A 57,671-nucleotide genomic window follows, 5' to 3' on the forward strand; every position below is an offset into this window, starting at 1 on the left:
GCGGCGGTAGTTCTAGCTGAGCAGCTCTTAAAAAATGGCTATGCACTGGCGGATTTATGAGGGGATCCTTCAGTGCTAAGCGCTTATGGTAGCTAACAGCGTCTAGTTTCAATATTACCGCGTTAATAAAGTCGCTTGGGGGCATCACAACGTCCCCTTTATGACCTCGTTATTTCATCCGCAGCATTAGAGCGCAATGCCGAAGCAGAGCACAGCGGATGTCATCGCAGTGTTCATAATCTTAGCTTTGCTAAACTTTGGAGTAGTCGTTTCGCGGCTACGCCACTGCTAAGGCCAGTTTTTTATTGCACTGGCGATCTACTGTGGCATAGTAGAAAAAATCGCCTTCAGGATGAATGTTGCCATGTTGCTAGCCAAGCCTGCTATAGCAGATAACACGTCGGAAAATACGGTAAAGGCCAAATCTTTTCGGCAAGACAACCCGCTGATTTGGCCACTGATGACGCTGTTCAAAACCTCAGTAAAAAGCTGGAAGATCCACCATCTTGCCAGTGAACTACAAAGCCGAGGGTTAATGCACAAGCTAGATGACAGCCCAGAGAAAGATCTGTTCAAACGTAACTTTCTGTTGATGAATGCCCTGTACGAGTTACAGGAGATGTTACTGCCAGACCAATGGCTGCAAGTTAAATCGATGGATATTCAGCTATTTCGCTTAACCCCCACCAATGTGTTGCTACTACTTGATGAAGACCAATCGCTGCGGGATTACTATCTCGACTGGGGCAACTACGATACCAGCGTCAATGTGGTCAAACAGATGCTGGAAGAGTTTTGGAGTTCTTACGAGCATTATATTGGTGCCAATCCGAAGCGCTTAGCACACATTGACGCGTTGAAAGTAATGGAACTGGATATCGACGCTACCGACCGCGAAATTCGCCGCCAATGGCGTAAGCTTGCCCTGCGCTGGCATCCAGATCGCCCTGATGGTGATGCCGCCAAATTTAGGCAGATCTGTGAAGCGTGGCAGGCGCTCAAGATGAGTTAATGCTGCCGAAATCGGGGGCATTTCACATATATCACTAAAAAAGCATTGTTTAAGATTGGATTAAGTCACAATACCTAACCTCAATGCTATTAAGTTTATCTATTCGCATTCTTTGCAAGGAGTTTATTTTGTTGAAACCCGCTCTGGCCGTATTGATGCTTGCAGGGGCATCTTTTGCAGCTCACGCCACCGATTTTGTTGAAGGTAAACATTATACTCAGGTAACAAACAAGGCGAGTGATAGCCCTAAGGTCACTGAGTACTTCTCGTTCTATTGTCCGCACTGCTACAACATGTCCACTAAGTACCTTAACTTCATCAAAGCCAAAATTGATCCAAGCATTAAGTTTGATGATGCCCACGTTGACTTTATGAACAGCAGTATCGGTACTGAAGTGATGCGTTCATTAGCGGTAATGAAAACCTTAGGCGTAGAAAAAGAATTGCTGCCGAAGATGTTTGCCGCCATTCAAGGTGACAATGCTGGCGCACATGATCACAGCCATCCGCATCAATCAGGTATCAATAGCCGTGATGACATCAAACAGGTATTTGCCACTGCTGGTATCGATGCCGCTAAGTATGATGAAGTAGCCGACAGCAGTGAAACCACTGACACCATTAATAGCTGGCGCCAAGAGCAAACCACCTACCAAGTCGAATCCATTCCAACCTTTATCGTTAACGATAAATATCGTATCAACATGGATGAGATCCGCTCAGTAGCCGATCTGACTGAGCTGATCGATTACTTGGCCACCAAAAAAGAGGAAAAATCGGGTGGTAGCATGGGCTGGTTATTCTTGGCCTTTGCTGGTTTGGCTGCCGTAAGCCGCCGCCGTTATAGTTAATTTTTAGCGGCAATCACTTGGGGCAATGAACCTCTAGCGTTTGCTTTGTTGCAAATCAAACACGTTGTAAACAAGTTAAACTGCCCCGAATAAACCCAAAGGCCTCAAATGAGGCCTTTGTTGTTGATAGCATTTGTTAGTCGAACATCCGCTGCCACCAAGATTTTGGCTTACCGCAATTCTCCGCTGGATGATAACTATCCACCAGCGCTGGCACTGCGACAACATTGCCACAATCTGCCGCCATCGCCACACCAGTATCGCGGTCAAAGTATCCTTGTACGATACCGTTCTCCGGTGGTAAACGTAACGGCAATGGTGAGCGATTACGCAAGAACTGGGTATACACCGCCATCGCACCACTGCTGCCATAGAGAGACGTTTTACCGTTGTCATCTCGGCCGACCCACACGACTGCGACGTTACGTTCATCCATCCCTGCAAACCACGAATCACGGCGGTCGTTACTGGTTCCCGTTTTACCGGCTAAGGTAACGCCAGGGAACGCTTGCCCCAGTTTCGCAGCCGTGCCCGATTCCACCACTTTGGTCATGCCATACTGCACTAAGTAGTTCACTGACCGATCAATCGCTTGGTGCTGCGCTAAGCCACTGGCGGCAATCGGCTGGTTGTCTTTATCCAACACTTGCGTGACCGCCGCTAACTCACGATAACGTCCATGCGAACCGATAGTTTGATACAGCTGTGCCACCATCAATGGTGAACCGTTGACGGCGCCGAGCAACATGGATGGATATTGATTGATATTCTCCTTCCATCCGGCCTGCTTAATCGTGGTCGCTACCGCGTCCAATCCCAATGCCATCCCCAGATTCACCGTGGGCACGTTCATCGATTTCTTTAAGGCGGTAAGCAGCGGCACCTGACCACTAAACTGTTTATCATCGTTTTGTGGTGACCAAATATCACCGCGTTCGTTCTTGAGGGTAATCGGCTCATCTTGCAACGGCGTGACCAAGTTATAATGTCCCGGCTGCGTCAACGCCGTGGCATAGACAAACGGTTTTACCAACGAACCGATTGGCCGACGAATATCGGTGGCGCGGTTAAACCCGTAATAAGACGGCACTCGGTCACCCACCATCGCGGCAATACCGCCGCTATAGCGGTCAGTTACCACCATGCCAGTTTGCAGTTGCAGCTTCTCGGCATTGAGCGATTTCATCGCCGTGCTGACCGCTTCTTCGGCCGCCTCCTGCGCTAACGGATCCAGCGTGGTGTAAACCTTCACCCCTGACTGTTTTAACAGCGCCTCGCCGTAGCGGCTGCGCAGCTCTTGCTTCACCAGAGCGAAGAATGCGGGCAATTTTTGATGCACCGGACGGGAGGAATTGCGCAATGCTAACGGCGTTGAGGCCGCCAGTTGATACTGCTCAGCGGTAATCTTGTTACCTTCCATCAGTAAGCGCAACACTAAGTCACGCCGCTGCTGAGCCCGTTTGGGATAACGCCATGGATTGTAAAAAGAAGGCCCTTTAATCACCGCCACCAAAAAGGCTTGCTGAGCTAAGGTCAGCTCACCGATTGGCCGTCCAAAATAAAACTGCGATGCCAACCCCATACCGTGGATCGCACGGCTATGATCTTGCCCCATGTAAACTTCGTTCAGATACGCTTCGAGGATCTCCTCTTTGCTGTAGCGAAAATCGATAATAATCGCCATCAGCGCTTCGCGCGCCTTGCGCACCAAAGAGCGCTCACTGGTTAAGAAGAAGTTTTTGGCTAATTGTTGTGTTAGGGTTGAACCACCCTGCACGGTTCGGCCTGCGGTAATGTTAACCACCGCAGCACGAATAATGGCTAGTGGGTTAACACCATAATGTTCGTAGAAACTGCGGTCTTCGGTGAGAATTAAGGCTTCCACCACCATCGGCGGAATTTCTGCCGTCGGCACAAAGAGACGATCTTCACCGTCGCCTGTGACAATGCGATCCAGCAGCACTGGCTCTAAATGAAACACCGCTAATTGACGGTTGTCCCCTTCACGCGTCACTGACGTCACGCCGTTGCTGTCAAAACTCACCATCACCCGCTGTTCAGGCTGCTTGCCCTCAGGGTGTAAGAAGGGGCGGCGCCACAGGTCAACCCGCGTGCTAGACGCAGAGAACTCGCCGACTTGGCGCGGATTGGCCACTTTGCGATAGCCCAACAGTTTTAACTCATCAATCAGTTGCTGATGGCTCACTGGCGCGCCGGGATATAGCGACATCGAACGGCTAAAAATCTGCGCTGGCAGATACCATTTTTGCCCTTCGAATTTACGCGCAATAATTTGATCGAGATAGATGCTATAGACCAGCAGCACCGCGGCGAAAATCACTGTCAGCTTCCAGCCGACCGACCAGAGCTTACGCCACACTGAGGGCTTATTCGGTGTATTGCTGGACTTTTTTGGGGTTTTCTTGGTTGCTTTTGCCATTATTCCATTACTGCCGCTACTGATTGAGCGTACGCTTCTTTGTGAATTTTGTGGGTTGAGTGTTGGCCGGATCATCCGGCCATAGATGCTTAGGATACCGCCCACGCATCTCCTTTTTCACCTCGACATAGGGGCCAGCCCAGAAGCTCGCCAAATCTGGGGTTAACGCTAACGGCCGCTGCGCTGGTGATAGTAACTCCATCGTCACCGTCAACTTACCATCCAACAGCTGTGGGCTCTGCGCCATGCCTAACGCTTCTTGCAAACGCACACTCAACAACGCGCGCCCAGCGGCGTCATAACGCACAGGGGCATTGGTGCCCGTCGCCATCGGCCAGTGCTCCGGCAACCAATGCTGCAGTTGTTGTCGCTGCGGCCAACTGAGTGAATCGAGTAATATTGCATAGATATTTAGCGCTTTAAGCTGAGCAATATTCTGCACATCATTCAGGTAGGGTGCCAGCCAATCCGCTAACGAGTTGAGTAAAGTTTCATCGGTTAAATCGGCAAAGTCAGGCTGATGGGATCTTGCAATGCCGCACCTGAACTGTAGCTGTCTTGCGCGCTCGTCAACGTTGAGTACTTCCAACCCTTTACGCGCCACATAATCGAGGAAACCTTGTACTCGCATGTCGCGGCTAAGTGCTAACGGTTCTGATTTAAGCACCAGTTTGCCCAAACACAGTTGGCGCTCGGCTTGGATACGGCCGCGGTCCTCTTGCCATTGCGCCACCTCTTGCCAGTGGCACAGATAACTCAACTCCTGCTGCAACAAGGTGGCAGGTAACTCACATGCTAGCCAGACGCGACCGGCACTGCGGCCTTGCTGCTCTTGAAAATCAGCCACCACCAGCCAATCGGCTTGATTCAGTGGATCACTACTATCGAGCATTACGCCCGTGCCGTTAGCGAGCAAAAAGCCTTGCTGACCCCGCGCCATGGCAATGCGATCCGGAAAAGCAAAAGCCAATAACATCGCGGTATCGCTACGGTTAGCGGCGCGGATAAAACTTTGTGGCGCATCGGTAATACCAAAACGTTGCAGCCAATTGCGACACAAGCGTCCAGCTAAGCCACTGGTGGCACTGGACAAACGATTCAGCACATCGCTACTGCCACCGCTGCCGCCCGCTTCTAACAACGCGGCTAGCAAACAGGCTAAACCAAGTAACTGTGGTTGCTGCCGCTGTTGCGCTAATTGACTGGCCTTAACCAACATATGCGCCATGCGCACCGAGGCACCGAGTTGATACGCTTGCTTGCCGTGAGCGGTGACATTACGCTGCACGTCCACCAGTTCAAGGCTCTGCAGCAGTTGCCACGCAACCGCCTCATTGGCCGCATTAGCAGGGGTGAGCAGTGGCAAGTCATTGAGCGATTTGACACTCCAATTGGCCGCGTCAAACGCCATACCGAGCAGATCGCTACAGACAATCTCTGGCTCATCAGCAGGCATTAAGCGCGCTTGCTCTTCACTGCTCCACAAACGCAAACAAAAGCCCGCACTCAAACGCCCAGCTCGGCCCGCACGTTGAGTAGCGCTGGCTTGGCTGATACGTTTCAATCCCAAGCGGGTAACTGCAGTCTTGGGGTTGAAGCTCGCTTGGCGTTTATAGCCGCTATCGACCACCATAGTGATGCCATCAATGGTCAAACTGGATTCCGCCACGTTGGTTGATAGCACGACTTTTTGTGCACCATCGGCGAGCGGTGCAATCGCCGCATCTTGCTCCTCAGCGGCTAATTCACCGTACAGCGGCAGAATCTGAATCGCGCTATGTAAGCGGCCGGTGAGATACTCCTGCAACTGCAGTATTTCGCGTTTTCCGGGCAAAAAAGCCAGCAGTGAGCCCGCGGCTTGCGCCGTACTCGCGCCAAGTGCCACGGCCGAATCTGGCTGCATCAGCGCGCAGATCATCTTGCCCATATGGCTTAGCCAGTCAGGCATATAGCTATTATTCGTTGGGGTTTTGGCGGCTTGATAAGCCATGGTCACCGGAAAACTGCGGCCTTCACTGAGCAGTTTGCTAGCGTTGGGCATCAGTTGTTGCAGCGGCAAACCTTGCAAGGTTGCTGACATTGCCACCAGTGTCAGATCTTCCCGCAGCGATTCCTGCACTTCCAGCGCCAGCGCTAAACCGAGATCGGTACTCAAGTGCCGCTCGTGAATTTCGTCGAAGATGATCATCGCCACGCCGTCGAGCGTCGGGTCTTGCTGGATCATCCGCGTTAAAATCCCTTCGGTGATAATCTCCAGCTTAGTATGGTGACTCACCTTGCTTTCACCACGCACGCGAAAACCTATCTCATCGCCTAACGCTTGTTGCCGCTGTTTAGCCAGATAACTGGCGATGCTGCGGGCAGCAACACGCCGCGGTTCGAGCATTAAAATGCGACCATCAATCTCAGGCCAATCCAACATAGCATAAGGTAATGCGGTAGATTTACCCGCACCGGTAGGCGCTTCAATGATGAGTTGCCGTTGCTTGGCGAGTTGCGCTCGCAGTTGCGGCAAGAGGGCTTGAATCGGTAGATTGTCCAACATGAATAAGCTGTGAAACCAACAAAGGCCTAGTGTAACCCGTTTTCACCACGGCACGCTAACGCCTACTAGGTTGGGTTGAGCAAACTCGCCAACCGCTCCAGCGGCATCGGTTTGTGGATGCAGTAGCCTTGCGCATAGTCCACGCCAAGCTCTGTTAGCCGCGCGAGGATCTGCTCTGACTCGACAAACTCGGCCACGGTACGAAACTGCAAGTCTTTCGCCAGTTGGCAAACCGCAGCAACAATCGCCCTATCTGCGGGATCTTCACATAAGTTCACCACAAACTGACCATCGATTTTGACATAATCCAGCGCCAGCTTTTTAAGGTAAGCAAAGGAGGAGAAGCCGGCGCCAAAGTCATCAATCGCCAATTTACAACCGTGCGCTTCCAGCAGTTCTAACAACTGACACGCCTGCTCAACTTGAGTCAACATGGCAGTTTCGGTGATTTCGAAACATAAGTGCGACACCAGTTGTGCCTCAGCTAACAACTGTTTTTCCAGCCACTGCATAAACTCCCCGTCAGCCAGAGATGCGGCAGAGAGGTTAACGGAGATCTGCTCACACTGCTGCCACAGCTGAAAGTTGGCATTGCCCCAGCGCAGCAGGTTGTCGATCACCCAACGGTCAACTCGGGATGCCAAGTCATAACGCTCCGCTGCAGGAAAGAACACCGCAGGCGAGAGGATCTCGCCGTTTTCTCGCTGCATGCGCAGTAAAATCTCTAAGTGCATACCGCTACTAATCGGCTTAACAGCACGAATTTCCTGAAAATGCAGTTGAAAACGGTTACAAGCCAACGCATCAATAATCTCTAGAGAGGCGGTCATTTCGGTGTAAAACTTTTTGAAACGCATGTCGCGTTCATCGAAAATTTGGTACTGATTCCGCCCTAACTCTTTGGCTAAACGGCAGGCGGCATCGGCTTGCGCCAGCACGGTATAGATATCTTCATTGGCGCGCTCTAACGGCGCTACCCCCATGCTGGCGGAAATCTTATGCTCGCGCCCTTGCCAGCGAAATTGATGGCCGCGCACTTGGCTGCAAATCCGCTCGGCAATCACTTTGGCGGAATCTCGATTACAGGCATGCATCAAAATAGCAAACTCATCACCACTGAGCCGCGCCACTACATCGCCCTTACGTACCAACAGTTTGAGGCGCTCAGCAATTTGGCAGATCAAGCGGTCACCGGCCATATGGCCACTGAGATTATTCACTACGCGGAATTGATCTAAGTCGAGCAGCGCCAAACATACTGGCGAACCATCCTGTTCGAGTAATAAGCGCTGTAATAGATCTTCAAAATGCGCTCGGTTTGGTAAGCCGGTGAGCGCATCGTAGTTGGCTTGAAATGACAACTCTGACGCTAAACGGCGCCGCTCGCTGACATCCTCAGCAATGAGGATCAGATTTTGCTGTTCCGACTGCGCCGGATACAGCCCTAAGCGCTGCCAGCTCATATCGTTGTTGTGCATGATGCCGACTTCACACCACGCCTGTCCTAGCACGCCATCGCGCACCATATTTAAGGTTTCCAACAAGTTGTCACGGTCTTGCTCACGCACCACCTCTAACAGATTCACTTGCTGGTTATGCACCAAAGTCTGCTCGGCGATGCGATTCATCATGATCAGTTCATTGCGCCGATTGAGCTGCGCGCAGGCTAACTGCAACTGATGGAACAGTTCATGGTAGCGCCGCTCACTGAGTAGCAAAGCTTGGGCGATACGAGTCAGTTCCATGGCCGAAGCGATCATCGCTTGCGCTTGCTGCAGCTGTTCGATAAAGCTGTCAGCCCAGTCACACTCGCAATGGCAGTTAACGGCACCTAACGCCATCACGGTGTCGCCCAACTTTAATAACGGCAGCACCAGCAAACTTTTGACCTGCCATTGGCGTAATAACTGCTTTTCTTCCAGCGCATCTTTGGGCAGTTGCGCCACGGAGCTGAGCGACAGCAACCGCGGGTGTTTCACTAAATCGCGAAAAAACGGGGTTTGCCCTAAGCGCCACTCCCGCACGCCTTGGCCATTATTAAACTGAGGTTTGAGATAGAGATTTCTCGCCGAGATATGGCCGGGCTTAGTCAACGGCGCTAATACAAATACGCCATCGCAAGCCAACTGACGAGTGATCACCTCTAAGGCGCGATCGACATGCTGCTCCAACGTGGCAAGTGGGGTGTCACTAAATAAGTTCATCAAGGTTTGTTGCAGCGGATCGATTAACGCCTGCGTCATTACTTGTTCTCCGTAACAGTCAAACCACGACATCATCTATAGGGGTTGCGGGCCTGTTATGTTTAGTTTTTGTTCAAATCAAACGCGTTATGCACAAGGCGCAGCCAATCAAGTTTAGTCAACGCAGCCAACTTGATGCAACAAAGTCCAGCCACCGTTTAAATGCTTCTTGGGGCGAGGCCAAAACCAGCAACAAAGGTCAACAACCCCGAGTATAGTAATGGCTTTTAACTAGACGAATCACCGCAATGACAGACATAACTCCATGGCCGAAACGGTGTTTTTTAGGGTTTGCCCTGACCGACGTACAACAGCAGCAAATAACGCAATGGCAGCAAGCGCTTAATGAATCATCAGTGCGCTGGGTGCCGCAGGCGAACCTGCATCTCACTCTGGCGTTTCTTGGGCAATTACGACCGGAGCACATGGCGCAACTCATGGCGTGTGTACCGCAGTTGACACGGCAACGCTTTCGCCAGCCGTTAACACAGTTGGCCTATTGGCCGCAGCCTAAAATTGGTTGTATTACGGCGACGACTGTTGCGCCCGCCTTGCAACAGCTGGCCGACGCAGCGCAACAGTTGATGCAACAACTGGCGCTCCCCAGCAGTGAACATAGTGTGTATCGGCCACATATTACCTTGGCACGCAAAGCCAATAGCCTCGCCGAGGCGTGGCCACAGTTACCGTCGCTACAACTGACGTTACAGCCAAGCGCACTGCACCTCTATCAGTCACAGAGCGGTGATAGCGGGGTGAGCTATTCGATACTCCATCGCTGGCCGCTGTTATAACGGTTATAACTGTTTGGTCATTAATGCGCTGGGCAAGCTAATACCCGCAGGTGAATGGTAGGTTTCGTGACGCACTACGTGGAAGCCGCAATGTTGATAAAAATCGACGGCGTTAAGACTGGCGTCTAGCGACAATGCTGTAATACCACGCTCACGCGCCAGTTGCTCTAAAAACCGCAACATGCGCCCACCTAGCTTTTGCCCCATAAATTCCGGCAGCACAAACAGCCCTTCAATTTTATCGGTTTCTTCGTCGAGCATGCCGACCGCCACCAACTCATCATCAATCTCGATACCGTAAAAACCACGCTGCACCAGTTCAGCAAAGCCAGTGGGTGTGTCATCGGGTGTCCAAATGTCCAACGTTTTAGCGTCATATACACTGGCACAGCCAGCACGAATAGCGGCATTGCGTACCTGCCACACATAGTCCGCATCAATCTTGGCCAATTTTTTTATGGTCATCACGTTCCCTTGTGACGGCTGGAGAGACCCACACCGTTAATAAATACTTGAGACAAAAACGCTCGGCTAATGCCGAGCGTCGTTATCTTGATTGAAGCAGATTGAGTACAACCGGTCTAGCTGACTCACGTTTTACGCAGCTTTAGGGGTTACTCGTCACCGAGTAATTCAGCGATAGTCAGCATACCGTGGGTGGTCGCCCCCGCAGCCCATAATGCTGAGGCGCTGTCTTCAAACGCCGCCGCTAAATCAACATGCAACCAATCCGCTTGCGGGGTAACAAAACGCCACAAGAACCCAGCAGCATTAGACGCCCCACCTGGGCCACCGCCTTTCACGGCACGGCTGTTAGCAGTATCAGCATAAGCTGATGGGCAGGCATCTTTGTGCCATGGGTCGAGTGGCAGTGGCCAAACGTTTTCCGCCACCGCTGCCGCTTTTTTCTGGGTCAACGCCAGCACTTCAGGCTGCGGTGAAAAGATCGCATTATATTGACCGCTAACGGCCATCACTGCCGCGCCAGTTAATGTGGCAGCATCAATGATAAAGCCCGCGCCCGATTCACTGGCCGCTTGCAGGCCGTCAGCCAACACTAGACGGCCTTCGGCGTCAGTGTTCACCACTTCAACAGTGGTGCCGTTTTTATAAGTCAGAATGTCCCCCAGTTTATATGCGTGACCACTGACCAAGTTCTCGGCACAGCACAGGTAGAGTTTGACGCGTTTTTTCAGCCCACGCTGAATCGCCAGCCCCAAGGCCGCAGCGACTGTTGCGGCGCCACCCATGTCGGCTTTCATGCCCAACATGCCTTCAGAACTTTTGATGCTATAACCGCCTGAGTCAAAGGTGATCCCTTTACCCACCAACGCTACTGCGACTGGCGCATCAGTATCAAACGGGTTGTAATCTAGCTCTAACATTGCCGGTTGGCGCGCACTACCGCGACCCACGGCATGGATACCAATCCATTGATCTTTCAGCAGTTCATCACCGCTAATGATGCGATAGCTGACATGCGCTGGTGCCAATGAACTCAGCCATGCAGCGGTATCGCTCGCCAGTTTCACTGGATAGAGATTTTCAGGGGTGTCATTAATCAAGTCACGGGCAAAGCCTGCACTGGCCGCACGTTGTTGCAGCTCGCGCACCAACACTTCAGCGCCAGTCCACTGCACTTCGTGGCCGCCTTTAGCGGTAACAAAACCTTGATAAAAGCTCCATTGACGATCGGCATCCCAACCGTCACCACTGAAAGCGATGGTGTTGATACCTTGCGAGCGCAATTTACGCGCCGCCATCTGGATCTGTCGCAGCGGCTGCGACGATTTCATATGAATAATTACAGTGTCTGCAGCAAAACTTACATCAGCATTACCCCAGTGCGCCGCTGGCGCAGCTTGAGACAATACGACTTTAAAACATTCACTCATCGGAATACCTGCCTTCACCAAAAAAAGTGGCGCTATTGTAACGCAAAATTGCCCAAGCACCGAGTTTGTCGCTTGAGCACGCGTTGTGGCACGGCTACGCCGCTGGTAGGCTATTGGCTTTTATTTGATTTTGAGCGATATCGCGTCATGCAGTTTGAACCACCACTAGAATCTGGCCGCTTGCTACAACGCTATAAACGTTTTTTGGCCGATGTTGAGTTAGCCAACGGTGAACAGATCACTATCCACTGCCCCAATACAGGCTCAATGAAAAACTGTTTATTCCCCGGTGAGAAGGTGTGGTTTAGTCGCTCCGATAATCCTAAACGCAAATACGCTTGTACTTGGGAGTTGATGCAAACACCAACAGGCGATTTGATCGGTATTAACACTGGCCGCGCCAATCAACTGGCTGAAGAGGCAATAAATGCTGGCATTATCACCGAACTACAGGGCTACCAGCAGCTCAAGCGTGAAGTATGTTATGGTGTGGAGAATAGCCGCATTGACATTCATCTCAGCAGCGGCCTTGAAGCCGACTGTTATGTCGAAGTCAAAAGCGCCACTTTATTAGAGGGCGCCAGGGGTTACTTCCCCGATGCGGTTACCCAACGCGGCCAAAAACATCTACGAGAATTGATGCAAGTTGTCAAAAATGGCCAGCGAGCAGTGCTATTGTTTATTGTGCAGCATACAGGCATAAAAAATGTCGCTGCAGCGGCGCATATTGATAAAAATTATGCTGAATTACTCAATGAAGCGATCGCGGTGGGTGTTGAAGTTTTAGCTTATCGCAGTGAACTGAATTGTAACGAATTTAAGGTAACTCAAGCCGTACCTTTCATCCGTTGAATTTAAAAGAAAATACGACCAAAGTTGACTGTTTTACAATTTAGCAGGCATATTCAAATATATTGCTTTAGATATTGGGAAATGTTTGCCTCGGAATTTATATTCTGCTATAGATAGCGGCCGTTCTAAAACGACGCCCTATGACGCAAACGAAAACAGGAGATGCGTTATGCCTGAAGGCACTAAAACACTTGGTGTACTCGCAATCGCAGGTTTGAGCCCTTACCAGGAAGCACCCGGTGAGGAGTACATGAACCCGAAACAACGGGATCACTTCAAAGCCATTCTTGAAGCCTGGCGTAATCAACTGCGTCACGAGGTGGACCGTACCGTTACGCATATGCAGGACGAAGCAGCTAATTTTCCAGATCCAGTCGATCGCGCTGCGCAGGAAGAAGAGTTCAGCCTAGAACTGCGTGCACGTGACCGCGAACGTAAGCTGATCAAGAAGATTGAAAAAACACTGCAGAAGATCGAAGAAGACGATTTTGGCTTCTGCGATTCATGTGGTGTTGAAATTGGTATTCGTCGTCTCGAAGCCCGCCCAACTGCCGACCTTTGTATTGACTGCAAAACCTTAGCTGAAATCAAAGAAAAACAGATGGCTGGTCAGTAATGACACCGCAGCGGGGCTAAGGCCCCGCTCATTATTTGTATCGCTATACGATGTCTCACACCCATACTGCTGCTTATATCGGCCGCTTTGCGCCGTCACCTTCAGGTTCACTTCATTTTGGTTCTTTAGTTGCCGCTGTCGGTAGTTATCTGCGTGCCCGTGCCTGCCAAGGCAAGTGGCTACTGCGCATTGAAGATATTGACCCACCGCGAGAAGTCGAAGGCGCCGCCGACGATATCCGCCGCACATTGGAGCTGTTCGGCTTATGGTGGGATGACCAAGCGCTCTACCAAAGCCAACGTTTTGATGCCTACGATACCACCGTACAGCAACTACTTGCTCAGCAGGAAGCCTATTATTGTCACTGTACCCGCAAGCAGATCCAACAAGAGATGCACGGGGTGTATAACGGCCACTGTCGCCAACGTCAGTTGACCGATGGCGCCATTCGCCTCTACAACCGCGCAGCGGTGGCACAGTTTGACGATCTCCTGCTCGGCAATATTGAAGTCAGCGCCGATTTTGCCGCCGAAGATTACATTATTCAGCGCAGTGATGGCTTATACGCTTATCAATTAGCCGTCGTGCTTGATGATGCCTATCAAGGCGTCACTGAAGTGGTGCGCGGTGCCGACTTATTGGAAGCCAGTTGTCGTCAATTGACGCTATATCGTCAACTCGGGTTAGCCGAACCTAGCTTTATCCATTTGCCATTAGCGGCCACTAAACCTGGGTTTAAACTGTCCAAGCAAAACCACGCCACGGCGCTCAATAAAAAGCAGCCACACACCGAACTGGCCGAAGCTTTAGCTTTTTTAGGACAACCCGCTGTGAGCCTTGATAACCCTGAACGTATGCTCGCCCAAGCGGTAACTCAGTTCGATCTGCATGCAATTCCACGTAAAACCGAGATACTGATTAGCGACTGATATACTCATTGCGCCCTAATTGGTATATGATAGCCGCCAGTTTTTTCACCCGATTTTGTGTTAACTATTCAGAGGTGCACCATTTTTCGCCGTATCACGCAGTTCTGTAAGCAGTTGTTTGACGATGCTCAGACGGCCAAAAATTCTCAATCTACCCACGAGGATGGACAGCTAAGCTTGGAGATTATTCCCCGAGACGGCCATGACATCTCCCGTCGTCAAATCAGTGACAATGCGCTGAAGGTGTTGTATCGGCTGCATAAAGCGGGTTACCAAGCCTATTTAGTGGGTGGGGGCGTTCGAGATCTACTGCTAGGACAACAACCGAAAGATTTTGATGTTGTGACCGACGCTAAGCCGGAAGATATTAAAAAACTGTTCCGCAATAGCCGCTTAGTTGGCCGCCGTTTCCGTTTGGCGCACATTATGTTTGGCCGCGAAATCATCGAAGTAGCCACCTTCCGTGGCCATCACGTTGAATCAGACGATAAAATTTCTAAGACTAATGCTTCTGGTCGACTGCTGCGCGATAACGTGTATGGCAGCATCGATGAAGATGCCCAGCGCCGTGACTTTACCGTTAACGCGCTGTATTACAGCATTGGTGATTACTCTATTCGCAGTTATGGTGGCGGTATTCAAGATCTGCGCGAACGCACGCTGCGTTTGATTGGCGATCCAGAAACCCGTTACCGCGAAGACCCAGTGCGGATGCTTCGCGCGGTGCGTTTTGCCACCAAGCTCGGTATGGAGATCGAAGAGCGCACCGCGGCGCCAATTAAGCAATTGGCACCACTGCTCAAAGATATTCCAGCAGCGCGCATGTATGAAGAAGTGCTCAAACTCTTCTTTGCGGGTAAAGCCGTACAGAACTTTCGCATGTTGCGTGAATACCAACTGTTTACGCCGCTGTTTCCTTTAGTGGAAGCGCAGCTCAAAGAAGACCCACACGGCCCAGCAATGCGCCTGCTAGCTGAAGTGATGCAAAACACCGATGCCCGTATCGCTGAAGATAAGCCGGTCACGCCGACGTTCTTCTACGCTGCAATGCTGTGGTATCCGCTGCAAGCACGCGCACAAGATATTGCCTTGGAAAGTGGCTTAAGCCCGTATGATGCCTTCTTTGCCGCGATGGGTGATGTGTTTGAACAACAATGCCAAACCATCAGCATTCCACGTCGCTTTAGCGTACCCGCGCGTGATATTTGGCAGATGCAGCAACGCTTTGAACGCTCTAAAAACGGACGCGCCTTCAAGCTGCTTGAACATCCAAAATTCCGTGCAGCTTATGACTTGCTGTTGCTGCGTGCCGCCGCCGAAGGTGGTAACACCGCGAAGCTGGCGCAGTGGTGGCAACAATTTGTTGAAACCGATGACGATGCGCGCAAACAGCTGCTACAAAGCGGTGGTAATAGCCGCAGTGGTGGTCAACGCAACCGTAATGCCCAACAACGTCGCCGTCGCCCACCACGTCGCAAGACCGGTGAGGGCAAGCCGCAAGCTTCTAACGGAGCTGACGAGTAATGGCGTTGGTGTTTGTCGCACTGGGCGCGAATCTCGCTGAACCAGTGCAACAACTTAATTGCGCCAGTGTCGCCTTGCGCGCGCTGGCGGCGCCGGAAAGTTACCGTATCTCCCATTACGTGCAGTCTAAACCTATGGCGGGCATGGATCAGCCTGACTATATTAATGCCGTCGCAAGCTTTCAGACCGAGTTAAGCCCACTGGACTTACTCGACCAATTACAAGCGATTGAAATCGCCCAAGGCCGCGAACGTCATGAACATTGGGGTGCCCGCACGCTCGATCTTGATCTATTGCTGTATGATGAGCTGCAACTGCAACACCCTCGCTTGACTCTCCCCCATTACGATATGCAACAACGCGCTTTTGTATTGTTGCCGCTATATGAATTAGAACCAGAGTTGATCTTGCCCGATGGCACTCAGCTTGCGGCGTTAATTACTGATGCAATGCGACAGTCATTGCAGCCTTTACAAACGCCAGTTTAAGTTTCGACAGCCAACCGTTGCGCCAACCTTGATGTTGGCATATAACACTGTTCACTCTTTGCATTAGAAGATTATTGTTATGTCAAAAGTCACTGCTGCTACTCTGCTGAAATTTAAGCAGGAAGGGAAAAAATTTACATCGCTCACCGCTTACGACGCTAGTTTTGCCGCCGCTTTCGATGAAGAAGGTATCGATGCACTGCTAGTAGGTGACTCACTAGGGATGGTACTGCAAGGCCACGATAGCACGCTGCCTGTGACCATCGACGACATCGTCTATCACACCCGTTGCGTACGCCGCGGTATTAACCGAGCGCTGCTGATCGCAGACATGCCATTTATGTCTTATGCCACACCAGAACAGGGCATGGAAAACGCCGCTAAGCTCATGCAAGCGGGCGCGAACATGGTCAAACTGGAAGGCGGCGAGTGGATGCTGGAAACCGTGAAAAAGCTCACTGAACGCGGTATTCCAGTATGTGCCCACATCGGCCTGACCCCACAATTCGTCAACGTATTTGGTGGCTTTAAAGTGCAAGGCCGTGACGAAGAAAACGCCAAGCGTATTCTGAATGACGCCATTGCTTTTGAACAAGCAGGTGCACAACTGATTGTATTGGAATGTATTCCAGCCAAATTGGCGAAAGAGATTACTGACGCAGTCCATATTCCAGTGGTTGGTATCGGTGCGGGTAAAGATACCGACGGCCAAATTCTGGTGATGCACGATGTGCTGGGCATATCTAGCGGCTACATTCCACGTTTTTCAAAAAACTATCTGCTGCAAACTGGGGAAATTCGCTCTGCCATTCGCGCCTACATTGAAGAGGTGCAACAAGGCACATTCCCTAGCGAAGAGCACATTTTTAACTGATTAGCAGGACACGTTTACCATGTTAACCACTGCCAAGGTTGAAGAGATCCGCGCTCGCATTAAATGCTGGCGCCAGCAAGGCGAAAGCGTGGCTTTCGTTCCCACAATGGGCAACCTGCACCAAGGACATATCACGCTGGTAAAAGAAGCCAAACAACGGGCTGACCACGTGGTGGTATCAATTTTCGTTAACCCGTTACAGTTCGGTCAAAATGAAGACCTCGATGGCTACCCGCGTACCCTCGAAGCCGACCAAGCCAAACTGGTCGATGCTGGCTGCGAGATGCTGTTTGTTCCTACGCCAGCGATCATGTATCCGAAGGGTTTAGATAGACAAACCTTTATCGAAGTCCCGGGCATTTCAAACGAATTGTGCGGCGCCACGCGCCCAGGGCATTTCCGCGGTGTGGCAACGGTTGTCGCTAAACTGTTTAATATTGTGCAGCCAGATCTGGCACTGTTTGGGCGCAAAGATTACCAGCAGCTGCAAGTGATCCGCACGATGGTGGAAGATCTGTCTCTGCCAGTAGAAGTGATTGGTGTAGACACGGTACGCGAAGATACAGGCTTGGCCATGAGTAGCCGTAACGGTTATCTCACCGCTGAGGAAAAAGCCAAGGCACCTGCACTAAAACAGGCGTTAGATGCTTTAGCGACACACATCAGCGCCGGCGGCAATGTTGACAACGCCATTAGCGAATGCAAAGCCAGCCTAACGGCTGTAGGGCTAACGCCAGATTATATTGAAGTTCGCGAAGCCAGCACACTAGCGCCAGCCACCGACGCAGATCATGCATTGGTGGTATTAGCTGCCGCATACCTAGGTAAAGCGCGCTTAATTGATAACCTGACGTTTAATCGATAGCGCAGCGCTACTAAGGTTTAAAGCCTCCGCCATGGAGGCTTTTTATTGACGTTTTTCTGGCAGTTATTGTGATTTTGGCAGCACTCAAGCGTGGATATGTTTCTTTTTGGGTTATCTTGTTACAAAATCAACGCAGGATTATCACATTACTGCGATCACAGCGATGCACAACACAGGGAAAGTGTTACACCTTGGCCAGCGATTATTCATGATCGCCGTGGTTGCGGCGATACCGCAGCTACAGGCCGATACCGCCAGTTTTTATAAATGCCAGCTCGATGACAAAGTGGTATTTAGCCAGCAGCCCTGCCCGACTAACTTTGAAGAACATCGCCTTGATTACAAATACGGTGTCACCACGGTCACGGATAATCAGCAGGGGCAAAACCTTCTACAGCAGTTATTGGATAATCAAACACTCACTCAAGAGGAGTTTGTGAAACGAGTCGATCAGGAGATTTTCCGCCTACAGCAACGCAGCAGTGACTTAGAACTGATTAGAAACAGTGAACTGCAGAAATTAGATCGGCAACGCTTTTGGAAACAGGAGAGTGAAACCTCTGCCGAGTATCAGCAGCAGTTACAGCGACTCAATCGCTACTATGATGAGCAGCTACAGCAAAACAACAGCAAACTAGAGTTGCTGCGCCAACATAAACAAGCGGCGTTAGCTCAACACTAACGCCGCCATCAATTCCTATTGTCACTCAGCCTAACGGCTTAAGTACGCAAACCGATACCGCGCGATACCAGATAGTATGCCAAGCTCCACAGCGCTATGCAGAACACGCCGATGATAGCTAACGACATACTCACGCTGATATCAGCAAAGCCTAAAAAGCCGAAGCGGAATACGTTGATCATGTACACCACAGGGTTAAGCTTAGACACGTTCAACCAGAAGTCTGGCAGCAGTGACAGTGAGTAAAACACCCCGCCCAAATAGGTCAATGGCGTCAGCACAAAGGTAGGGATAATGCTGATGTCATCAAAGCTACGCGCAAATACCGCGTTAATTAAACCACCGAGGGCAAATAGCATTGAGGTAAGGAACACAGTAACAATCACCAACAACGGATGCTGCGGTTGAAAGTCGACAAAGAACATCGCCACTAGCGTGACAATTAAGCCCACCAACAAGCCTCGCGTCACCCCACCAGCGACATAGCCAGCAATCAGCACCCAATGTGGCACTGGCGCAACTAGAATTTCTTCCAAGTTACGTTGGAACTTGGCGCTGAAAAACGATGAGGCCACGTTGGAGTAGGAGTTAGTGATCACCGACATCATGATCAACCCAGGGGCAATAAACTCCATGTAAGATACGCCGCCCATGTCACCAATGCGGCTTCCCACCAAGTTACCGAAGATCAAAAAGTACAAAGTCATAGTGATTGCTGGCGGCAACAGCGTCTGAATCCAGATCCGCGTAAAACGAGTGATCTCTTTAATCAGGATGCTTTTAAAGGCGATAAAGTACAGGCCTCTCATGCTTTACCTCCTTTGGCGTTTTCTACCAGTGTCACAAACAACTCCTCTAGGCGGTTAGTTTTGTTACGCATAGACAGCACTTCAATATTTTGCTCAGTTAGGGCTGTAAATACCGCATTTAACCCCTGAGCTCTAGCCACATCGACTTCTAGCGTGGTGGCATCTAGCAAGCGGCCAGTAATGTCACCCAAATGTGGCAAGCTGCTGACGGGTTGTTCCAGATCTAACACGAAGGTTTCCATATCGAGTTTAGCCAGCAGTGATTTCATGCTGGTACACTCCACCAGAGTGCCTTTGTCGATAATGCCGATATTGCGGCACAGCATTTCCGCTTCTTCGAGATAGTGAGTCGTCAGAATAATGGTCACGCCTTCGGCGTTGATCTGCTGTAGAAATTCCCACATAGAGCGGCGGAGTTCGATATCGACCCCAGCCGTTGGTTCATCGAGGATCAGCAGACGTGGGTTATGCATCAGCGCGCGAGCAATCATCAAACGGCGCTTCATTCCGCCTGATAGCTGCCGTGCTGCGGCATTACGCTTTTCCCACAGATCCAACTGCTTAAGATACTTTTCAGCGCGAACAAACGCTTCAGCGCGTGGTACACCGTAATAACCCGCTTGGTTAACCACAATCTGCAACGGAGTTTCAAACTGGTTGAAGTTAAACTCCTGCGGTACCAAACCGATGCACAGTTTGGCCTGTTCCAGCTGGCGGTCGAGGTCTAAGCCAAACACTTCTACCTTGCCACCCGTTTTGTGTACCAGTGAACTGATGATACCTATGGTGGTCGATTTACCGGCACCATTCGGGCCCAGTAAAGCAAAGAAATCGCCCTGCTCTACGGCAAGATCAATCCCTTTAACGGCTTCAACACCGCCTTTATAGGTTTTTTTTAGGTTGTCCAGTTTCAACGCCAGACTCGTCGTCATGTCGTGTACCTCTGTCTAATGAAACAAAACTCCCGCAGAGTGCGGGAGCCTTTGGGTCAGATAAGCCGCCAAGCGAATAATTATTCTTGTGGGATCACTTTGGCAATGTAGGGCAGATTGCGATACTGCTCGGCATAGTCAATGCCGTAACCTACAACAAACTCATCAGGGATGGTGAAACCGACAAAGTCGACATGTACGTCAACTTCGCGACGATCTGGCTTATCCAATAAGGTACAGATCGCTAAACTTTTGGGGTCGCGTAGACGCAACATTTCGCGCACTTTATACAAGGTATTACCAGAGTCGATGAGATCTTCCACAATCAACACATGGCGGCCTTCGATATCGGATTGCACATCCTTGAGAATCTTCACATCGCGACTGCTGGTCATAGTGTTGCCATAGCTAGAGACTGACATAAAGTCGATCTCAACATGGCCTTTGATGCGACGGCACAGGTCAGCCATAAAGACTACCGAGCCTTTCAGCAGGCCAACCATCAGCAGCTTATCACTATCTTCATAATGCGCGTTGATACGCGCTGCCAGTTCATCCAGTTTTTTATCAATTTCTACAGCAGAAATCATCACTTCTGTGGTGTGTTTCATAGCTTTCTCAATCTTGTGCAACATGTTGCTGGGGAGTGGTGTAACCCCAACGTCCAGTAAGCGAATGCTCTACTCCGAGATGGTCGAGAATTCGAGCGACCACGAAGTCTATCAGATCTTGTACAGTTTGGGGATGGTGATAAAAGCCCGGCGCCGCAGGCATAATCACTGCGCCCATGCGGGTTAGCGTTAACATATGCTCTAAGTGAATGGCATTAAAGGGCGTTTCCCGCGGGACCAGCAATAGTTGGCCGCGCTCTTTCAACACCACATCAGCAGCACGTTCTAACAAACTGTTGCTCATACCGGTCGCCACGGCGGCCAAAGTGCCGGTGGAACAGGGGCAGATCACCATCTGCTTCGGTGCAGCGGAGCCGGAGGCTGGCGGCGAAAACCACTCGTCTTTGCCCAGCACTGTCAGAGTGCCACTGCTGGGCATCAGCGCCCGCAATTGCTCGGTCGCCTTTTCTGGGGCAGCACTCAGTTTAAGATCATTCTCTGTCGCTAATACCACACGGGCGGCGCTAGAGATCATCAAAAACACTTGATAATCGGCCTTGAGCAGGCACTCAAGCAGTCTTAAGCCGTACGGCGCTCCTGAGGCGCCAGTCCAAGCTAGGCTAATAGTCTTGCTCATGCTTTCTCCGCAAATTTGGCTTCAAGTGCCGTAATAATCTTGTCGTGTACGCCGCCAAAGCCACCGTTGCTCATCACCACAATGGTGTCATGTGGCTGTGCTTCGGCCACAACGTCGGCCACTAAGTTATCCAGTTGCTGATAGACCGTAGCAGGAATTGGCGCGTTAGCCATCGCTCCGGCCATATCCCAATGCACATTGTCGGCTTGATAAAGATAGCCAATATCCGCCTTAGCCATGGAGGCCGCTAACGTATTTTGGTGTACACCACGCTTCATCGTGTTAGAACGTGGCTCTAGCACGACCAAGATCCGCTTATCGCCCACATTGGCACGTAAGCCATCCAAGGTGGTGGCAATCGCTGTTGGATGATGGGCAAAGTCGTCAAACACTTGTACCTGATTCACCTCTGCCAGTAACTCTAAACGGCGTTTTGGCGGCATAAACTTAGCCAGCGCTTGCAGTGCATCTTGTGGATGTACCCCGACATGACGCGCGGCGGCCATCGCCATGGTGGCGTTTTCCATGTTGTGGCGGCCGAGCAGCGACCAGTTCAGTTCACCTTGCAACTCACCGTTTAAACTCACAGCAAAATGGTGGCCATCTTCTGCAAGCGGTTTAGCATGCCAGTTACCTTGTGCATCGTTATGGCTAAAGGTCTCTTGTTCGCTCCAACAACCTTGACCGATAACATCGCGCACTGCTTGGCTATCGGCAGGCCAAATCACTCGGCCAGTTTGTGGTACTAAGCGTAGCAAATGATGGAACTGTTTTTGGATAGCCGCCAGATTGTCGAAGATATCGGCATGATCAAATTCGAGATTGTTGATCACTAAGGTACGCGGTTGGTAATGGACAAACTTGGAGCGTTTATCGAAAAAGGCGCTGTCGTATTCATCGGCTTCCACCACAAAAAACGGCGTGTTCCCCAAGCGAGCAGACACCCCAAAGTTACGGGGAATACCACCAATCAAAAAGCCCGGCTGATAACCGCAATCTTCTAGAATCCACGCCAACATGCTGGCAGTCGACGTTTTACCGTGGGTGCCCGACACCGCGAGTACCCAACGCTCAGGTAGAATATAGTCATGCAAAAACTGTGGGCCAGAGGTGTAACGTAAGCCTTGTTCTAACACCGCTTCGACACAGGGATTGCCGCGGCTCATGGCATTGCCTATCACCACTAAATCGGGGATGGGGTCAAGTTGTGCGGGGGCAAAACCTTGAATTAACTCAATGCCTTGTTGTTCCAGCTGTGTGCTCATTGGCGGGTAGACGTTAGCGTCTGATCCCGTCACTTTATGCCCCATGGCACGGGCTAATAAGGCTAAGCCACCCATGAAGGTGCCACAGACGCCAAGAATATGAACGTGCATGAAAAATTCCTCTGAAAAGACTGCCGCTTATTCTAACGATACCGCCTGCGCTTGTCAGTGAATGCTGGCTGACGTAGGTGATAAATTATAAATAGAAGTAAAAACATCTAGACGTCTAAATTGACAAAAAACAGCGTTTTTCTTATGCTGGCCAACATTAGCACAGGCACCCTATAACGCCTGGTACCGCTGAACGACACAATAATAATTCAACACGCTGTTTATACGAGAGAAATCCGTTTTGTCTAACGCTACAACACCCACTAAAGGGCACTTTATTGCCCTACTGCCGTTATTGCTGTTTCTTGTGCTATTTATTGGCGCAGGTGTGTATTTTCAATTACTGGGTAAGGATCACGCCTTCTATCAAATACAGACACCGGTAGCGATCATTCCAGCTATCATTCTGGCCATTTTACTGTCGAAGCAAACACTTAACCAAGCGTTAGAAACCTTTATGGCGGGTATCGGCCATAGCAATATTATTGCCATGTGCCTGATCTATCTGTTGGCAGGTGCGTTTGCCGCAGTAGCTAAAGCCACTGGCGGTGTCGATGCCACCGTGGCACTGGGCTTACAGTTCATTCCTGCACAATACCTGCTGCCCGGCTTTTTTATCATTGCCGCGTTTATTGCTACCGCAATGGGCACCTCCATGGGCACCATTGCCGCAGTGGCGCCGATTGCCTTTGGTATCTCTGAAGAAGCCAATATCTCCCATGTATTGATGGCAGGTGCGGTGATGTCAGGCGCGCTGTTCGGCGATAACTTGTCGATCATCTCCGATACCACCATTGCCGCCACCCGCACGCAAGGCTGCGGTATGAGAGAAAAATTCCGTGAAAACTTGGTGTTCTCGCTGCCATCGGCAGTCATCACCCTGATACTATTTGCCTTGGTATCTAACGGCCAAGCACAAATAGCGCCGCAGAACGTCGATATGATTGCGGTATTGCCTTACCTCAGCATTCTGCTGTTGGCATTGCTGGGGGTAAATGTGTTCGTGGTGCTGACCATAGGTATTGTATTGGCTGGTGTCACTGGTATGGTGTCGTCGGATTATGAGTTTTTGAAATTCACCCAAGACATCTATGAAGGCTTCAAGAATATGTTGGAGATCTTCGTACTATCGATGTTCGTAGGTGGCCTAGCAGCGTTAATGCAACAACAAGGCGGTCTCAGCTTTGTCAGTGGTATCATCGAAAAACTGCTCCAACGTTTCTCACGCAAACAAGGTGACGCCTCTTGCCGCGCGGCAGAGTTTGGCATGGCTGGCATTGTCGCTATGACTAACGCCTGCGTTGCCAACAATACCGTGTCAATTGTGGTATCTGGCGACATCGCCAAACAACTCGCAGAGAAACATGACGTTTCCGCCAAACGCGCTGCCAGTGTGCTCGATATCTTCGCCTGTGTGGTTCAAGGACTGATCCCGTACGGCGCACAAGCACTCATGGTCGCCAGTTATTTTAAGATTTCGCCGCTGCAAGCCGTTTCTTGTGTCTGGTATTGTATTATACTTGCGATGATCTCCTTGGCTGTTATCTTCTTTCGCCCAAGAAGTGACTAATTTTCTCAATATTACAACTACTCAGCCAAGGGATGGCATACAGTTTTAGGCAGTATTTTATGTCAGCGTATGAGCCATTCCATCAACGCGATTTGACCCGTTTTGCGTACTATTTTGCAGTTATCGGGGTCGCAATTGCCGTTTTAGGTATTTTTGTTTCAGTATTCGCCGCGTTCCATTTTCATGGTGTCGACGCTCTCAATATGCGTATTGATAAACTCGGCGATTACCTCAACTCCCCCATGGCGTTCTTATTTAATATCTCGTTATTGCTTTGCGGCGGTTTTTTCGCGCTGGCAATGAGCGTGCTTATCCGCCAAAAATTCAATGTCAGCACCAATATTCTAGCGGTCTTTGGCATCATCACTGGCGTCGGTTTAGTGGTGGCGGGCTTGTACCCGTTTAACGAGCTACACCCGCATCAAATTGGCGAGATGATCTATGTCATCGGCAGTATTTTGGTATTTGGCATGCTACTGTTTAACTTCTGCCGCTGCCGTACCTTGTGTGGTCCCGTAACTGGCGCGCTCAGCTTTTGTGGGCTAGTGGCTGGCATCTGGTTGATGCTGCACGTTAGCAGTGTCGACTTGGACTATCACCCCTGTGATAGATTCTATTGCGCCTTATATCCGGTGATGTGGTTACATTCCTTTATGGCGATTTTGGTGGCGTTATCTATGGGCTCCACCGTGCTGCGTTTGGGGCTGACCCGCGAAATCACCATGCCCGAGCTATGAGTGACACCGCCAGCATTCGCTTAGCCCATTTTCTTGCACAAGCTGGCGTCTGCTCCCGCCGCCAAGCCGCAAGGCTGATTCAAGCCCAGCGCGTCACGGTTAACGGCGTTGTTGGTCAACATCAGCAACGTCTAAGCCTGACAACAACCCTGCAAGTACGACTTGATGGTGAGTTAATTCAGCCGCTGGTGCCAGCGATTTACTGGCTCTATCACAAACCTGTTGGCGTGGATTGCCGTTTGCTGAGCGACGATAACAGCAGCTTGCTACAGCGCCTGCCCGCCAGCAACCATTGCTATCCGGTGGGACGTTTAGATAAAGACTCACGCGGATTACTGCTGATCACTAATGATGGCACGCTAACACAGCAGTTATTGCATCCCGATTTTGACCATCAAAAATGCTATCAGGTGAGAGTGAATAAGTCGCTCACAGCCGATTTTGCGCAGCAGATGATGCAAGGGTTGGATTACGGCGCTGGGCTGACACGCCCTTGCCAAGTACTTCAATTAAGTGACCAACAATTTAGTATCACCCTCACCGAAGGCAAAAAACGGCAAATCCGCCGCATGTGCCGCCATTTAGGGTTTCAGGTCACGGACTTGCTGCGGACACACATCGGCGAGTTAGCGCTGGGAAAGTTGGCAGAAGGCTGCTTTCGCGCCCTCACTGACGCAGAGGTTGCGCGGCTAAACCAAATCAAGCAAGCATAAAAAACCCGCTTTCGCGGGTTTTGTCTAGGCTAGGTTTCACACCTTGGGCGCATTAGTGCGAACGAGTTCACTTGTTGATCTTAGGATCTAACTCGCCAGTTTGATAACGCTTGTACATCGCTTGCAACGACAGCGGCTTAATCTTCGAGCCCATACCGGCAGTACCGAACGCTTCATAGCGTTCAACGCAGATTTCCGCCATCGCATCCATGGATGCTTTGAGGAATTTACGCGGGTCAAATTCGCTTGGATGCTCAGCCATAAACTTACGGATGGCACCGGTAGACGCCAGACGCAAATCGGTATCAATATTCACTTTACGCACACCGTGTTTGATACCTTCAACGATCTCTTCCACTGGTACGCCGTAGGTTTCTGGAATTTCACCACCATATTGGTTGATGATTTCCAGCCAGTATTGGGGTACTGAAGAGGAACCATGCATCACCAAGTGCGTGTTAGGAATACGCGCGTGGATCTCTTTGATGCGGTCGATACGCAATACATCGCCTGTCGGCTTTTGGCTGAACTTGTAGGCGCCGTGGCTGGTACCGATGGCAATCGCCAGCGCATCTACGTGGGTATCAGCCACAAACTGGGCCGCTTCATCGGGACTGGTCAGCAACTGCTCATGGCTCAATACACCCGCAGCACCAACGCCGTCCTCTTCACCAGCGGTGCCGGTTTCTAAGCTACCTAAGCAGCCGATTTCACCTTCAACCGATACGCCACAAGCGTGAGCGAAGGCAACAGTACGGCGAGTCACTTCGACGTTGTAGTCATATGAGGCTGGGGTTTTACCGTCGGCCATCAATGAACCGTCCATCATCACAGATGACATACCCAACTGAATCGAACGTTGGCACACGTCCGGGTGGGTACCGTGGTCTTGATGAATGCACACTGGAATATCTGGATATTGCTCTAATGCAGCGGCCATCAGATATTTCAAAAATTGTGGGCGAGCATATTTACGCGCACCGGCTGACGCTTGCACGATCACCGGACTATCAGTGGCTTCTGCCGCTTGCATGATAGCGCGCATCTGTTCGAGGTTATTTACGTTAAAAGCGGGTACACCGTAACCGTGTTCCGCCGCGTGGTCCAACAATTGACGAAGGGAAATTAGGGACATCTCTTCTTATCTCCATAATGAGGTGATGGTCAATCACCGATGTCATTATTTAAATGTTTTTGTTTGAATCGAACGTGATTCAAACGAGCAGTGCAATGCCATCAGTCATAGCTGCGGCTTATGGTTATAAATGCTCCCGGTCATGGCCGGGAGCTTATGGTTATTCTATGTTAGTTGCCGCGAGCAGTTAGCATCGCCACGGCGGGCAGTTCTTTGCCTTCAAGGAATTCAAGGAAGGCACCACCACCCGTTGAGATGTATGACACTTTGTCAGCAATCTCATATTTATCCACCGCGGCTAAGGTGTCACCACCGCCTGCGATAGAGAATGCTGGTGATTCCGCAATCGCTTGCGCGATACGTTTAGTGCCAGCACCAAACTGGTCAAACTCAAACACGCCTACTGGGCCATTCCAAACAATAGTACCGGCATTCATGATGATTTTTGCCAAGGCTTCTGCGCTGTCTGGACCAATATCAAAAATCATATCGTCGTCATCGACATCGCTTACCGCTTTCAGTGTTGCTTCAGCAGTTGGGCTAAACTCTTTACCGGTTACAACGTCAGTGGGTACAGGAATATCACCACCACGGCTTTGGGCATTATCCACGAGGCGTTTGGCTTCATCGATCAAATCCGCTTCGTAGAGCGATTTACCGACACCGTTGCCTGCTGCCGCAATGAAGGTGTTGGCGATACCGCCACCCACCACCAATTGGTCAACGATTTTTGACAGGCTTTCCAGTACGGTAAGCTTAGTCGACACTTTGGAGCCACCAACGATAGCCACCAGCGGACGTTTTGGATTGTCCATCGCTTGCGCCAATGCTTCTAACTCAGCCGCCAGCAGTGGGCCAGCACAGGCGATTGGTGCAAACATGCCCACGCCATGAGTTGATGCTTGCGCGCGGTGTGCAGTACCAAAGGCATCCATCACATAGACATCACACAGTGCAGCCAGCTTTTTCGACAGCGCTTCGTCGTTTTTCTTTTCGCCTTTGTTGAAGCGGACGTTTTCAAATACCACCACTTCACCCACTTTGGCATCTACACCATCCAGATATTCGGTGGCCAGACGTACCGGACAATCGAGCGCTTTGGTCAGATAATCCACCACGGGTTGCAGTGAGAACTCTGAATTATATTCACCTTCAGTTGGACGGCCGAGGTGGGACATCACCATCACTGCGGCGCCTTTTTCTAGCGCCAGTTTGATGGTGGGTAGTGACGCGCGCAGACGCGCATCACTGGTGACCACGCCGTCCGCCACGGGAACGTTTAAATCTTCACGGATCAGTACACGCTTACCTTGCAGATCCAATTCCGACATTTTAATAATTGCCATAATTTCAACTTCCTTAATTGCACAAAAACAATTCGGTTTTCGTAAGAGGCTGCTTACCTTTAGTGTTTATTTTTTGTTCAAATTAAACGCATTATAAGCGAGGCGCAACCAGTGACGCTTAGTCAACCAGCAACGATAAACAGCCCCTAATGCCGCCTTCCCTGCCGCACTGAAAATTATTTGCTGGCAAACATTGCCAAGCTGGTGTCGAGCATGCGGTTAGCAAACCCCCACTCGTTATCGCACCAGAGTAATAACTTAATCAAGTGTCCATCACTGACACGCGTTTGGGTACCGTCCACAATACTGGAGCGCGGATCATGATTAAAGTCGCATGATACCAAAGGCTCATCGGTATAGCCCAGAATGCCTTCCAGCTTACCACTTGCAGCGCCTTTGAGAACGTTATTCACCTTCGCAACATCAACTCTTTTTGTCACTGTGAGCGAGACATCAATTGCAGTGACATTGACCGTGGGCACCCGCACAGAAATTGCCTCAAATTTATCCTTCATCTGCGGCAAGATGCGTTCTATCCCGCGGGCGAGTTTAGTATCAACCGGAATAATCGATTGGCTGGCCGCGCGCGTGCGGCGTAAATCATCGTGATAGGCATCAATCACCTGCTGGTCATTCATTGACGCATGAATGGTGGTAATGGCACCGCTTTTGATTTCAAACTGCTTATCTAATTCGGCAATCACCGGAATGATGCAGTTGGTGGTGCAGGAGGCGTTGGACACCATGCGATGTTCTGGCTGGATCAGCTCGTCATTAACGCCATACACAATGGTGGCATCAACATCGGCTGAGGCCGGATGGCTGATCAGTACTTTCTTGGCCCCCGCTTGCAGGTGAGCTTCGCAGGCGGCGCGATCTTGCAGCGCGCCAGTGGCCTCAATGACTAAGTCGATATCCAGAGCCTGCCACGGCAATTGTCTAGCATCAGCCTCGTGCAGCAAAATAATACTGTCGTTACCTATCTGCATTTGCTGCTGGCACAGCTCTGCCCGCTGAGCAAAACGGCCGTGAGTGGTATCGTAGTTGGTAAGATGCACCATCGCCTCTGGCTTGGCTAACTCATTGATGGCAACAACTTGCAGCTGTTGTCGCTTGCCTGATTCATACAGGGCGCGTAACACCGACCGGCCGATGCGACCATAACCATTGATTGCCACTCTGATCATTACTACGTCTATTGCTCCAGCGAAGGGTAAATACAACAACGGCCTATCATATGACAGGCCGTTGTAATTGGCGAGACGCCAGCTGAAAGTTCAGCGTATTTGTTCAGATATCTATCAGAATAATGCGTTTGCCTTAGCAACCACGTTTTCGACAGTGAAACCAAACTCTTTGAACAGTGCAGCACCAGGTGCAGATTCACCGAAGGTGGTCATGCCCACAACTGCGCCTTCAAAACCAACATACTTGATCCAGAAGTCAGCATGCGCAGCTTCAATAGCGACACGCTTAGTCACAGCTTTTGGCAGTACCGACTCTTTGTAGGCGGCATCTTGCGCATCAAACTCAGTGGTTGATGGCATAGACACTACGCGCACTTGCTTACCTTGTTCGGTCAATGCTGCGGCAGCATCCACCGCCAACTGCACTTCACTACCGGTAGCGATCAGGATCAGCTCTGGCGTGCCAGCACAATCTTGCAGTACGTAACCGCCTTTAGCTACGTTTGCCAGCTGTTCGCTAGTACGTGCTTGCGCTTGCAGGTTTTGACGGCTGAAGATTAAAGACGTTGGTGCATCACGACGTTCAATGGCCGCTTTCCAAGACACAGCGGTTTCTGCCGCGTCACATGGGCGCCATACTGACATTCTTGGCGTCATACGCAGGTTAGCCAGTTGTTCAACCGGTTGGTGCGTAGGACCGTCTTCACCTTGACCGATAGAGTCATGGGTGTAAACGAAGATGTTTTGAATACCCATCAGCGCTGACATACGTACCGCGTTACGAGCGTATTCCATAAACATCATGAAGGTTGCGCCGTAGTTGATAAAGCCACCATGCAACGAGATACCGTTCATGATGCCGCTCATACCAAATTCACGCACACCGTAGTAAATGTAGTTACCAGCAGGGTCTTCTTGGATACCTTTTGAACCTGACCATAAGGTCAAGTTAGAACCCGCTAAGTCAGCACTGCCGCCTAACATTTCTGGTAACGCAGCACCGAATGCGGCAATCGCATTTTGTGACGCTTTACGGCTAGCAATGCCTTCGCCTTTTGCTTGGCATTCTTCGATAAACGCTTGTGCTTTGGCTTCGAAATCAGCAGGCAGTTCACCTTTGATCACACGGCGTTCATATTCAGCAGCCAACTCTGGGTATGCTTTAGCGTAAGCGGCAAACTTATCGTTCCAAGTGGCTTCATTGGCTTTGCCCGCTTCTTTGGCATCCCAACCTGCGTAGACGTCAGCAGGGATTTCAAACGGTGCATATGGCCAGCCCAAGAACTCACGTGCTGCAGCGATTTCTTCATCGCCCAGTGGTGAGCCGTGGCAATCGTGGCTGCCTGATTTGTTTGGTGAACCAAAACCGATGATAGTTTTGCAACAGATCATGGTTGGTTTGTCAGTTACCGCTTTGGCGGCTTCAATAGCAGCGCGGATAGCATCGCTATCGTGACCATCTACGTCAGCAATGACATGCCAGCCGTAAGCTTCGAAACGTTTTGGCGTATTGTCAGTGAACCAACCTTCAACATGGCCGTCGATAGAAATACCGTTGTCATCCCAGAAGGCGATCAGTTTGCCAAGGCCCAAAGTGCCTGCCAGTGAACAAGCTTCATGGGAGATACCTTCCATCAAGCAGCCGTCACCCAAGAAGCAGTAGGTGTAGTGGTCAACAATATCGTGACCGTCACGGTTGAACTGTGCCGCTAAGGTTTTTTCGGCTATCGCCATACCTACCGCGTTGCTGATACCTGCGCCCAGTGGGCCGGTAGTGGTTTCAACACCTGGGGTGTAACCATACTCTGGGTGGCCCGGCGTTCTAGAATGCAACTGACGGAACTGTTTGAGATCTTCGATACCCAAATCGTAGCCGCTCAAGTGCAGCAACGAGTAGATCAACATTGAGCCGTGGCCGTTGGACAATACGAAACGATCGCGATCGGACCATTTTGGGTTGGTCGGATTGTGCTTTAGAAAATCATTCCACAGTACTTCAGCAATGTCTGCCATGCCCATAGGCGCACCTGGGTGTCCTGATTTGGCCTTTTGAACAGCATCCATACTAAGTGCACGAATAGCGTTAGCGAGTTCTTTCCGAGAAGACATGCTCTCTCCTGCTTAAATGTGAGGTCTGAAGGTTAAAAAATGTGATGTGCATCATTCTCACGCAGAGAGAGCAATGAATCAAATAAAATTCCACCGCAGCTTATTGCGCTTTAGCGATAAAAAAGCACGAACGCTTATAAAACGTTCAACATTATTGAAAACTTATTAACAAAACCTAAGTTGCAATCGAAAATCCCTCGTGACCGCAGGTCCACGAGAATCAGGCGCATCACTGGCTGAGTGCGATGAAATAAGGCAAGAGCAATGGCCATGTAGCCGATTACGCCAGCAACAGCTAATCTTTACCAACAATGAAAACGATTGCCTTGTTCATTTAGTTCGATAAATCCGCCAGTATTATCGATAACGCCCAACAGGTCATTGCCATTTCTAACGCGGTTAACAATAACTGTGGCCATCTGTGACTGCCTTGCGCGACAGCCTGCGCGCCGCTGGTTGCGGATTTACCAATCAATGTCATCGCGCCCAATGGCGGCTTTGCACTATTTGCCAAGGTCACGCGCTTCAAGGCATAGCGCGGTTGACATTAATCAGTGAGATGCCGATGCAGATCACGTGTAAGACTGATTCGTCGCTTGCTAATGCACAATTTCTGACATTGGGGGTGTTATCAGGGCAGATTTTGATTAAAATAGCCGTCTAGATGGAAAAGCATCTAAACTGCTTTTACCGAGTTGTCACACTCACTAACGAGATTTTCCTTATTATGGCAAGACACCTGTTTACCTCTGAGTCAGTCTCAGAAGGACATCCAGACAAAATCGCCGATCAGATTTCTGATGCGGTGCTTGACGCCATTCTGGCCCAAGACCCTAAGGCCCGCGTCGCATGTGAAACTTATGTCAAAACTGGCATGGTAATGGTTGGCGGTGAAATCACCACTTCTGCTTGGGTTGATATTGAAGAGTTAACCCGTAACACTGTACGCGAAATTGGCTACACCAGCTCAGATATGGGCTTTGATGCTAACTCTTGCGCAGTGTTGAGTGCCATTGGTAAGCAATCGCCAGACATCAACCAAGGCGTTGATCGTCAAGCTCCTAAAGAACAAGGCGCGGGTGACCAAGGTCTGATGTTCGGTTACGCCAGCAACGAAACTGACGTACTGATGCCAGCGCCTATCACCTACGCACATGCGTTGGTGAAACGTCAATCTGAAGTACGCAAAGCGGGCATCCTGCCTTGGTTGCGTCCAGATGCAAAATCACAAGTTACCTTTGCTTATGATGAAGGCAAGATTGTTGGCATTGACGCTATCGTATTGTCGACTCAACATCACGAAGATGTCTCAATGAAAGAGCTGCAGGAAGGCGTGATGGAAACCATCATCAAACCTACTCTGCCAGCTGAATGGTTGAGCAAAGACACCAAGTACTTCATCAACCCAACTGGCCGTTTCGTTATCGGTGGCCCAATGGGTGACTGTGGTCTGACTGGCCGTAAAATCATTGTAGATACCTACGGTGGTATGGCTCGTCACGGTGGTGGTGCTTTCTCTGGTAAAGACCCATCAAAAGTTGACCGTAGTGCCGCATACGCTGCCCGTTACGTAGCGAAAAACTTGGTTGCTGCGGGTCTGGCTGACCGTTGTGAAATCCAAGTGTCTTACGCTATCGGTGTGGCAGAGCCAACCTCTATCAGCGTTGATACCTTTGGCACCGGTAAAATCCCACAAGAGAAATTGGTACAGTTGGTACGTCAACACTTCGATCTGCGCCCATACGGCCTGACTGAAATGTTGGATCTGGCTCGCCCAATCTACCAACAGACCGCGGCTTACGGCCACTTTGGTCGTGAAGAGTTCCCTTGGGAAAAGACCGACAAGGTTGACATCCTGAAAGCGGACGCTGGTCTGTAATCACTCACTTAGGTTAGACATAATTAAGGCGCCAATCGGCGCCTTAATTTTTTGCTTGTTGAGACTCACCGCCGAGCGGTGGTTAACTCACTTGCTCAGCACGCACACGATAACGTTCAATCATGTCATCAATGGCGTCTTGCTCTAATGGACGCAAGCCACTCATCACCAGCGTTTTACAACCGATGCCCACTTCACGCTCGCCACTCATCAACTTGAATGACAAAGTCACATCACCGCGCTTGCCGTCCACAACCATGGTTTTATCGATCAGTTGTAACTCAACGTCATCAAAGTCGAGGGTAGTCAGCTCAAAGCCCATGCTTTCATAGATCACCAACGGCCGAGCTGGGTTAATCATCAATTGATGTTCTTGCATCAACGGCACAATAGCGTGAGTAAAGTTAAGGCCAGAAAAGGCCACATAGCTGCGGATAAACGAAGCAAGTTGCTTATCACAGTGACGTTTGTCGCCGCTGCGGTTAGCTTGCAGATAAGGCTTGTCGTTTTCATCTTCAACGCGGATCAGCTCGTTGGAGACTTCGCGAAAATGCAGCGGTACTTCATCGCCCACCATACCTTCAAACCGAAACTGCATCTTTTGACTCAGGCCATACTCGCCCAACACTAATGCAAATAGCAGATCACCAGGCACTACAAAACGCTTGGCATCCTCATCATGGATGGGGTTAACGTCACCAGCAACCTTTTTGGCAAAATCACTCGCTTGCTTGCGCGTGATCGAAATAACATTATTTTGCTTATTAAAATAATCAGTTAGGAACATTTATCGCTCTACTTTTACAACAGCTTCTGTCAGTTTCAAAAAAATTGCGCACAGTCTAACCGCAAATGTCTAAATAACTCACCCGATGACTTGCTCATCGTAGGTTTCGTTAAGCAACTGTAAAGCCGCAAACTGGCGGTACAGCTCACTCTGTTGCAATAGTTGTTCGTGGCGACCACTGGCGACGAGCTGGCCTTTATCGAGCACTAAAATACGATCGGCATTGAGTACGGTGGCCAAGCGGTGAGCAATGACTAAGGTGGTACGGCCAATCATCAACTTATCTAGCGCTTGCTTGACCTTAACTTCACTCACTGCGTCCAAGGCACTGGTGGCCTCGTCTAATAACAGCAGTGGCCGATTGGCAAGAATAGCACGGGCAATCGAGATACGCTGTTTTTGCCCGCCCGACAACCGAACGCCGCGCTCACCTAGATAGGCATGATAGCCCTCACTCAGCTCACGAATAAACTCATCAGCGTATGCTGCCTTACAGGCCGCTATCACTTCCGCTTCGCTGGCCTCGGGACGGCCATAACGCACGTTATCTAACACGCTGCCCGCAAAAATCACCGATTCTTGCGGCACCAAGGCAAATTGTGCCCGTAGCTCTGTCAAACTCAACTGGCTGATATCCACGCCATCGAGTTCAATGCTGCCGGCACTGGGGCGGTAGAAACGCTGTAGCAGTTGGAACAGCGTACTCTTGCCAGCGCCACTTGGTCCCACCAGCGCCACCCGTTCACCAGCATTTATGTGAATGTCTAACTGCTGCAACACTGGCTCGCCCGCATCATAGGCAAAGTCGACCTGCTTTAACGCTAACTCGCCACGCACTGGCTTGGGCAAGGGCACAGGCTGTACCGCATCGACAATGGCAACCGGCGTTAACGCCAACTCCATCAAGCGTTCAGTGGCCCCAACCGCCCGCTGAATATCGCCAATCACTTCACTGATAGTTGCCGCAGCACCCGCAACCATTACCGCGTAAAACATAAAGGCCGACAGCTCCCCCGCCGATACCCGTCCAGCCATCACATCGTGGGCGCCAACCCAAGTGACGCCGACAATGGCGCCGATGCTCAATAGCATCACCCCAGCAATCAACATGGCGCGATACTTAATCCGGCCACTGGCGGCAGCTAACACCTCAGCCAGCAAGTGATTAAATTGGCGCGCATCTTCAGTTTGGTGGCCGTACGACTGCACAGTGTGGATTTCATGCAGGGTTTCATCCACATAAGCGCCAAGGGCGCCGACTCTATCTTGGCTGGTACGCGCCAGTTGCCGCACTTTGCGGCCGAGCACGCCAACGGGAACTAACACCAACGGCACCGCTAGCAGCACCAACAAAGTGAGTTTCCAACTGGTAAAGCCCATCATGACTAAGCCGCCAGCTAAGGTCACCGAGGAACGTAATGCCATTGATAAGCTGGAACCGACCACGGATTGCAGCAAGGTCGAATCCGCCGTAAAGCGCGAGATCACTTCGCCAGTACGCAACTTGGCAAAGAAGTCGCGGCTTTGATGCAGCAAGCGCTGATACACCTGTTGGCGAATATCGTTGCTCACCTTTTCCCCTAACCACGTCATCAAGTAGAAACGGCAAAAAACCGCCGCAGCGCTGACCGCAGTCAGCCCGAGAATCATCCCGATGATTTGATTGAGTCTGGCGGCGTTATCGGCTAAAAAGCCTTCATCCACCATCAGCCGCACGCCCTGCCCCAACGCTAGCCAAGCCAGCGAACCAATCAATAAAAACAGCATGGCACCGAGCACGCGCCAACGATAAGGCCGTAAAAAACTCAGCAGCCACGGCAGTACCCGCGCTGGGCTAGAGGAAGGTTTTGCCAAAATGGTGTTCTCTTGTGAGTTGATAAATATGAAATTCTGCCACGGTATGCACATGTTTGGCCGCAAGGTAAACACAAGCGATACGATTGCTGGCACAATAGCAGCTATCTAACTGACAACCAAGGCAGATGATGTCCACTAAGCAGCAGATCTCTCCGGAAACCCAACAGACCGCCCTCGGTGTGGCCAAGGCGAACCAGAAGCCGGGACAAACGAAAGAGCAAACTAAGCTGATTGCTCAAGGGATTGAAAAAGGTATTGCTGAGTACAAAAAGCAGCAAAAAGCTAAAGCGCGCGAACGTAATAAACAGCAAAAGAAACAACAGGCTAATCGCCAGCTTGATGAACAGTTCCCGCAAGAAAGCGAAGCAGATTTACCGCATGAACGCATCCATCTAACCAGTTGGTTGCCGTGGGGATTATTGCTAGTAAGTTGGCTTGGTTTTGCTTGGTATGTGTGGTTGTAGCAGGTTAAACGGCGGGAATATTGAGTAAGTGTTGGATTTGCTGCAGATGCGTGCCCACCCAAGCGCTGTTGATCGGCCCCCATGTTTGAATATGGTAGTAGCCACTGTTATTACGTGCACCATCTTGAATAAACGCCACTTCGATGCCGATATCGCTGCAAGCGGCCAACGCATCTTGCACCGTTCGCCGTGGCATACCGGTGAGCTTTTGTAGCGATAACAAGTTGTGTTTGCCGTCGTCAATCACATGCGCTAAATACAACTTGCGCACAAAGGCAATCTGTTGCTTGCTCACCTGTTCTGGATGCCACATATTCACGACTTGCTCCTGCTTTCAAGCTGAAATGACCACACCAAACTACTTGAGTTTAGACGATGTGACAATGTAATTCAGTTAAAACAAAGAAACAGTTCAGATGCGCTATCTATCTGATTACTGTGGATTTCAGTTTTATCTAAGGTGAGCGACTCCGCTGCCGCTCACCCAAAGCCCACCACCCACCTAAGTGCTACTTCACCACCAGCACAGGGCAATGGGCACGATTAGCAATCTCTTCCGACACATTAGTATTCAAAAAATGCGACAAGCCAGAGCGACCATGGCTAGCCAATACAATCATGCCGATATCGGCGCTTTCCGCTTCGTCCACAATCACTTGTACTGGATCACCACGACGGATAACCGTTTCCACTTTCAAATCAGTATCAAGCCGCTCTAATAGCTTTTTCATGCTGTCAGCTGCCGCTTGTTCCATACTCTTCGCCAGCTCTTCTGGCGTTACAATCAGTAATTGATAGCTGGCATCGGCAATGGGTTGGTCGACCACATGCAGAATACGCAGCCCCACTTTGTAGAAGTTGGCCATTTCCACCGCATATTGCAACGCGTGTGACGCTGTGCTGGAAAAATCTGTGGGCCACAAAATATCTTTTGAACGCATTTTGACCTCCTAACCGAGCGCTAGCTCGTGGTATCAGATAGCTCAGTCACACCTCAATTCGGTGGAGTATGCTGGCCATCAATGGGTTGTTCAAGCCAATCAACAGCTTCTTGCCGCTGATAAAAGTATTCAATATCAATCGGAGTAAACCAGTCGGCGACTTTGGTCATCCATTGCTGCCAACCGCTACGGCCGACGACGGCAATTTTCTTAAAGTCACGCCCATGGGTTACACCGAGTTTTAAATCATCCCACAAGGCTTCCGCATCCCAGCCTTGCAATTCGGTAACATCAATCAAGGCATACAGTTCAGGCTGTACCACGCCCTCAATAGCGGCTTCCAGCAACGGCACCATCACCTGATAATCTTGATGAGTTAATTTGCCAATCGCTTTGAGCGACAGAAAGAAATGGTCGCTGCCGCTGTGTTCGATGCCGATAAATAAACCGTGTCTTTGGTTGTCCATATGGGCCTCTAACGCGAGTTATCCAATTAAGCCGTTATGCTAAGTCTAGTAAAAGCTGCCGGGCTTTCTGTGAGCTTTATCACCAAAAATCGGCGCATTATGCTAGGGTTACCAGTCTATCGCACCTGCCCCACTTTTTTAGGGTAAACAGCACCATGACCGACTCAGCCAGTGCCCACAGCGCCTTACTTGACGCGTTTGAGCTACAGCGCCACAGTTTTATGCAACAGCCGCCGAGCACTACCCAACAACGTCAACAGCAACTGCTGGCACTAAAACAGCAATTACTCGCCCATGTTACGCTCCTGACAGAGGCACTCAACCTCGACTATGGTCAACGTGCGACCTACGACAGTTTGTGGGCAGATATTCAGCCGGTACTGAGCATGATTGATTACAGCCGTAAGCGATTACGGCGCTGGATGCAGCCCAGTAAACGCCATACGGGCTTATTGCTGACGCCTGCTAAGGTGAGTGTTCACTATCAGGCAAAAGGCGTGGTGGGCATCATAGTGCCGTGGAATTTTCCGGTGATGCTGGCGCTCGGGCCGCTGATCAGCGCACTGGCCGCCGGAAATCGAGTGATGTTGAAACTGTCGGAATTTACGCCCGCCACCAATCAGGTATTAGGCCAACTACTGCAACGCGCCTTTAGCGCCGAGCAAGTTACCGTGGTTGAAGGCGATGTGACGATAGCGCAAGCATTTGCGGCATTGCCATTTGATCATCTGCTATTTACTGGCGCCACGTCGGTGGGTAAACAGGTGATGGCGGCGGCCGCAGCCAACCTCACCCCTGTGACGCTGGAGTTAGGCGGTAAATCTCCCGTGCTGATCGATGAGCAGTTACCGATGCAATTGGCGGTGCAGCGGCTGCTATTTGGCAAAACACTCAACGCCGGCCAAATCTGTGTCGCCCCCGATTATGTCTTATGCCCCACAGCGCGGCTCGCCGATTTTATTGCACAGTATCAGCAACAGTTTGTGCAGCATTACCCTGACTTCGCCAACAACGCCGATGTCAGCTTTATTGTGTCAGAACGTCATCGCCAGCGATTATGGGCGTTGTTAGATGATGCCCTCGCGTTAGGCGCACAATGTGTCAGCGCTTGCCCCATATCGCCACAGCAGCTCGATAGCCGCGCGTGGCCAACCCAGTTACTGACCAATGTCACCGATGACATGCAGGTAATGCAGCAGGAGATCTTTGGCCCGCTGCTACCGATTGTCACTTACGATGATATCGAGCAAGCACTCGCTTACATCAAACAGCGCCCACGGCCGCTGGCGCTGTATCTGATGAGTGAACAACCCGCGTTGCAGCAACGCGTTATGCAACACACGCACGCTGGTGCGCTGGTGATAAATGAAACGCTAATGCATGTCGCGGTAGATGATGCACCGTTTGGCGGTACAGGTGCCTCTGGCATGGGGCATTATCACGGCATTGAGGGATTTAAAGAATTTAGCCATGCCAAGACCGTGTTTAAGCGTGGGCGCCTGTCCCCAACGCAATGGATTAAGCCGCCCTACGGCGGACGGCTACAAACTTGGCTCAAACGTTGGATTCTACGTTAAGCGGTTTTATGGCTGACGCACGTTATCCAAGGCTGAGCACAACTGCTGTATACCGTCGATAGCCCGCGGGGTTGGCCGCTGCAACAGGTCGGCATTCAAGGTGATGATGTGCTGCTGTTTTACCGCAGGGATCTCTGGCCATTGCTGCCAATCAATCCCCTCTGGCGCGCCCTTTTCAGTGGTATTAATAATCACCTCAGGCTGACGCAATAGCACGTTTTCCAAGCTCACCTGCGGGTAATCACTCGCCGCATCGCTAAACACATTGTCTGCCTTGCATACCGCCAGAATCTGCTGCACCCAGCTATCGCCCGCCACGGTCATCAACGGGTTTGACCACAACTGATAAAACACTTTGACTGGTCGCTTATCAGCATTGTCATGCTCCAGTGCTGCCAGTTGCTGCCGATACTGCTGCGCAGCGGCGTGCGCTTGCGCTTGATGTTGGGTCAATTCGCCTAACCGCTCTAACTCATCGGCCACTTGCGCCAAGGTCTGCGGATAGCTCAAATATACCTTTAACCCCAACTGCTGCATGCGTTCAATATCTTGCTGGCGATTACCATCTTGCCATGCCACCACTAAATCAGGTTTTAGCGCCAGTAGCTTGTCGAGTTGAATGCCCGCATAACCGCCGATACGCGGCAGCTGTTTGGCTTGCTCGGGGTAATCGGCATGTTCGGTGGCAGCCACTAGCTCATCACCCGCGCCAATGGCATACAACAACTCCACCGCGTGCGGGGCTAACGCCACAATGCGCAGCGGTGGCTCGGCGGCAACAGCACTGGCACTTAGCCACCAGCCGGCGATCAATAAGTAATACGCTTTAAGGTTTATTCTCATACTTGCTTTGCTCCCAGTTCCATCGGCCAGCAGACTACCCATTTTAAATAGGCGTGGCTAGTATAAGTGTTGCGCTTTGGCACCGGAGTATTGAGCCAGTTGATGACACCGTTTCGCCATAATTTCAGCGGACAAATATTGCGCGGCGCTGCACAAACCGCCTCCGTTAACGTCAAATTTCCGCCAAATATGTCGGTTATTACCGCAGAATCACCGGAAAAAACTATCTAAAGGTTGATTAATTTGTAACATCAAAATAACATTCAAACCAATCAATAAGATAAATCGAAAAAACAAGCAAATAGCGTGCACTCAATACTATCAAAGCCCATTAGATTCTTGGTTATTTTTACCGCTTCGTTACTGTTTGGTTGCCAATCAACGCCAGCAACTAAACAGCCACCTAAGGTTGATATAGAAGCTACCGCCCTCACTCAAGCCTTTTATGCACGTGGTTTTCAACGTACCGCGCTGGGCAATATCAACTACATTGGCGTTGATCAATGTGGTGCCATGACGTTGCAAGCGCATCGCGGCTCAATTCGCTATAACGAAAACTCGATCAACGCCATCATTGATGCATTAGATAATCAGTTTCCGATTGTCGAAACCGATGTGCGTTTGACCCGCGACAATGTGTGGGTGATCCACCACGACGACTACACTGGCCGCGCCAACGGCACGGTGGACAATCAACGCCGCCGCATCTCTAGCATTAACTACAAAAAAGAGTGGGGTTATCTGCGCGAGCGCGACCTCAACAGCGGCGAGTTGACCAACACTGTACCGCCGACCTTTGTGCAATTAGCCCAAGCGTTTCGTGCCAGTGCGCATCGCGGTCAGCAACTCAACATTGAGATTAAAGGTGGCGCGGGTTCGAGCGATATCGAGATGTTGGACTATCTGGCGCTCAAAACCTTAGGCGAAGGTAATTATTTTTACTCCAGTTTGAGTCTCAGCAATCTGGAAAAGATGCGTAAAATCAACGGTGATGTACGGCTGTATTTCATTCAGCGCCCCGCCTTGGCATCACTGCAAAAGCTATCAAGTGATTTAAAACGCGGCGCAGGTAACGACCCCATCTATGAGCGCAACCAAGGCGAGTTGAGTGACTATGAAGATTTTGGCACACGCCACTATCGCGAGAACCGCTACGACAATCGCAAAGGGCTAGATAGACTCAGCCGCAGCCTAAAAGGTAACTTTGGCATTGTGATTGATATTCGCCAGTACGCCGCTAGCGCGCGCAACATTAAGCAACTCGCCCATGCTCGCGGCATTCCGGTGGCCAGCTACACCGTGAATACGCAGGCGTATCACGCCAGTTTGTTAGCTAAGTTGCCCAGCAGCCAACGGCCAGATTACGCCATCATTGACGACACCCAATATGGCTTTTGTCGCCAATACCAACTGCCCGCGATGCAGCCATATCAAGGCTCCACTGAGCTGACAAAACAGATTGCGCAACTGCCGCAAGATCTGGACTTACAGCGCCTGGATGAACTGGCAACCTACTTCCCACAACACTTATATCCAGCCATCGACGGCAGCTTAAAGTCGTTTGGCCAACCACTCAAAGGCCCGGTGAATATTCCCGGTCAAACCGAGTATGTGCCAGTGTTTCTTGATACCCATGCAGGCCCAAGAGAACGTGCGAGCGACGTTGACCTGACACCCGCCGAAGCGATTCAAATTGAGCTGCGCGGCCAACAAACCACACCGCCCAAACAGCAATAAAGATATTTAATGACTATGAAGCCTCGTTACTGGCGCCTTATCCTCGTGATACTGAGCGCCGCCTATCTGGTGCCAGAAGCCATTTTTAACGCGCAACTGGTATCTCTTATCGGCTTAGGCACCCCCAAGCCGGAACAGCTTGAACATTTAGAGATCTACGGCCGAACTGTGTCTGGTATCGGCGTGACCTTGCTGCTGGCCGATCTTTTGCCCGCGCTGTTTTACCGCACCGTGTTGCGCGGCGTGTTAACCATCAGTGTGGTGGCCTTGCTGGCGTGGCCGACGGTGTTTTTTGGGCAGAAATATTTGGTCGAAAAGCTGTTAGTACAGCCGTCCACCCCAGAACAACGCCAGTTTGCCACCTTAAGCGCGGCGCTGCGTGATGCCTTAGCCGCCAACGCGGTGGAGATCTCCGGCCTCAGCTACGACCCTAACGAGCTGCAATCGTCGGAAAACCTAACCTTTTTGGCGCTGTTTGGTGGTATGACCTACGCCGACCACAATCTGGCCGACAACCTAGAGCAGTACAAAGAGAAGATCATCGGCAACTTTGTGCAAAAGCGCGCCTACGCTCAATTTGAGCAAAACTACCAAGACTTTGGTCAGCTGTATAAAGAGCTTTCTGGTTACTACCAGCAATATGCCGACGGCTCCAACCGCTATAACCAAGCCTTAGCCGATATTCCGCAACGTGAGCAGCAGTACTGGCAGCAAGTCGAGCAAGAGGTGAACAGCGGCTGGGCACAATATCAGCAAGCGCAAAAGGCGCAAATTGCTAAAGCCGAGGCGCGCGCGCAAAAGTATGGCCCAAAGATTTATGACTACTTTGAAGCCGTGGGCAAGTGCCGCGAGCGCTACGATAAATCATCCGAGCGCGAACGCCGCAACCAGTGCATAACCCGCTTAGATGCACGCTACAAAACGGAAGTCTCCAAGGCGGGCTTTGGCTATATCGAACCCGATTACTGGCTGATTGTTGAAGACGTTAGCACCTCAGAGAATATTCTCACCTCAATTATTGGCGGCGTGTTAACAGGCGGCATCTATACTGGTATGCAGGCAATCAGCGCAGCCACTGGCGGTGATGGTGGCTTTAAAGATAAGCGCTACAAATACACCGATGACCCCGAGTTTTATCGTAATCGCTTTTTGGCACTACCTAAGTTTCAGCAACTGTTTACTGAGCAAACTGGCTACCCGATGGGCATCAGCGAGCTGAACGAGTTTCGTCTGCACAGCCACACCCAAGCGCTGCTCAGGCAGAAACTCGGGGCTAAAGGCTTGCCGCTGGCAAATGACTGGCAGATCAGCGATCGTCCCGGCTTTTACCGCGCGGTCGCCGTCAAAGTAAAACAAGATGCCGATAAGCAGTGGCAAAGCGAGATGGCTAAACGTGGCCTACAATTGCCGATAAACCTCAGTTGGCCGCAGTTCCAACTGCATCCATCAGTACAAGCAAAGATTGCTAACCGCATGGGCGACTTGTATGTCGACAATATCCGCGCCGATTGGAGTGAAGCCAACTTTAAACGTTACGTAGTCGAGCCGAATATTCAAAAGCGTACCGAGCAATATATCGCCATGCTCAAAGATGCCGAGCAGGAGTTTGCCGATGGAGGCAAATATGCCGAGCACGGTAAGCAAGCATTGCGCTCAGTGATTATTCCGCCCATCTCTATGTCGCTCAGTCTGTTTTTGCTGTGTATGACCATCATCAAGCTGCCACTGAAAGTCGCCCAGCTGTTTGGTAAGGCTCAGCCAAGCGGTCAAGCTAACGATGCTCACAACGGCAACGCCAACACGACTGCTGGCAACAGTAATAAAACCAGCAACGGCCGTAAAAAACAGCTCGCCCTATTGCTCAAAGTGCTGCCCCTACTGTTGTTGATTGCCCTACCGCCGCTGCTGGTAAGCAACCGCTATACCGAACAGAGCGATAGCCCAGTGAACTACTTCCTTGGCAAAGTGGAGCAATCAGGCAATATCTTTATGTCGTACGCATTGCGCTGGACGCTGCACGTACAACCCCTGCTGCACCCGCTCGGGCTAGCATTTGAGCAGCACACCCATCTATATAAAAACTTTGCGCCTGCCGCCCATGTCATGGCCGAGTGGGATATTACCCGCCAGCTACTCGATGACAGTGATGTACGCCACGCCGCCGAGCAGATTGTCAAGCAACAAGCCAACCTCACCATTGATTGCAACGTGGACAATGCCACCATTCGCATCATGAACATTGGGCCACGCTTTAGCCAAGGTATGCGCCTAACGCCGGGCAATTACGACATTCAAGTATCGGCGCCCGGCTACCAAACATATCGCCGCTGGCACACCGTGCGCGCCGGTAACCAACAACTTTCAATAATGTTAACTCCTCAAGGGTGAGCTGCATGCAACACTGTAACCAACCAATTTTTAGTAACGAAAACTTCTGCGGCCACTGCGGTGACCCCGTAGAAAGCAGCCACCTGCGCGTCAAAGGTATCGAACAGGTCGAGCCGCAAGCGATGAAAGAACTACGCAACGTGTACCCAAATGCACGAGTTGTCAGTGGTAAAGTGGTTTCTACCTTCTACTACAAGCGTAAGTTCGTAAATAACAATAACAACTTGCAGTACGGCTTCTGGTGGATTGAACTGCAAGATGAAAATGGCAACATAGAAACCACCTCGATTGAAGCGGAAGATGAGTTTTTTACCTCAATCAAAAAAGGCGATGTACTGACGCTGCTGTACCCAACCAGCTTTGTGCTGAACCACAAAATTGCTGACAGCGCTGCGCGGCAAATCGTTAAGCACAACAACACCGCTCTGTGTGTGATTAACCACTTACCAGAGCAGCAACGTTCGATTCGCGGTGGCGCACTAAACCCAAGCGCAAAAGCCACGGCGTGGCTGTGGTTCTTTGCGTGTATTGCGGTAACCGCAGCGGCGTACTTCGGCTTGCATCTGCGCCAAGTCGAAGCAGCAATCGGCGCCGGAGCGGTGGCCGCGTTGGTGTGTTACCTGTGGGAACGCGGTCGCAACCGTAAAAAATATGAAGCCGGCCAGCACCGCTTTAACGTGCTTAAAGCCGCCATGAAGCAGATACTCGGCGTCAGCCGCGATGATTTGGGCTACCAACATGCCGAGCGGCCACCCCACGCCAGCGACGTGATCTGCTTTAGCTGCCAGAAACGCATTCCCGGCTCGCTGCAATACTGCGTCAGTTGCGGTAGCGATCAGCAAAGCCAGCGCCATAGCGACCAGCCAAGCGGCAATATCGCCGAGCAAGAAAGTACGCTGATGCAGCAATACTCCATGAGCTATCAAGAAGATTACCTGCACAAGAACCTGATGAGTGCCGACCAAAAAGGCACAGTGGCCATTAACTGCTTTTTGGCAAAAGTGATCAGTCGCGATGTGGAAGCCGATGTGTCAGATGTGTCGGTAACGACCACCACCACAGAAACTACCGATCACTACTATGGCAACCGCTACAGCCACAGCACCACCAATACCAGCACCCGTACGGATCGTACCCGTGACACAGGCATCAGCGGTGAAGTGTGGCTAGAGCGCGCCAATGGCGAACGAGTGAAATGGCAGTTCAGCGAACAAGTGCTGGGCGATCTCGACATCGGTGACTGGGTGTTCTTCAGCTACAGCGATGTTAACGTGGGCGACCACAGCAGCTTCAACCGCGAATGTGGCATCAACATCAGCAAAGACCGCCAATACGCACCAAAAAGCTTTGCGGACTTTGGTGGCATCACCGGCCAAGGCTTATGGTGGGTGATGGCGATCTTCTTTGGCGCATGGACCTACAGCGACTATCGCGAGCCGTTTTTTCCGCTGCTGGATTTAACCGCCAACGACTTCACTTTACCGCTGTATCGCCAACATTGGTTTATTGATTTCCTGCCGATGATCCTATTTGGCGTAATCAACATCTATCTGATGATCCACGGCTACATCTATAGCAAACGCAACGCCAAGCGCCAAAAGCAACTGCTACAACCGATGCGCGATGCCATTGCCAAAGTGCAAAACAACATCGACACCATTCGTGCGCAGATCAAAACTTGGGGCTAACCCCAGCAAACAACAGAGCGCCACGGCGCTCTGTTTTGCTATTTGCACCAACTAATGGTGTGATCCCATACTTTGTGGGATAGCTGGTGTAGCAACTTACAAAGCAATTTTCTTAATCACATGATTTAAAAGCAATTAAACTATTGGCATCGGTTTTGCTAATTTCTAAAACAATATGCTGAACTTACCAAGTTTCTTAACAAGGAGTTACCCATGGGACCGTTTGAAGTGGCAGTCGTCGCCATTATTGCAGGCATTATTCATCAAATTACTAAAACCTATATGAAACACAAAGGTGCCATCGCCGCCGAACAAGAGATCACTCAACTGCGCCAAGAGCTAGACCGCATGAATCAGCGGATTCAAACGCTAGAAACCATCATCACCGACGACGGCTACAACCTCAAAAACGAGATCAACCGGCTGTAAGCACAGCAAACCCCCGACCACCGTTGCTGATAACGCGCAGCAGCTGTCATCGGCACGGTGTCATACTCCGCACAGTAACGTTTATGGCTAACCGGCACTGACGAGTCACGGTTGGCCGTGTACAATTGAGCAAGTTACCGCTGCACAGCCAAGGGGAAGTCACCATGGTGTTAGCCGAAATCATTATTTTCATCATCATCGGCCTGATCATCTACAAAGTCATCGACAGTTACCTACAGCAAAAAACCTTTGCCGCTAAAACCGTTGAGCAAAATCAGCAGTTGCAGCAGGAGTTGGATGACATTAAAGCGCGATTGCGCAACCTTGAGAGCATCGTGATTGATGATGATTTTGAGATTAAACGTAAAATGAAGGATTTGTAGTGCAGCACAAATGGTGCTGCTTTTTCATATCGCTGCGCGATAGTCTGAATGGCTTGCAGCCATTGCAACCTACGGTTGCGAAAGATTGATGGCTTCGCCATTCCAAGCTGCGCTTGGCAAGATTTATCACTGCGTGATTGCAAACTACGTTTGCCAAAGTCGGGGAAGACATACAGGACGTATTAATACCGCGGAGCACACGGATGTGCGTGAGCGGTGATACTCGTTCCACACCAGAGGATAAGGTGATGCTTGCGAGCATCGATGCGCTAAATCGCCTGCAGCGGGCTTATGCACACGCATCCTTGTGGCACGCTGCAAGTCCGTCCCTGGAAGCTCGACGCCAGCATCCATGCTGGCGACGGCCACAAGTCCGCATGTGCTGGGAATTTATCGAGTACATCCGTTGATTTTGAGGAAATCTTTAGCTCTTAGAGCTTAATCACTTTTACCCCAAAACGAGTCGCCTAGTAATCATTCATAGGTTCAGTATTTGAGCTGATTTCAAGGCCTATCAGACTTGCACACATTCTGGTGGATTTTCAACCTAAACTAGTGCGTGTTTTCTAATTATTTTAAGTATATTTAGAACTAATACGTTACGAACAAAATACGCTAAATAGCAGTAGCTCATAAGACCACGGATGCACATTTTTACTGAGCTAACCTGATAAGTGCAAATGCGTACTAATAAGCTAATATGTTTTGAGCAAAAAATCGAGGAAAACACAAATGAAGGAAATCCCAGTAAGTACCCTTAAAGTTTTTGGTACACAATCAATGCTACTGAATGATGTATCAAGGAGCATATTGTTTTCTCGCGAGATGAATAATTTTGATTCGTCAGTCGATAAATTTGTGAAAAGCTCGTTACTTAAACAAGCTGTGATTGTTTGGAATCAAGTTTTTGGCTCAAGAGGCGAACATTGCCATTGGTCCCAATTTACTAGTAAGCAAAAAGTTATTGAGCCATTCAGCCGTGATTCTATTTTAGTGTCGTTGGGTATAACTTTGGATGAATGGTCGAAGTACCATGAGAATATGAAGCGGTTAAGAGATAAATTTCTTGCTCACTTTGACATGGATACTGAAACTGACCATTTCCCAAATATGGATTTTGCTCTAGCCGTCGTCGAAGCATATCGCGAATGGCTTTATCGTCTTTTCCAAGAGTATCAAAAAGCTTTCCCTGTTCGAGCTGGGTTCTTAAACACCGCAGAGTTTAATATTCTTATTGAGCGAGAATGGGAAGAAAAAAAACAAATTGTCCAAGAATGATTTAGCACTCTTGGTATTTTTATTATGTTTTAGGTCTAGTGACTAAGGCGGTATCGAGTAATATCGGTATTGTGTACCACACGCCTTTATATAAGGCATTATAAATTTAGAGGAAATATGAAATCAAAGAAGCTTGAAATGTGGGGGTTAGTTTTGATTTTACTCTCGTCGTTCGTTCAATTCTTTATCTTAAGTAAATCTCAAAACCTCACCAACGGTGCAGTGATCTACAAGCTAGAAACTAAGCTTGATCGCATTTTTATGGCTTCAAGGTCAAATTTTCAAACTCTGCAACCAGAACCTTTGAAAACAATGGTTAAAGTTAACCCCGAAGCTTTCGATTCGTATGAGTATGCAGAACAAAATAAAAGTATGGCAGAAACAAAAATGCAGACCGAATTATTTGGCGATGTAGTTACAGTTTTGTTTTTAATCGGATCAGGATTAATTATCCTCGCAAAGAAAATGGAGATTGACGCGCTCGAGAAGACAACGCCTTAACCACGATTATAACAAGCAACTTTCCAACACTAATGAAAGTACCAACTTTCAAGCAACATGATTCCCCTTCAGCGCGGCGAAGGGGCGTTGGGCAGGCATCAAGCAATGGGGGAAATTTTGGGACAGCCGCCAATTAAACTCAGCTAACCCACAGAATTATCAGGCAACGCCCTTTCCCCTTGGCGCAGTGCAGGTGCGTTGGGCAGACATTGAGCAATCGAGTCAGGGAAGACGAGAAGCGATGGTGAGTCATGGATGACGAATCAGAGCGATTTGCGAAAATGACAAACCAGAAGCACCGTAGCGTTTTGCGCCGTGGGGCGGTATGGGGTTTGACAAGGGGACGAGGCCGTCCAGTCCCCTTGTCTCGTAGTGTGAGCGCGAAAGCTCACGACTTGCGCAACCGCAGGTTGCAATCGCGCAGCGATAATCTTGCCAAGCGCAGCTTGGAATGGCTGCAAGCCATAAAATCAAAGCCAGCTGCAGGTGATTGATAGCGATGCGCTAACAAGCAACTTTTCAACACTAATGAAAGTACCAACGTTCAGGCAACACCAATTCCCCTTCGGCGCGGCGGAGGAGCGTTGGGCAGGCATCAAGCAATTAAGGCATGGATGCCTTAAAGCCGCGCCGAGGAATGGATTCCGAGTTGGCGGCGATTTGCGCAGATGACAAACCAGAAGCGCCGTAGCGTTTCGCGCCGTGGGACGTCGTCGGGGTTCCAAGGGGCGAGGGACGAGCATCGCCCCTTGGCTCTGGTGTGGAACGAGTAGTTCCACGACTTTCGCAAGCGCAGCTTGCTATGGCGCCAGCCATAAAATCAAAGCCCGCTGCAGGCGATTTATAGCGATGCGCTATCTAAAAACTGCATCATCGACAGATAAAACTCCCACCAAACAAGCAACAAAAAAGCTCAGCTGCAAACAGCTGAGCTTTTCAATCACCCCACAGCGTGAAAACTACTTAGTTTCACGCAAATGGAACACTTGGCAATTCGTACCCAACGCTGGCGCTTGGGCAAAGTTAGTCCCATCAGCCAAACCACAGCTAGACAGATCTAACACCTGCTTAGTGTAACGGTTGTGCAGCTCAACACCGCCGCCTTCCACTGGGGTAATACGCCAGTGTGAGGTTTTAGTTTGGCATTGGCCGGTGATCAGGTTTGCGCCTGGCACTACCGCATCATCTTTGGCTTCAATACATTGGTCGCCACTGCTGATATGGAAGAAACCATTATCGGTTGGTTTGAAGTGCCATTTTTGGTTAGCGCTATCAGACCAAGCGGATTGCTCAACGTTGCCTTTAACACTTGAGACCACTTTACCGGATTGTTGGCTCACAATCGCTACATCACCGGTTGGGTTCAGTTGCCATTGGCTCGCATCATCAATCTTGTCGACCAGCGTCAAACCATTAGCACTCAGCGACAGATACTTGCCAGAGTCGCGATGTTTGATCAGGGTATAACCGCCCATGCCCACATCTAAATGCCACTCTTGGAAAGCTTCGTTATGCCACGCATCTTCGTTCACTTTACCGTTCGCCACACCAAGGAATTGGCCATCGTCGCTGTTAGCAATACGGAAGAAGCCTTTAGTGGTGGCATCCAGTACAAAGCCGCTGTTGCTAGCAGAACATGCGGCTACGCCCGCACCGGCTGCAATACATTGTGACGTTTTGCCATCTTGCAACTGATAGCGTTGGCCTTGGATAGCGGTTTTCAGTGGGCCATCTTCACCTGATGGTGGTGGCACCAATACGCCCGGCGTCAACGGCTTACCAAAGTTCGGCGTACCGTCTGCGTGCCACGTGAATTTTTGGGCGCGCAATGAACGGCTGGCGCCGCAGCCATCGGTCACATGGTCGTTACCGTGGTAAACCAACCAGTTTTCTTTACCGTCTGGTGAGGTGAAGAAACCGTTGTGGCCTGGGCCAAACACTTTGTCGGTACGTTCAAAAACCGGCTGTGGTGATTTTTTCCATGAATTGATATCCATTGGGTCGTTGCCCACCAATTCATATTGGCCCAGTTTGTAATCAGGGGTATCACAGAAGCTACCAGAGTAGATCAGGAAGGTACGGCCATCGTGCTGCACAATCTCTGGGCCTTCAGTCACTTTACGGCCACTGGTTTCCCAATCTAACACCGGACGGGTTAGCACGACGTGTTTAGTGCCAGCTTTCAGCGTCCATGGGTTTTCCATTTCAGCGATGATGTTACGTTGTTCATCACCTTGCCATTGAGAGTAAAGCAGGTACAGATTGCCGTTTACTTCCAAATAGGTGCCGTCGATGTTCCAAGTGTCAGGCATCATCGCGCCTTTGTAGGTGTATGGCCCCATTGGGTCATCACCAGCACTTTCCAGTACGTTCAGGTGTTGGTGATCCAATGTGCCATCTTGGCCAGCAGTGTACATCATGTACCAGCGGTAGCCGTTCGGGCCTTTAAGACGGTGGAATTCAAATGCCCAAAAGTTACAGCACGCTTCTGGCATGGTGGATGACCATACGTTCACTGGTGTGGCGTTGGCGAGGCCTTCCAATGTTGGCGATTTACGCATCACCAGTTCTGATGTCCACGTGGTCGTTGTCAGGTAGTAGTTACCGTCCCAGTATTCTAACCATGGGTCTGCTCCGTTAGGAAACAGCGGATTGGTAAAACTCCCCTTGGGGGTGGTTTGTGCAGTTGGTGTGGTTGCGCTACTGGTATCCTGTTGGGTGGTCGCGCAAGCGGCCAACGCTAAGGTCAGTGGCAACAGTGCAAGCTTAGGGCTTAATCTGTTTTTCATGATCTACGTCTCTCAATTAAAAACCATCACAAAACCGGCGGACGGCTTGAGTGTTAGCTGGCTGAGGCTGCTATCAACTTTGGTTTGCACCACGTTGCGCATTGAATCCCCATCGTCCTGAATTAACAGGCCTTGTTCATTTCCCACAAAGGACAAGTCCAGCGCGATTGTTTTAGGCTCTTTTTCGGCATTAATGCCAGCAATGAACCATTGTTTGCCTGCACGTCTGGCGATCACCGCATATTTGCCGGGATATCCCCCAAGAAAACGACTCTCATCCCAGCGGGCGGGTACCGAGCGCAGGTAACGCTTTACGAACTCAGGCTGTGCTTTCATCTGCTCTGGTGTAGTCACCAGATGTTGAATACCTGAGAGCATGATCACCGGCAGTGCTAACTCAAAACCATTAGTGGTTTTGCGTTCAATGTTGGGAATATCCCCCAGCACCATCGGTGTAAAATCCATTGGATCAAATAAGTTGCGGGTAAATGGCAACATGGCCACGTGCGTTGCTTCGCGGTCGGCAACGTCTTGGAAGAAGGTGATCATTTCAAAGCCTTTTACGGCTTCGGCAGTGAGCAAGTTCGGCCAAGTGCGCTGTAAACCACGGGGCAAGGTGGTGCCGTGGAAGTTGACCAGCAGTTGGTGTTCTGCCGCATCTTTCAAAATATCTTGGTAATACTGCATCACTGATGAGCCGTCACCGGGGAAGAAGTCGACCTTAATCCCTTTGATGCCCATGCTATGTAACCGCGCAAATTCACGTTGGCGGTCATCATGTGTCAACAGTTGGCTTTTAGGTGTGTATTGGGTGCCATTCCACGCGCCTGATGAGTTGTACCACAGCAGTAAACCGACGTTCTTACTTTTGGCATAGGCGGCCAGCTCGGTCATTTTCTGGTAGCCGATATTCTGATCCCAGTTCACGTCGATCAAACTGTACTGCCAATGCATATCGGCGGCATGGTCAATAAACTGTTTTTGCATCTCATAGGTGACCGACTCATCTTTGAGTAAGCCCCAGCTCCATGCGGCTGTACCAGGCTTAATCCATGCGGTATCGGTCAGTTTGGCCGGGTCAGCTAAATCGGTCCCCAACGTAGAGCGCATTAACGTATCTAAACTACCCACAGTGATAATGCGCCACGGTGAATGCAGCGGCAGTTTGGCTTCGGGTAGCCATTTGCCGTTGCTCAGCGCTTCTTCATGGCTAGGGAACCGCAGCTGATATAAGCCATCAGGGCTGTTTTGCGCCAGATTACTGCCCGCGTAGTGGCCGTCGTTACCCGCTTCAGTAATGGCAATCCAGTTATCGCCATAATGATACAGCGCTGGGTAGACCCAGCCGTTCTCGGTCGGCGATGGGGTACCTACCGCGATATCTTGGCTGTAGTCTTCTTCATAAGATGGGTTAGTACGTTCCCAACCAGATTTGGCTTCCGCTTTATGCTGTAACCATGCTTTGGTTTCTGGGTAGAAATGGAAGCCGGTTAACTCTTCCATCACAATGCGACTATCGGTTGATTTTTCAGGCAATACATAGCGATACGCCAAGCCATCATCGGATAACCGCATCTGCACGGTCAGTGTTTGCCCTTGTGGGTTGCTGAAGCTGACTTTGACGTCGTTAGCTTGGTAGTCCACATGGCTTTGTTTGCCAGTCCACAGTTCGTACTGTTCATGTACGCTCTCTTGGCCAAGCTCTTTTTTAAATTTGAGGGACTCAGCAAACTGGCTATTGTTGAATTTTAGCCCCAGTGGTGAGGGTTTCAGGACGGGTTGATTATTGTGAAACACTTGGTACCACAAGCGCCCTTGGTCATCGAGACTGAGCGAAGCGGAGAGTTGCTTATCTGGGCTAGTAAAACGAGTTTGCCATGCACCGTGGGCGTTGCCTGCCAACATGAGCATTACTGCGGCCGATAAAGTCACATAACCTTTCATATCGAAATCCTTATCACGAAGAAAACGAATGCCAGCAACACTGGCATTCGTTAGAGGTGCTATAAGATTAAATCGTAGTGAAGTGGTACACGATTTTGATCTGATAGGTTTCGCCTGGACGCAACTCAGTGGTTGGCCATTCTGGGTGGTTTGGTGAATCTGGGTTGTGTTGTGGTTCTAACGCAAAGCCACTGTTTTTGCCGTAGGTGTTACCTTTACCTTGCAGTGAACCATCCAAGAAGTTACCTGAGTAGAACTGAATTGCAGGTTCGTCGGTGTACACTTCCAACGCACGGCCGCTGGCTGGGTCAGTTACTTTCGCAGCCAATACCAGCTCGCCTTTATCGTGTGGACGCAGCACAAAGTTGTGGTCGAAACCGCCAGCCATTGTCAGCTGTTCGTTATCGACGTTGATGTCTTTACCAATCGCTTTTGGCTCACGGAAATCAAATGGTGTGCCTTCTACTGAGGCAATTTCACCTGTTGGGATCAAACCTGGGCGAGTTGGCGTGTATTGGTCGGCATTGATCTGAATTTGTTGATCCAAAATGCTACCGCCACCCGCAAGGTTGAAGTAGCTGTGTTGGGTCAAGTTCACTACAGTTGGCTTGTCGGTAGTGGCGGTAAACTGCATATCCAGTTTGTTATCAGCAGTCAGCTCATAAACCACTTTAGTTGCCAAAGTACCAGGGTAGCCTTCTTCACCATCTGGGCTGGTGTAAGTCAGTTCGACACATGCTTTACCGTCTTTAACAAACGGCTTTATGCCCCAGACTTTTTGGTCAAAACCTTGAGTACCACCGTGCAGATGGTTGTCACCATCGTTGGTAGCCAACGTGTACTCTTGGCCGTCAAGGGTAAACTTGCCATCAGCAATACGATTACCGTAACGGCCAATCAACGCACCAAAGTAAACGTTGTTGGTTTTAGAGGCGACATAATCTTGCAGGTTATCAAAACCTAAAGCGATGTCAGTCATGTTGCCTTTAGCATCTGGGGTCAACATCTTAGTGATGATGCCGCCGTAGCTGATAACATCGACTTCAACGCCATTGGCGTTTTTCAAAGTCACTAACTTAACTTCGGTACCGTCTGGCAAAGTGCCATAGTTTTTTTCAGTAGCGCTAACATTTGTTTGATTCATAGCGGGTTGTTCCGTGGCTGTCGCAGGTTTGGCAGGTGAAGATGGGGCTGAATTCTGTTCTGCAGGGCTGCAGCCTGCGAGTGCGATCCCTGCTAGCGTCAAGCCAGCTGCCTTCAGGCAATAACTCAGTAGGGATGGTTTGCCCTGCCCTCGTTGTTCTGTTTGTCCTTTCATGCCTATACCTTTCTTTGATGGTAAATTTATCGTTTTATATTATAAATAAACAGCAAGTTGCAAGCTTTTAGCACTGGATCTTGCCGTCTTTCACAATTACATAATCCATTCCGGCTGCGGCGGCAGCCTTGGCACCGATTTGCGTATCTTCAAATACCACGCACTCGGCGGGTTGGAGGCCTAACTGTACTGCGACTTGCAGAAACGTGTCAGGAGCTGGCTTACCATTTTCGACATCTGATGCCGTCACTAGCGCATCGATTCTTGGCAAAATACCGGTATCGGTGAGCATTTCGACTGCATGTGCACGCTCGGCACCGGTGCCAACGCCCATTTTCATACTTGAGCGGTAATGTTCAAATACGGCGAAAGTCTCAGCAATCACCTTAGGGGTATGATCGCCCTCTTCCCACAGCAATTTTTTGCGGACGGCAACTTCAACTGGATCATGACTCATGCCGTATTTTTCGTTGAGTACCACCACAGTTTGCAGGGTCGGTACACCACCAAGGCTGTACATGTACTCTTCATCCCATGGGTAGCCATACTCTTCACACACCGCGCGCCATGCATCTTGGTGAGAACCCATTGAGTCAATCAAAGTGCCGTCCATGTCAAAAATAATGCCGCGATACTGGCTTAAATCGATCATCAAATACCTCTAAATTTTGTGTCTGCAACAAATGGGGGAGCTGGTGATAATGTTCGCTCTCGGGCGAACTTAACCAGCAGCAAATAAAGTGTGCCAGCTAAACATATTCCGAACCTGAATGCTGGTTGTTCTGGACTTCAGTTTTTCTTATGCGCTTTTATCTACCCAGTGCACCGTCAGTCAGAGAATTAGTTGGCTTTCCTGTTAGGCAGCGAGAGCGAAGTGTAGCGTGACTACACGAGCGAGCGGTAACAACGCAGGGAAACCAAATAAACCCTGACAACCGGAACGTAAACTACGCGAGCGTTACGCCAACACCGCAGGAAGAACAACTAGCCTCTGCTTTTCAGGTCTAGAAAAAGAAAAGGCCCACCCCAAACGGGGTGAGCCTTTTCCAAACAGAGATCTTACAGACCTTTGCTCAGATGATAGTACGCCGCACTATGGCGCAATTCATTCTTGAATGAACGTACAGTGGTATCAGCGTCGATAACCGCACATTCTACACCTGCCATTTCTGCATAATCGATGATCATGTCAGTGTTAACAGCTTGGCTGTATGCAGTGTGGTGTGCACCACCCGCATAGATCCATGACGCAGCAGCGGTCGCCAAGTTTGGACGTGGTTCCCACAGTGCAGAAGCTACTGGCAGTTTAGGAGTATCTGCTGGAGGGTTCACTGCATCAACTTCGTTAACGATGATACGGAAACGGTCACCCAGATCGACTGGAGATACAGCCACACCAGCACCAGCTTTACCTTTGAACAGTAAACGAGCAGTATCACATTTCACACCGATGGTGTGGCGATGGATTTCTACTTTTGGCTTAGCAGCAGCGATTGATGGGCATACTTCCAACATATGTGCTTGCAGCGCTTGGTCTACTGCACCGAAGTTGTAGGTGTAGTCTTCCATAAATGAACAACCACCGTCACGGCCTTGACCCATCACTTTCATGATGCGCACCATAGCAGAGGTTTTCCAGTCACCTTCGCCGCCGTAACCATAACCTTTAGACATCAGGCGTTGAGTTGCCAAACCTGGCAGACCAGTCATGCCTGGTAAGTCTTGGAAGGTGTTGGTGAATGCGCCAAAGTTACCCGCTTCGAGGAAGCGAGCCATACCCAGTTCCAAACGTGCTTCGTTTTGCAGCATTTTGAATTGGTATTCATCTTCCAACAGGGCTGCCGCAACTTCATATTCGTTGCGATAGATTTCGATCTGACCTTTAACGTCTGCGTCGTTCACTTCGTTGATAATAGCAACCAAGTCAGCTACGCCGTAACCATGAACTTCGTAACCGAAAGTGATCTGTGCGCTCACTTTGTTACCTTCAGTTACCGCTACGTCACGCATGTTGTCGCCGAAACGAGCCACTTTCAGGTGACGAGATTCGTTCCAACCCAACGCTGCACGACACCAATCATCGATTTGAGTCTGTACAGACTTGTTTTGCCAGTGACCAACAACCACTTTACGCTCTTTGCGCATACGGGTACCGATGAAACCAAATTCACGGTCACCGTGTGCACTCTGGTGAGTGTTCATGTAGTTCATGTCGATTTCAGACCATGGCAGCTCAGCACGGAATTGGGTGTGCAGATGCAACCAAGGTTTGTTCAATACGCTCAGACCTGCAATCCACATTTTGGCTGGAGAGAAGGTGTGCATCCACAGCACCAAACCTACGCAGTTTTCATCAGCGTTAGCCGCTTGGCACAGGTTGAAGATTTCTTCTGGGCTTTTCACTGTTGGCTTACATACCAGTTTCACTGGCAGTTTAGCCGCTTCGTTCAAACCTGCTACGATAGTCGCACTGTCGTCAGCTACGGTTTCCAATACTTTTGGTCCGTACAGGGTTTGTGAACCTGTAACAAACCACACTTCTTTATTTGCAATGCTATTCATAACGACCTCTATATAGTTGAAAGCGACTTACTGGCTTAGTTTTGACCGTAGTAAGCGTTTTTACCGT

The 57,671-nt window shown here is 50.3% G+C and carries 50 protein-coding genes (1 of these 50 running past the window's edge); 24 read left to right on the forward strand and 26 right to left on the reverse strand.

From position 1 onward, the window contains the following. Positions 1–364 precede the first annotated feature (364 nt). Together ACN0TT_RS06620 and ACN0TT_RS06625 are read left to right on the forward strand one after the other, a co-directional pair. Positions 365–1,012 (forward strand): DNA-J related domain-containing protein, encoded by a 648-nt coding sequence (locus ACN0TT_RS06620; protein WP_417761353.1) that lies wholly within the window; start codon positions 365–367, stop codon positions 1,010–1,012. 128 nt (positions 1,013–1,140) lie between these two features. Continuing rightward, positions 1,141–1,863, forward strand: a complete 723-nt coding sequence (locus ACN0TT_RS06625; protein WP_417761354.1) for a DsbA family protein — start codon at positions 1,141–1,143, stop codon at positions 1,861–1,863. Positions 1,864–1,999: 136 nt separating this feature from the next. Here ACN0TT_RS06625 and mrcB read toward each other — a convergent pair whose 3' ends face one another. The 3 genes from mrcB to ACN0TT_RS06640 form a co-directional block, all read right to left on the reverse strand. Further along, positions 2,000–4,303, reverse strand: coding sequence for a penicillin-binding protein 1B (gene mrcB / locus ACN0TT_RS06630; protein ID WP_417761355.1), 2,304 nt, complete (start codon positions 4,301–4,303; stop codon positions 2,000–2,002). A gap of 16 nt (positions 4,304–4,319) precedes the next feature. Continuing rightward, a complete protein-coding gene (gene hrpB, locus ACN0TT_RS06635) occupies positions 4,320–6,848 on the reverse strand; it encodes an ATP-dependent helicase HrpB (RefSeq protein WP_417761356.1) in 2,529 nt (842 codons plus the stop codon). 65 nt (positions 6,849–6,913) lie between these two features. Beyond that, positions 6,914–9,091, reverse strand: coding sequence for a putative bifunctional diguanylate cyclase/phosphodiesterase (locus tag ACN0TT_RS06640; protein WP_417761357.1), 2,178 nt, complete (start codon positions 9,089–9,091; stop codon positions 6,914–6,916). Between the two features lie 248 nt (positions 9,092–9,339). On the opposite strand from ACN0TT_RS06640, the gene thpR reads away from it, so the two are divergent. Next, positions 9,340–9,885: an RNA 2',3'-cyclic phosphodiesterase gene (gene thpR, locus ACN0TT_RS06645; RefSeq protein ID WP_417761358.1), complete on the forward strand. Its 546-nt coding sequence runs from the start codon at positions 9,340–9,342 to the stop codon at positions 9,883–9,885. Between the two features lie 3 nt (positions 9,886–9,888). On the opposite strand, the gene ACN0TT_RS06650 is transcribed toward thpR, so the two are convergent. Both ACN0TT_RS06650 and pepB read right to left on the reverse strand, forming a co-directional pair. Continuing rightward, the gene (locus ACN0TT_RS06650) at positions 9,889–10,350 is read right to left on the reverse strand and encodes a GNAT family N-acetyltransferase (RefSeq protein WP_417761359.1); all 462 of its coding nucleotides are present in this window, start codon (positions 10,348–10,350) and stop codon (positions 9,889–9,891) included. A 149-nt stretch (positions 10,351–10,499) separates the two neighbouring features. Then, a complete protein-coding gene (gene pepB / locus ACN0TT_RS06655; RefSeq protein ID WP_417761360.1) occupies positions 10,500–11,780 on the reverse strand; it encodes an aminopeptidase PepB in 1,281 nt (426 codons plus the stop codon). Positions 11,781–11,927: 147 nt separating this feature from the next. Between pepB and sfsA the strand changes: the two genes are divergently transcribed. From sfsA to ACN0TT_RS06695, 8 genes are all read left to right on the forward strand, one after another. After that, positions 11,928–12,632: a DNA/RNA nuclease SfsA gene (gene sfsA, locus ACN0TT_RS06660; protein ID WP_417761361.1), complete on the forward strand. Its 705-nt coding sequence runs from the start codon at positions 11,928–11,930 to the stop codon at positions 12,630–12,632. 169 nt (positions 12,633–12,801) lie between these two features. Continuing rightward, positions 12,802–13,248: an RNA polymerase-binding protein DksA gene (gene dksA, locus ACN0TT_RS06665; RefSeq protein ID WP_417761362.1), complete on the forward strand. Its 447-nt coding sequence runs from the start codon at positions 12,802–12,804 to the stop codon at positions 13,246–13,248. 50 nt (positions 13,249–13,298) lie between these two features. After that, positions 13,299–14,177, forward strand: coding sequence for a tRNA glutamyl-Q(34) synthetase GluQRS (gene gluQRS / locus ACN0TT_RS06670; RefSeq protein ID WP_417761363.1), 879 nt, complete (start codon positions 13,299–13,301; stop codon positions 14,175–14,177). Between the two features lie 186 nt (positions 14,178–14,363). After that, on the forward strand, positions 14,364–15,701 hold the full coding sequence (gene pcnB, locus ACN0TT_RS06675; RefSeq protein ID WP_417761491.1) for a polynucleotide adenylyltransferase PcnB: 1,338 nt from the start codon (positions 14,364–14,366) through the stop codon (positions 15,699–15,701). Then, positions 15,701–16,189 carry a 2-amino-4-hydroxy-6-hydroxymethyldihydropteridine diphosphokinase gene (gene folK, locus ACN0TT_RS06680; protein WP_417761364.1) on the forward strand — a complete coding sequence of 163 codons (489 nt, stop codon included), beginning with the start codon at positions 15,701–15,703 and terminating at the stop codon, positions 16,187–16,189. Before pcnB ends, folK begins: the two co-directional genes overlap by 1 nt. Before the next feature lie 79 nt (positions 16,190–16,268). After that, a complete protein-coding gene (panB, locus tag ACN0TT_RS06685) occupies positions 16,269–17,063 on the forward strand; it encodes a 3-methyl-2-oxobutanoate hydroxymethyltransferase (protein ID WP_417761365.1) in 795 nt (264 codons plus the stop codon). A 19-nt stretch (positions 17,064–17,082) separates the two neighbouring features. Continuing rightward, positions 17,083–17,928, forward strand: a complete 846-nt coding sequence (panC, locus tag ACN0TT_RS06690; RefSeq protein ID WP_417761366.1) for a pantoate--beta-alanine ligase — start codon at positions 17,083–17,085, stop codon at positions 17,926–17,928. Between the two features lie 208 nt (positions 17,929–18,136). Then, positions 18,137–18,610: a DUF4124 domain-containing protein gene (locus ACN0TT_RS06695; RefSeq protein ID WP_417761367.1), complete on the forward strand. Its 474-nt coding sequence runs from the start codon at positions 18,137–18,139 to the stop codon at positions 18,608–18,610. 38 nt (positions 18,611–18,648) lie between these two features. Here the strand turns inward: ACN0TT_RS06695 and ACN0TT_RS06700 are convergent, their stop codons facing one another. The 5 genes from ACN0TT_RS06700 to mpl form a co-directional block, all read right to left on the reverse strand. Further along, on the reverse strand, positions 18,649–19,419 hold the full coding sequence (locus tag ACN0TT_RS06700) for an ABC transporter permease (RefSeq protein ID WP_417761368.1): 771 nt from the start codon (positions 19,417–19,419) through the stop codon (positions 18,649–18,651). Then, on the reverse strand, positions 19,416–20,351 hold the full coding sequence (locus ACN0TT_RS06705; RefSeq protein ID WP_417761369.1) for an ABC transporter ATP-binding protein: 936 nt from the start codon (positions 20,349–20,351) through the stop codon (positions 19,416–19,418). The genes ACN0TT_RS06700 and ACN0TT_RS06705 overlap by 4 nt, the downstream gene beginning before the upstream one ends. A gap of 80 nt (positions 20,352–20,431) precedes the next feature. Beyond that, a complete protein-coding gene (hpt, locus tag ACN0TT_RS06710) occupies positions 20,432–20,962 on the reverse strand; it encodes a hypoxanthine phosphoribosyltransferase (RefSeq protein WP_417761370.1) in 531 nt (176 codons plus the stop codon). 7 nt (positions 20,963–20,969) lie between these two features. Beyond that, positions 20,970–21,599 (reverse strand): flavin prenyltransferase UbiX, encoded by a 630-nt coding sequence (locus tag ACN0TT_RS06715; protein WP_417761371.1) that lies wholly within the window; start codon positions 21,597–21,599, stop codon positions 20,970–20,972. Beyond that, the gene (mpl, locus tag ACN0TT_RS06720; protein ID WP_417761372.1) at positions 21,596–22,975 is read right to left on the reverse strand and encodes a UDP-N-acetylmuramate:L-alanyl-gamma-D-glutamyl-meso-diaminopimelate ligase; all 1,380 of its coding nucleotides are present in this window, start codon (positions 22,973–22,975) and stop codon (positions 21,596–21,598) included. The genes ACN0TT_RS06715 and mpl overlap by 4 nt, the downstream gene beginning before the upstream one ends. A 241-nt stretch (positions 22,976–23,216) precedes the next feature. Between mpl and ACN0TT_RS06725 the strand changes: the two genes are divergently transcribed. From ACN0TT_RS06725 to ACN0TT_RS06735, 3 genes are read left to right on the forward strand one after another with little or no spacing between them, the layout of a single operon-like run. After that, the gene (locus tag ACN0TT_RS06725) at positions 23,217–24,545 is read left to right on the forward strand and encodes a Na+/H+ antiporter NhaC family protein (protein ID WP_417761373.1); all 1,329 of its coding nucleotides are present in this window, start codon (positions 23,217–23,219) and stop codon (positions 24,543–24,545) included. A 59-nt stretch (positions 24,546–24,604) separates the two neighbouring features. Next, entirely contained in the window at positions 24,605–25,282 is a 678-nt protein-coding gene (locus ACN0TT_RS06730) for a hypothetical protein (protein WP_417761374.1), read from the forward strand. After that, the gene (locus ACN0TT_RS06735) at positions 25,279–25,995 is read left to right on the forward strand and encodes a pseudouridine synthase (protein ID WP_417761375.1); all 717 of its coding nucleotides are present in this window, start codon (positions 25,279–25,281) and stop codon (positions 25,993–25,995) included. The genes ACN0TT_RS06730 and ACN0TT_RS06735 overlap by 4 nt, the downstream gene beginning before the upstream one ends. 67 nt (positions 25,996–26,062) lie before the next feature. On the opposite strand, the gene fba is transcribed toward ACN0TT_RS06735, so the two are convergent. The 4 genes from fba to tkt all read right to left on the reverse strand — a co-directional run bounded on the left by fba (position 26,063) and on the right by tkt (position 31,772). Further along, positions 26,063–27,130, reverse strand: a complete 1,068-nt coding sequence (gene fba, locus ACN0TT_RS06740; RefSeq protein ID WP_417761376.1) for a class II fructose-bisphosphate aldolase — start codon at positions 27,128–27,130, stop codon at positions 26,063–26,065. 170 nt (positions 27,131–27,300) lie between these two features. Next, a complete protein-coding gene (locus tag ACN0TT_RS06745) occupies positions 27,301–28,476 on the reverse strand; it encodes a phosphoglycerate kinase (protein WP_417761377.1) in 1,176 nt (391 codons plus the stop codon). A 176-nt stretch (positions 28,477–28,652) separates the two neighbouring features. Beyond that, positions 28,653–29,663 (reverse strand): erythrose-4-phosphate dehydrogenase, encoded by a 1,011-nt coding sequence (gene epd, locus ACN0TT_RS06750; RefSeq protein ID WP_417761378.1) that lies wholly within the window; start codon positions 29,661–29,663, stop codon positions 28,653–28,655. A 114-nt stretch (positions 29,664–29,777) separates the two neighbouring features. Then, on the reverse strand, positions 29,778–31,772 hold the full coding sequence (gene tkt / locus ACN0TT_RS06755) for a transketolase (RefSeq protein WP_417761379.1): 1,995 nt from the start codon (positions 31,770–31,772) through the stop codon (positions 29,778–29,780). 727 nt (positions 31,773–32,499) lie between these two features. Between tkt and metK the strand changes: the two genes are divergently transcribed. Beyond that, entirely contained in the window at positions 32,500–33,651 is a 1,152-nt protein-coding gene (gene metK / locus ACN0TT_RS06760; RefSeq protein WP_417761380.1) for a methionine adenosyltransferase, read from the forward strand. A gap of 82 nt (positions 33,652–33,733) precedes the next feature. Here metK and ACN0TT_RS06765 read toward each other — a convergent pair whose 3' ends face one another. Together ACN0TT_RS06765 and ACN0TT_RS06770 are read right to left on the reverse strand one after the other, a co-directional pair. Further along, on the reverse strand, positions 33,734–34,438 hold the full coding sequence (locus ACN0TT_RS06765; RefSeq protein ID WP_417761381.1) for a DUF3581 domain-containing protein: 705 nt from the start codon (positions 34,436–34,438) through the stop codon (positions 33,734–33,736). A gap of 78 nt (positions 34,439–34,516) precedes the next feature. After that, on the reverse strand, positions 34,517–36,346 hold the full coding sequence (locus tag ACN0TT_RS06770) for an ABC transporter transmembrane domain-containing protein (RefSeq protein ID WP_417761382.1): 1,830 nt from the start codon (positions 36,344–36,346) through the stop codon (positions 34,517–34,519). 74 nt (positions 36,347–36,420) lie between these two features. On the opposite strand from ACN0TT_RS06770, the gene ACN0TT_RS06775 reads away from it, so the two are divergent. Beyond that, on the forward strand, positions 36,421–36,759 hold the full coding sequence (locus ACN0TT_RS06775; RefSeq protein WP_417761383.1) for a DUF2956 domain-containing protein: 339 nt from the start codon (positions 36,421–36,423) through the stop codon (positions 36,757–36,759). Positions 36,760–36,763: 4 nt separating this feature from the next. Here the strand turns inward: ACN0TT_RS06775 and ACN0TT_RS06780 are convergent, their stop codons facing one another. The 3 genes from ACN0TT_RS06780 to ACN0TT_RS06790 all read right to left on the reverse strand — a co-directional run bounded on the left by ACN0TT_RS06780 (position 36,764) and on the right by ACN0TT_RS06790 (position 38,167). Beyond that, complete coding sequence (locus ACN0TT_RS06780; RefSeq protein ID WP_417761492.1) at positions 36,764–37,072, reverse strand: winged helix-turn-helix domain-containing protein; 309 nt, start codon at positions 37,070–37,072, stop codon at positions 36,764–36,766. Between the two features lie 196 nt (positions 37,073–37,268). After that, positions 37,269–37,700, reverse strand: a complete 432-nt coding sequence (locus ACN0TT_RS06785; protein WP_417761384.1) for a universal stress protein — start codon at positions 37,698–37,700, stop codon at positions 37,269–37,271. Between the two features lie 53 nt (positions 37,701–37,753). Then, entirely contained in the window at positions 37,754–38,167 is a 414-nt protein-coding gene (locus tag ACN0TT_RS06790) for an STAS/SEC14 domain-containing protein (protein WP_417761385.1), read from the reverse strand. A 155-nt stretch (positions 38,168–38,322) separates the two neighbouring features. Between ACN0TT_RS06790 and ACN0TT_RS06795 the strand changes: the two genes are divergently transcribed. Next, on the forward strand, positions 38,323–39,744 hold the full coding sequence (locus ACN0TT_RS06795) for a coniferyl aldehyde dehydrogenase (protein ID WP_417761386.1): 1,422 nt from the start codon (positions 38,323–38,325) through the stop codon (positions 39,742–39,744). 6 nt (positions 39,745–39,750) lie between these two features. Here the strand turns inward: ACN0TT_RS06795 and ACN0TT_RS06800 are convergent, their stop codons facing one another. Then, positions 39,751–40,587, reverse strand: a complete 837-nt coding sequence (locus ACN0TT_RS06800) for a cobalamin-binding protein (RefSeq protein ID WP_417761387.1) — start codon at positions 40,585–40,587, stop codon at positions 39,751–39,753. A gap of 306 nt (positions 40,588–40,893) precedes the next feature. Here ACN0TT_RS06800 and ACN0TT_RS06805 point away from each other — a divergent pair, with 306 nt between their 5' ends. The 7 genes from ACN0TT_RS06805 to ACN0TT_RS06835 all read left to right on the forward strand — a co-directional run bounded on the left by ACN0TT_RS06805 (position 40,894) and on the right by ACN0TT_RS06835 (position 48,991). Beyond that, the gene (locus tag ACN0TT_RS06805) at positions 40,894–42,324 is read left to right on the forward strand and encodes a glycerophosphodiester phosphodiesterase (protein WP_417761388.1); all 1,431 of its coding nucleotides are present in this window, start codon (positions 40,894–40,896) and stop codon (positions 42,322–42,324) included. 9 nt (positions 42,325–42,333) lie between these two features. Next, the gene (locus ACN0TT_RS06810) at positions 42,334–44,712 is read left to right on the forward strand and encodes a carboxypeptidase-like regulatory domain-containing protein (protein WP_417761389.1); all 2,379 of its coding nucleotides are present in this window, start codon (positions 42,334–42,336) and stop codon (positions 44,710–44,712) included. Between the two features lie 5 nt (positions 44,713–44,717). Next, on the forward strand, positions 44,718–46,400 hold the full coding sequence (locus tag ACN0TT_RS06815) for a hypothetical protein (protein ID WP_417761390.1): 1,683 nt from the start codon (positions 44,718–44,720) through the stop codon (positions 46,398–46,400). Between the two features lie 213 nt (positions 46,401–46,613). Beyond that, complete coding sequence (locus tag ACN0TT_RS06820; RefSeq protein ID WP_417761391.1) at positions 46,614–46,829, forward strand: hypothetical protein; 216 nt, start codon at positions 46,614–46,616, stop codon at positions 46,827–46,829. Between the two features lie 125 nt (positions 46,830–46,954). Next, a complete protein-coding gene (locus tag ACN0TT_RS06825; protein WP_417761392.1) occupies positions 46,955–47,212 on the forward strand; it encodes a hypothetical protein in 258 nt (85 codons plus the stop codon). Positions 47,213–47,944: 732 nt separating this feature from the next. Further along, positions 47,945–48,490, forward strand: coding sequence for a hypothetical protein (locus tag ACN0TT_RS06830; protein ID WP_417761393.1), 546 nt, complete (start codon positions 47,945–47,947; stop codon positions 48,488–48,490). Positions 48,491–48,607: 117 nt separating this feature from the next. Beyond that, the gene (locus ACN0TT_RS06835; RefSeq protein WP_417761394.1) at positions 48,608–48,991 is read left to right on the forward strand and encodes a hypothetical protein; all 384 of its coding nucleotides are present in this window, start codon (positions 48,608–48,610) and stop codon (positions 48,989–48,991) included. Between the two features lie 959 nt (positions 48,992–49,950). Here ACN0TT_RS06835 and ACN0TT_RS06840 read toward each other — a convergent pair. The 6 genes from ACN0TT_RS06840 to ACN0TT_RS06865 form a co-directional block, all read right to left on the reverse strand. Next, positions 49,951–51,780: a family 43 glycosylhydrolase gene (locus ACN0TT_RS06840; RefSeq protein WP_417761395.1), complete on the reverse strand. Its 1,830-nt coding sequence runs from the start codon at positions 51,778–51,780 to the stop codon at positions 49,951–49,953. Positions 51,781–51,792: 12 nt separating this feature from the next. Continuing rightward, entirely contained in the window at positions 51,793–53,724 is a 1,932-nt protein-coding gene (locus ACN0TT_RS06845; RefSeq protein WP_417761396.1) for a glycoside hydrolase family 97 catalytic domain-containing protein, read from the reverse strand. A 67-nt stretch (positions 53,725–53,791) separates the two neighbouring features. Beyond that, on the reverse strand, positions 53,792–54,868 hold the full coding sequence (locus ACN0TT_RS06850; RefSeq protein WP_417761397.1) for an aldose epimerase family protein: 1,077 nt from the start codon (positions 54,866–54,868) through the stop codon (positions 53,792–53,794). A gap of 241 nt (positions 54,869–55,109) precedes the next feature. Beyond that, on the reverse strand, positions 55,110–55,694 hold the full coding sequence (locus tag ACN0TT_RS06855) for a beta-phosphoglucomutase family hydrolase (protein WP_417761398.1): 585 nt from the start codon (positions 55,692–55,694) through the stop codon (positions 55,110–55,112). 407 nt (positions 55,695–56,101) lie between these two features. Next, positions 56,102–57,604: an L-arabinose isomerase gene (gene araA / locus ACN0TT_RS06860; protein WP_417761399.1), complete on the reverse strand. Its 1,503-nt coding sequence runs from the start codon at positions 57,602–57,604 to the stop codon at positions 56,102–56,104. Between the two features lie 35 nt (positions 57,605–57,639). Next, a protein-coding gene (locus ACN0TT_RS06865) for an L-ribulose-5-phosphate 4-epimerase (protein ID WP_417761400.1) crosses the window boundary here: on the reverse strand, positions 57,640–57,671 show its final stretch. Its footprint extends 661 nt past the window's final position; only the last 32 of its 693 coding nucleotides appear in the window; the start codon falls outside the window, past its right edge — the gene reads right to left on this strand; it ends in the stop codon at positions 57,640–57,642.

The sequence above is a fragment of the Shewanella sp. genome (assembly GCF_048265805.1).
GTDB lineage: Bacteria > Pseudomonadota > Gammaproteobacteria > Enterobacterales > Shewanellaceae > Shewanella.

Excerpts from the sequence above, each read along its gene's own strand:
- ACN0TT_RS06700 (WP_417761368.1), bottom strand. The coding sequence starts at position 19,419 with ATGAGAGGCCTGTACTTTATCGCCTTTAAAAGCATCCTGATTAAAGAG.
- tkt (WP_417761379.1), bottom strand. The coding sequence starts at position 31,772 with ATGTCTTCTCGGAAAGAACTCGCTAACGCTATTCGTGCACTTAGTATG.
- ACN0TT_RS06620 (WP_417761353.1), top strand. The coding sequence starts at position 365 with ATGTTGCTAGCCAAGCCTGCTATAGCAGATAACACGTCGGAAAATACG.
- folK (WP_417761364.1), top strand. The coding sequence starts at position 15,701 with ATGGCGTTGGTGTTTGTCGCACTGGGCGCGAATCTCGCTGAACCAGTG.
- ACN0TT_RS06780 (WP_417761492.1), bottom strand. The coding sequence starts at position 37,072 with ATGTGGCATCCAGAACAGGTGAGCAAGCAACAGATTGCCTTTGTGCGC.
- hpt (WP_417761370.1), bottom strand. The coding sequence starts at position 20,962 with ATGAAACACACCACAGAAGTGATGATTTCTGCTGTAGAAATTGATAAA.
- ACN0TT_RS06800 (WP_417761387.1), bottom strand. The coding sequence starts at position 40,587 with ATGAGAATAAACCTTAAAGCGTATTACTTATTGATCGCCGGCTGGTGG.
- ACN0TT_RS06730 (WP_417761374.1), top strand. The coding sequence starts at position 24,605 with ATGTCAGCGTATGAGCCATTCCATCAACGCGATTTGACCCGTTTTGCG.
- ACN0TT_RS06775 (WP_417761383.1), top strand. The coding sequence starts at position 36,421 with ATGATGTCCACTAAGCAGCAGATCTCTCCGGAAACCCAACAGACCGCC.
- hrpB (WP_417761356.1), bottom strand. The coding sequence starts at position 6,848 with ATGTTGGACAATCTACCGATTCAAGCCCTCTTGCCGCAACTGCGAGCG.
- ACN0TT_RS06850 (WP_417761397.1), bottom strand. The coding sequence starts at position 54,868 with ATGAATCAAACAAATGTTAGCGCTACTGAAAAAAACTATGGCACTTTG.
- dksA (WP_417761362.1), top strand. The coding sequence starts at position 12,802 with ATGCCTGAAGGCACTAAAACACTTGGTGTACTCGCAATCGCAGGTTTG.
- ACN0TT_RS06855 (WP_417761398.1), bottom strand. The coding sequence starts at position 55,694 with ATGATCGATTTAAGCCAGTATCGCGGCATTATTTTTGACATGGACGGC.
- ACN0TT_RS06795 (WP_417761386.1), top strand. The coding sequence starts at position 38,323 with ATGACCGACTCAGCCAGTGCCCACAGCGCCTTACTTGACGCGTTTGAG.
- ACN0TT_RS06845 (WP_417761396.1), bottom strand. The coding sequence starts at position 53,724 with ATGAAAGGTTATGTGACTTTATCGGCCGCAGTAATGCTCATGTTGGCA.
- ACN0TT_RS06765 (WP_417761381.1), bottom strand. The coding sequence starts at position 34,438 with ATGTTCCTAACTGATTATTTTAATAAGCAAAATAATGTTATTTCGATC.
- ACN0TT_RS06715 (WP_417761371.1), bottom strand. The coding sequence starts at position 21,599 with ATGAGCAAGACTATTAGCCTAGCTTGGACTGGCGCCTCAGGAGCGCCG.
- ACN0TT_RS06640 (WP_417761357.1), bottom strand. The coding sequence starts at position 9,091 with ATGACGCAGGCGTTAATCGATCCGCTGCAACAAACCTTGATGAACTTA.
- ACN0TT_RS06770 (WP_417761382.1), bottom strand. The coding sequence starts at position 36,346 with ATGTGCATACCGTGGCAGAATTTCATATTTATCAACTCACAAGAGAAC.
- epd (WP_417761378.1), bottom strand. The coding sequence starts at position 29,663 with ATGATCAGAGTGGCAATCAATGGTTATGGTCGCATCGGCCGGTCGGTG.
- araA (WP_417761399.1), bottom strand. The coding sequence starts at position 57,604 with ATGAATAGCATTGCAAATAAAGAAGTGTGGTTTGTTACAGGTTCACAA.
- metK (WP_417761380.1), top strand. The coding sequence starts at position 32,500 with ATGGCAAGACACCTGTTTACCTCTGAGTCAGTCTCAGAAGGACATCCA.
- ACN0TT_RS06735 (WP_417761375.1), top strand. The coding sequence starts at position 25,279 with ATGAGTGACACCGCCAGCATTCGCTTAGCCCATTTTCTTGCACAAGCT.
- sfsA (WP_417761361.1), top strand. The coding sequence starts at position 11,928 with ATGCAGTTTGAACCACCACTAGAATCTGGCCGCTTGCTACAACGCTAT.
- mpl (WP_417761372.1), bottom strand. The coding sequence starts at position 22,975 with ATGCACGTTCATATTCTTGGCGTCTGTGGCACCTTCATGGGTGGCTTA.
- ACN0TT_RS06815 (WP_417761390.1), top strand. The coding sequence starts at position 44,718 with ATGCAACACTGTAACCAACCAATTTTTAGTAACGAAAACTTCTGCGGC.
- ACN0TT_RS06820 (WP_417761391.1), top strand. The coding sequence starts at position 46,614 with ATGGGACCGTTTGAAGTGGCAGTCGTCGCCATTATTGCAGGCATTATT.
- ACN0TT_RS06790 (WP_417761385.1), bottom strand. The coding sequence starts at position 38,167 with ATGGACAACCAAAGACACGGTTTATTTATCGGCATCGAACACAGCGGC.
- ACN0TT_RS06705 (WP_417761369.1), bottom strand. The coding sequence starts at position 20,351 with ATGACGACGAGTCTGGCGTTGAAACTGGACAACCTAAAAAAAACCTAT.
- pepB (WP_417761360.1), bottom strand. The coding sequence starts at position 11,780 with ATGAGTGAATGTTTTAAAGTCGTATTGTCTCAAGCTGCGCCAGCGGCG.
- ACN0TT_RS06785 (WP_417761384.1), bottom strand. The coding sequence starts at position 37,700 with ATGCGTTCAAAAGATATTTTGTGGCCCACAGATTTTTCCAGCACAGCG.
- ACN0TT_RS06810 (WP_417761389.1), top strand. The coding sequence starts at position 42,334 with ATGACTATGAAGCCTCGTTACTGGCGCCTTATCCTCGTGATACTGAGC.
- mrcB (WP_417761355.1), bottom strand. The coding sequence starts at position 4,303 with ATGGCAAAAGCAACCAAGAAAACCCCAAAAAAGTCCAGCAATACACCG.
- ACN0TT_RS06650 (WP_417761359.1), bottom strand. The coding sequence starts at position 10,350 with ATGACCATAAAAAAATTGGCCAAGATTGATGCGGACTATGTGTGGCAG.
- ACN0TT_RS06745 (WP_417761377.1), bottom strand. The coding sequence starts at position 28,476 with ATGGCAATTATTAAAATGTCGGAATTGGATCTGCAAGGTAAGCGTGTA.
- panB (WP_417761365.1), top strand. The coding sequence starts at position 16,269 with ATGTCAAAAGTCACTGCTGCTACTCTGCTGAAATTTAAGCAGGAAGGG.
- ACN0TT_RS06835 (WP_417761394.1), top strand. The coding sequence starts at position 48,608 with ATGAAATCAAAGAAGCTTGAAATGTGGGGGTTAGTTTTGATTTTACTC.
- thpR (WP_417761358.1), top strand. The coding sequence starts at position 9,340 with ATGACAGACATAACTCCATGGCCGAAACGGTGTTTTTTAGGGTTTGCC.
- ACN0TT_RS06830 (WP_417761393.1), top strand. The coding sequence starts at position 47,945 with ATGAAGGAAATCCCAGTAAGTACCCTTAAAGTTTTTGGTACACAATCA.
- ACN0TT_RS06840 (WP_417761395.1), bottom strand. The coding sequence starts at position 51,780 with ATGAAAAACAGATTAAGCCCTAAGCTTGCACTGTTGCCACTGACCTTA.
- panC (WP_417761366.1), top strand. The coding sequence starts at position 17,083 with ATGTTAACCACTGCCAAGGTTGAAGAGATCCGCGCTCGCATTAAATGC.
- ACN0TT_RS06695 (WP_417761367.1), top strand. The coding sequence starts at position 18,137 with ATGATCGCCGTGGTTGCGGCGATACCGCAGCTACAGGCCGATACCGCC.
- fba (WP_417761376.1), bottom strand. The coding sequence starts at position 27,130 with ATGTCCCTAATTTCCCTTCGTCAATTGTTGGACCACGCGGCGGAACAC.
- gluQRS (WP_417761363.1), top strand. The coding sequence starts at position 13,299 with ATGTCTCACACCCATACTGCTGCTTATATCGGCCGCTTTGCGCCGTCA.